The following is a 55,861-nucleotide window of genomic DNA, read 5'->3' as shown; positions in this document are numbered from 1 at the left end:
CCCACCAATACAGCCATCACGGCGGTGAATACCTATTCTGATTGATTGACGCTTGCTGATAGGAGATTGTAATGAACTACGAAGATCGCGATACCTATGGCATATACAAAACGAACCTCCTACGAGATGCTGGCTCTGAGGAGCAGGGGCCTGACCCCGACCTGATGGGGGCAGACACACTCATTGGAAACGAGTTTATAACCATAATGAAGAAAACTTGGGAGATATTAAGGAAATCATGCTGGATGTTCGCAACGGTAGAGTGAGTTATGCCGTTCTATCCTTTGGTGGCTTTCTTGGCATGGGAGAAAAACTATTTGCAGTACCTTGGAATGCATTGACACTGGATACAGTAAACAAGCGCTTCGTACTAAACGTAGAGAAAGAGCGCTTGGAAAATGCACCAGGTTTTGACAAGGACAACTGGCCTAATATGGCCGATAAGTCTTGGGCAACAGAAATCCATTCTTTCTATGGAACTAAACCCTTCGATTACGATACTGTCCGGAGATAAATTATCGACAAGAGCTATTGAAAGAAAAATGATACGCGCCGAGCAAACAGCGATATGTCAAGGCTGGTCGTTGGGGTGCCAAACCCTAAGGCGCGCATTGCGATGAAAAAAGGTCTGTCGTGCCGAATTAAAGGCTAGGCCCCAGCCGCCTCGTATTCGCAGTGCAGTATCTGAATTCGCCCATATCAGAACAGCCAAACCGAGTTTCTACTGCAGCACAAAGGCCAGCTCCCGGTTGGGTGCGGAGATGTGTCAGGCACATCATCGTAGGTAGACCTCCACTCGTTACAGGGAGTCCCAGCCCAACGGAGGATTACTAATATAAAAATCTTGATACAATTGCCCGAATTTTGGCGCTATGCGCCGTGTCGAAAGAAGACAGATGTCCTGTGCAATCGCTTAAAACCGTCAGATCCGCTTTTCCCTTCTGCCATCAAATCGCTAAGGCGACCTTGAATTTCTCGCACCCCCCGAGCGTAGCGGTCCTCGATTCCATCGGTACGTTTATAGAACCGCATTACCGGGACCGCCCCAACCGCATCAGACAAATCGTGGGTGATGGCGAATGCCAGTTCTTCATGAAGGTTCAACGTGTCAAGACGCTGCCAAAGAAATTCCGCATAGCGCTGGGACGCCCAAAGCGCTCAGGCAGGTTCGACTGGCCTATCGAGGAGCTGTTGAACACGATCATAGCCGCAGAACGCGGCGTTGAGACCGCCCGCATCGTGGGCTTCGGGGTGGTCAAGCCGAGGTTCGGTATTATCCAGCAGTTCGTGCTGTTGACAGAATTCCTCGAGAGACACTCGAATGGTTTGCAATGGCTGCAGAAGCACCCTGAGCGGGTGGTTGAGTTCATTAAAGGGTGCATGAACCTCATTGTCGACATGCACAAGCGTGGCCTGATTCACCTCGACCTATGGGTGGCGAACATCATGGTGCCTGAAAAGCAGTGGCGTACTCTGCGGGTCATCGATATGGAGAATGTTTTCACCCGCCCATCGGGTTTCACCTCCGAAACCTTGGGTTTTCAGCTGGGTTTTCTCTATCACAAAGAAATGCACCATTTCATCGACGAAGCGTTGTATGACGGTTTGGTCGTCGAGTTTCTGCGTGAGTGCGTGGACATCGATAGCGCTGCGTTCGCGCGGATTTACACGGCGAGCAAGCACAACAAGTTCAGTCATAAGAAACGCCGCAAGATTTTTCTCGAAGGCGAGCTGGAGATCTCCTGAATACGCTGGGGGACAGCCTTTGACAACAAAGGCCATTGCAGCATTGCGCACCATCACGACTAAGGCTTTGCAACCGAATCCAATCACACCGTCAGCGAGACGGGGTAAACCACACAGGCCGGGCGACCGGCCTGCCCATCCTCACCTATTGCTAAAGGTGTTTCTGCTCAATGATCGCTTGAGCCATTTTGTCCAGTTCTTCATGAGCTACAAGCTCATCAGTCCAGCGCCCAGCCACCTCTTGGTAGTGCTCGACCGCTTTGGGGCTATCACCCTCTGGATGGCGAATAGGTCCGATAAACGCCACCGAAGGTGGACCGTTCTTTTGCGGGCCAAACGTGATCCAGACTTTTGGATCGTTCTCCGGGTAGCCGTATGAATCCCAATGAGTCATATCGATTCTCCTAGATCCGGCCGTATGCCGGGCCATCAACAAATAGCCCACAAACTCACTTCACGCCAGCTGGCGAAGCAAGTGCCGCTACGGGAAAACGAAGTCGCGCAAGGATTTACCACTCGCGATGAAGTCTTGTCTGCCGGTAGTTCTCGTACCACGAGTTTACAAACTGTCTTCTTCTTCGTAGATAGAGGACTGAAGAAACTCCGCTATCAGCGATGTAATCTGCTGTTGAATCACCCCGCGCGGGCGAGCGCTGTCGCCATCCCGGCAAATGATGCCATCGCCTGGTACGTCTTCTTCAAGCATTAGCTCCGCGCCAGGTTTGCACACCGACGAGAAGCTGAAATGGCTGGCGTCGCTGATTTCGACGTAACGGCTTGACGCCGCCGGCAGGCGTTTGGCCAAGTTGGCAGACTCCAGCTCAGCGGGAAGCTCGCGCGACGGTACGCCGGCAGCGATCACCAGCGCTGGTACCGGCAGCGCGGCCAGGCTTTCATCGGTCAGACCCCGTGAAAGGCCCAGGTCCAATGTAATCACTGCAGTGACGCGTTTATCGCGCAAATCGGCGGCCAATGCGGCCTTTGATTCTGAGGTGCTTGCGGGGTTTATCTTTTCATAGACGGTGCAACTTGATAACTGCGGGTGGGCTTTGCAGTCACGGGCGAAGCGGTCTGGATCGAAACGAGCACCGGCGATCTCCAGGGCGGTCCAGCCGCCGAGTGAATGGCCCACTACTGCAATTCGGTCATTGGCGACCAAGCCGAATTTTTCAGGTTGAGTCGTGACCTTATCAATGGCTCGGCGCACATCAACGGGCCGCTGCCACAATTGCGCCGCTGCTTGAGGGCTACGGTCGTGGGTCGTGGTGCCAGGGTGATTGATTGCGGCGACGATGTAACCCCTATGAGCCAGAGCACTGGCAAGCCAGATCTGGTTGCTCCAGTTACCTCTGTACCCGTGGGAGAGCACCAACAATGGATGCTTGCCAGCCGCGGGCGGCGCATTACGAACGGCAGAAGCACCGACAAACACCGCATCATCGCCGATCAGTTGCGTGGCTGCGGTAGTTGCACTGGGGTACCAAACGACCAACTCCAGTGAGCGGTCATTGTGCGAGTCCGGCAGTGTGGAAGATTGGAAGCCGACAGGGTTCTCGTCAGCGAGTGCGAGAGTCGTCAGCCAGGTCAACAATAGGGCGCCGAAAGCTATTTTCAATGTCGTTTCTTCCTTGATTAGATAAGTGCATAGCAACCTGGACCCGCCGTTAGGCGCATCCACCTTCGTACGGAATCGAAGCTAATGTGGCTGCCTATAAGCACGGACATTAAAGCCCACATTCGAATCGCGGTCTTTAGTGAGAGGCCCGAACGTCCGCTTTTTGTTTGGCTATTTAAGCAGCGGCTCCTTAGAACTTTTCCCTATTTATCTGTCTATGTGGATAGGCACATTCGCTCGGTAAGCGCGAACCCGCAGGCTTCCCGCAACCAGATGGTTACCCGTCCAATTGTCAATCAGAGGTTGTCTTCGCTCATGAAATTTCATGACCCACGGATGGTGCTCTTCAGCCTGTTCGCGTTCGCGGCAATGGGCTCGGCATCAGCAACACAGATGAAGACATCAACCCCTGTTTTCGCAACTGAAGTCACTGCCGTTCAGGCTCCTGTCGAGGCGGCTGGCAACCCTTGGCCGACCTTGGCCAGTATGGCCGGCAAGGAGTCAGGGACGTTGCTTGCCCATGACGACCGATACTGGCATGACCACCGTCGGCACGATCGTAGAGATGATTGGCGCCGAGACGACTGGCGTAGAGATAATTGGCGTAGAGATAACTGGGGTAGAGAGCAAGCCCGCCGAGAAGCGGAGCGCCATCGTGACTGGGAGCGCCACCAGGATCGGGTCATGCGGCACCGCTACGAGGACAATCGCGACTACTATCGTCGCTAGCGCGAGCCAAGGAAATGTTCGGCTGGCCGGATTAGATCAGGTCGCGGCAGGAGTGGCAGGGTAACTGCCATCCCTGCCGCGACCCGATTGCAGTCTTCGTGACAGACAGCAATCGACCGATTCTGTTGAAAAAGTAGCTCCCCTGTCTGGCCTGCGGCAAAATCTCTGCATTGGCCAGCAGGGAAGCGCACAGCATGATGGGACAGTTATCGAGTGGGCAGGATTGACTGTTTTACTCGTTCAACCTTGAAGATCACATCCCAGCCAATCACCTTCTGCGCAGCATTGACCAGTGTCTCGATCTGAGCGACCTGCGCCATTACCTCGCCGATTTTTATAGCCCGATCGGGCGTCCGTCGATTGACCCTGAACTGATGATCCGCATGCTGATCGTGGGCTATTGCTACGGCATTCGCTCAGAGCGGCGGTTGTGCGAAGAGGCCCATTTGAACCTGGCGTATCGTTGGTTCTGCCGGTTGAGCCTTGAAGATGAAGTCCCCAACCACTCGACCTTTTCCCAAAGTCGACACGGCCGTTTTCGGGACAGCAATCTGTTTCGCTGGTTGTTCAACAAGGTGCTGCGTCGTTGCACGGACGCCAGCGTCATCAAAGCGGATGCGAGTCGGCAGCGCGGCGCTTTCTGCTCTGCGTGAAGTGCAGCAACAGATCATGCTTAGATGTTGGAGTGGTTAAAAAATGATACCGGTTGCGACGACCGTTGCAGCAGGAACTTCAGGGTATTGGCCAGGTCAATAGCGGCCCTATTTCGGAAATGCCGAGCAGCGCTGTGGTCTGCATTACGGCAGTGCCTGCGAGTTCAGTCGAGTCCGCCCCCTGATGCCAACCAAGAGTTTTCTGCCCGGCCTCATCCTGGTGTTCTGCACCGTCGCGTCGTTTTGTTCTGTCGCTGCCGAGCGAAGAGCGCCCGCGCAAAGCAACAGCGCATCAACCACCCTGATCGAAACAGCCTCGCGGCAGTATGAAAATGGCCAATTGGACCAGGCCGCCGCCACGCTGGAGCGTGCCCTGCATATCCAGCCGAACAATCCCGCGACTCTGCATTACCTCGGTGTGTTGCGTCTTCAGCAGGGGGAGTACCAGCAGGCTGAAACCTTGGCGGTGCGCTCGAACATGCGGGTTGGTCGCAACGTCGAGTTACGCAACCGCAACTTCCAATTGATCCAGGCGGCGCAGCAGGCCCAGTCTTCGGGGACCCCACCCAATGCCAAAGAGGACCTGGTCGCGGTACAGAAGGGGCTGGAAGAGGAGACCCACAGGCGCCGCGAAGTGGAAATGGCGGCTGTTGAGCAATCCACTCCGGACACTGGGCGCGACGCTGGCAACTTCGCTAGCGCAGAGACAGATCGGGTTTCGGATGTACCGACGGCTGGCAGAGCCGGGCCCGAAGGAAAATTGCAAATGGCTAGTGTCGAGCCAGAGCGGGCATACGCTGAGGTTGAGATTCCCCGCGGCCATATGCCGCCTCCGGGCAAATGCCGAATTTGGTTTCCTGATCGCCCGCCGGGGCATCAGCCTGCACCCGGCAAATGCAAGAAGCTGCGATATCGAGTTCCCTCAGGAGCCTACCTGGTGCGCGGTTTCTGAATGTCCAAATCTGGCCGACCATTTGTCCCGAAACTTGCGCTTGCTCGGTGAGGTTCAAGACGGTATCTACGGTAGGGAATTCCCGCGTTGGTTTTAGCAAGCCATTCGCAGTTCACCGAACCACAGTCACTCCGGCAACCCAGCCAGCCGCAACCCATCAGCAAACCGCGCAAAATCCTCAGGACGCTGGATTGGCAACCAGTCCTTCAGGTTAGAAACGCGCAAGGACGGATCCAGCTCATGCAAACGCTGCATCGCCTGCTTCGCTTTGTCCATGCGTCCGCTGAGTGCATGACTGGCCGCGATCAGGGCAACCGATGCCAGGAGGCAGGGCAGGTTCCTCAGCGCCTTTTCCGCCCAGACAGAAGCGGCATCGAAGCGCCCGGCGACGAAGTGTGCGAGCGCCATTCCGACCTGCATCCTGAACATTTCCGGATCCAGCGGACTCAAGCGAACGGCATGGGTCAGATGCTCAATGGCGGCGTCTGTTTCACCGCGCAGTGCGCGCAGGATACCGCCCAGGAACCAGGCGGGGGCGAGGTTGGGGTTGAGCAGGCGTGCCCTGTCGAGCAGGGCGATGCCGCCATCGACATCGCCGGCGAGATGGGCAAGTGCATGTCCGGCTCGCGTCAGCGCCACCGCATCATCCCGGCCGAGCTCCACCGCCAAACGCGCAAGTCGTGCGCCCTCGGCGATTTCTGCTTTCGGCCCAGAGTGTATAAAAACGCATCCGATAGATCACGCGCTTACCCTCAGTCTGTTTTTTGCCAGCCCGATGGCTGTAGTCATATGCTACCGCGTAGTCGATTGGGTTTCTGTGGACAGAATTGGACGGTAGCCTCTGCACGATAGTGCCCCTGTTATTCGATTCGCGGATGCTGCTGTACGAGATGCTCACGTTTAGTTTTCAGCTCAGCGATTTCTGCGTCGATGTCCTCGATCTTCTGCTCGATATTGTCGTGATGTTCCTCCAACAGTTCTTGCGCTTCCTCGATGTCGGAAGCCGCCGGAGCTGCACCACGCAGCGGTTTTTTTGCTGTTTCTTTCATCGTCACGCCGGTAATCAGACCCACCACGGCAATCACCATCAGGTAGTAGGCCGGCATGTACAGATTTTGCGTGCTTTCCACCAGCCAGGCCACGGCGGCAGGGGTCAGGCCCGCGATCAACACCGAGACGTTGAAGGCGCTGGCCAGGGCGCTGTAGCGGATGTGAGTGGGAAACATCGCCGGAAGGGTGGAAGCCATCACGCCGATGAAAAAGTTGAGCAGCACCGCCAGCATCAACAAACCGGAAAAGATCAGACCGATCTTGCCGCTGTTGATCAGCATGAAGGCCGGGATGGCGAGGAAGAACAGACCGACGCTACCGCAGATAATGAAGGGGCGGCGCCCAATCTTGTCGCTGATGAGCCCGATCATCGGCTGGACGAATAACATCCCGACCATGATCGCGATGATGATCAACACGCCGTGATTTTCGCTGTAGTGCAAGTTGTGTGTCAGATAGCTCGGCATGTAGGTAAGCAGCATGTAGTAGGTGACGTTGGTAGCTACCACTACGCCGATGCAGGTCATCAGACTGCGCCAGTGCTGGGTGGCCACTTCCTTGAAAGACACTTTCGGGCCCCTGGCGAGGCCTTCGCGATCACCCTGTTCCAGTTGCTCGACATGCTGCTGGAACGCCGGTGTTTCTTCCAACGCGTGACGCAGATAGAGCCCGATCATGCCCAGGGGCAGGGCAAGGAAGAAGGGCAGGCGCCAGCCCCATGCCTCGAACTGCTCTTCGCCCAGAATGGTGGAAATCAGCACGACCAGACCTGCGCCGAAGACGAAGCCGGCAATCGAGCCGAAGTCCAGCCAGCTACCAAGGAAACCGCGCTTGCGATCCGGGGCATATTCGGCGACGAAGATCGAGGCGCCGGTGTATTCACCGCCCACTGAAAAACCTTGGGCCATTTTAGCGAGCAGCAGGAGGATCGGCGCCCAGATGCCAATCGAGGCATACGATGGAATCAACCCGATGGCGAAGGTGCTGAGCGACATGATCACGATGGTGGCCGCCAGGACTTTCTGCCGACCGTACTTATCGCCCAACGTACCGAAAAACAAACCGCCAAGAGGTCTGATCAGGAAGGGAACCGAGAAGGTGGCCAACGCGGCAATCATCTGCACACCGGGATCAGCGCCGGGGAAAAATACCTTGCCAAGAACATAGGCAACAAACCCATAGACGCCGAAATCGAACCACTCCATCGCGTTGCCGAGTGCAGCGGCCGTGATCGCCTTGCGCATTTTCGCGTCGTCGACAATGGTGATGTCTTCCAATCCGATCGGATTGACGGTTTTCTCACGTGATTTCATGCGAGCCACTCTGTAACTGAATCTGTCCTGATGCAAACTGCTGAGCTCCGGTGTGGTGCAGCCCAGACGGGTTTGCTTTTGCCGATGCCATCTTTTTGATGGCACGGCTTCTTACTGATCAGATACAAGAGAACACGAAAAAATTCACATCTCGCCGTTATTTTTGCTAGTGGCGACAGCTGTCAACGCATCTGATCGAAACGAAAGAAAGGCCCATATGTCCCCTAGCCCATGCCGGCCGACTCTTCTAAGCGCGTGTCTAAACCAGCGACTGTTGAATTTGATGATCAAATGTATCCAGAAAATCGTGCATGCCGATTTCTCCGAGATCTACAGCTTTAGCGCCGCCGGCCGCAATAAAGGTGACGTCAGTGATACCCAGGACGTTCAGGATCAGTTTCAAATATTGGGTCGCAATGTCACGGTCTCTAATCGGCGAGCCGCTGGTGTATACACCTCCCGAGGCGAGCAGCACCGTTGCCTTTTTACCGGTCACCAGCCCTTTACCATCAAAGCCCAAGGTCAGGCCTTTACGCACCACGTGATCTAGCCACGCCTTGAGCGCCGCGGGGACGTTATAGTTGTAGACCGGCGTTGAAATAACCACGTGATCGGTTTCCAGCAACTCGGCTGCAAGCTCATCGGATAGCTGCAACACGGCTTTCATTTCAGGCGAGTGTTGGGTTTCTGGGGTGAAGTAAGCCTGTAACCAGGGAGCCGTCACGAATGTAAGTGGAGTGTCCGTCAGATCCCGTATTTTGATGGCGCCCCCAGGGTGTGCAGCTTCCCATGCGGCCACAAATCGGCGAGTGAGCTGCCGGGAGATTGAAGCATCCCCACGTGAGCTGGTTTCAATGGTGAGAAGCCTGGACATGAAAGTAACTCCTGCGCGGTTACGCGGCGGTATGTTTTGCGTTGTCGCTTTAGGCGATGTGCGACACACTCTACCCAATGCGATCTCTACGCAGGAGTGATGTAAATATGATTGAATCCATCTGTTTAAGTGATGGGTCATGATCGGAAATCTCAGCTTGGATCAGTTGCGGATCCTTGTAACCATTGCTGAAACAGGCAGTTTCTCGGCAACAGGACGTCACCTGCGGCGTGCTCAATCTGCCATTAGCCAGTCGATTGCCACACTTGAGTCCGTTCAAGGTGTGAGGCTGTTTGATCGCAGCGGCCATCGTCCAACTCTCACTGAGGTAGGTAGAGTGCTAGTGGTTCAAGCGCGCGCAGTGCTGGCAAGCGCTGCCCAGTTTGAAGCAATGGCCGCAAGTACAGCATCAGGGGTTGAGCCGGAGTTGGCTCTCGCCATAGACCCTTTAGTCCCTAGCGCACCGCTCATCGAAAGCCTGCGCGCTATCCGAGAGGCTTTTCCGCATCTGGCAGTGAGTTTTTCTACAGAAGGCTTAGGCGGTGCAGAGCGCCGATTGCGCAACGGCGATGCGGCACTGGCGCTTTGCACATTGATTCCGACAGTGCCCGACGATATCACCGCACAGCCGCTGCTCAGCGTCGACTTGAGGCCAGTAGTAGCCAGCGGGCATCCCCTGGCTATGTTAGGCCGTCGGGCAACAAGCGCAGACCTCAAGCCTTATGTGCAACTGGTACTTTCCGATCCGGTTTCTCCCGACAGCCCTAGCTATGGGGTGACGGGCAGTCACCAGTGGCGGTTTGTAGATTTGGCACGGCGGCTGGATTTTTTGCTCGCCGGGTTCGGTTGGTGCCGAATGCCAGAGCATCTGATTGCGGATCATCTGGCTTCAGGACGCCTCCTACCGCTTGAATTAACCGCCGAACTTCAGCGCACACCAGACACACTTACGATCTACGCAGCGCACATGCAAAATCGCTCTTTAGGGAAAGCAGGCCGATGGCTTCTGAATGATCTGACCCGTCGTCTGTGCATGTGACGATACGAAGACGACTAACGTTAGCGGTTTGGTTATCCCGTTGGCCAAAGGGCTGATGCGGTTAATCGAACCGGTTGTGCAGGGACTGCCCGGGCCGTGATCGTCTATGCGTATTTCGCAAGCCAAGGTGTGATGCCTGCCCGCTTACATCGCTCCGAACTTTTTTTCGATCTTTTTTCAGTCGCAAGCTGGACTTAAAATCGCGCTTCTACGAGAAATCCACATCTGCTGACGTGCCGATAAATTTCAGAGTTAAGGTAGACGCATACACTTCGATTTTGGCGAAGCGTTTTTACACACTCTGGGCCGATAGCTGCCTGTCACGACGACCGTCAGAAAGCGACCCAAAGCAGCCCTTGATGTCTGTTTGTTGTCGCCATATGTTATCGGCATTCATGGAGGATTCTGACTGATGGCACGCGTGAGTTTGATACTGACACCCGGTTTTGCGGACTGGGAATATGCTTTCATTGCTGGAACTGCGTCCCCGTTTTACGGGATCGACGTCAGGTTTTTCGCTTCTGCTACGGGGCAGTTCCGCTCGCAGGGTGGATTGGCTGTAACGGTCGATAGCAGTTTGCAACAATGTCTGGATTGGAAACCGGACGTTGTTGTCGTCATTGGAGGAATGGTCTGGGAACGTGCAGAAGCACCGGATATTCGAGGCTTTCTTCATGCTAGTCGCTCAAGTGGAGCGACAATTGCCGGTATCTGTGGGGGAACGCTGGCACTTGCGAGGGCCGGGCTTCTCGACACGGTTCCTCATACCTCGAACAGCGCTGACTTCTTACAACAGAATGCCGTAGGTTATGAAGGGCGCACGCTTTATCGAAACAGTCCAGTCGCTGTGATTGCAGACCGCATCATAACTGCTCCAGGCCCTGCGCCCGTTAGCTTCACCTGCGCAGTGTTCGAAGCTGCCGGGCTATCTTCAGAGATCATTTCTCAGTTCAGGTCAATGTTGGCAGCGGAACACGGGTGAATCGGGTGTTGGATCAGGTACCGAACCGCAGTCACTCAGGCAACCCAGCCAGCCGCAACCCATCAGCGAACCGCGCAAAATCCTCAGGACGCTGGATTGGCAGCCAATCCTTCAGGTTAGAAACGCGCAAGGACGGATCCAGCTCGTGCAAACGCTGCATCGCCTGCTTCGCTTTGTCCATGCGTCCGCTGAGTGCGTGACTGGCCGCGATCAGGGCAACCGATGCCAGGAGGCAGGGCAGGTTCCTCAGCGCCTTTTCCGCCCAGTCAGAAGCGGGATCAAAGCGCCCGGCGACGAAGTGTGCGAGCGCCATCCCGACCTGCATCCTGAACATTTCCGGATCCAGCGGACTCAAGCGAACGGCATGGGTCAGATGCTCGATGGCGGCGTCTGTTTCGCCGCGCAGTGCGCGCAGGATACCGCCCAGGAACCAGGCGGGGGCGAGGTTGGGGTTGAGCAGGCGTGCCCTGTCGAGCAGGGCAATGCCGCCATCGACATCGCCGGCGAGATGGGCAAGTGCATGTCCGGCTCGCGTCAGCGCCACCGCATCATCCCGGCCGAGCTCTACTGCCAGACGCGCAAGTCGTGCGCCCTCGGCGATTTCTTGAGGCCGATCGGTCATCCAGCCATTCAACTTGCGCCAGAAGTGGCACCAGGCCGCCATGCCATAGGCCGATGCGAACTCCGGATCGAGCTCGATGGCCTTGTAGAACAACGGCAGCGCTTCCTCAATGGCTTCGCGGGTGCCGTTGTGCAGTTTCGGCATTCCGCGCAGGTAATAGTCGTATGCGTCCAGGCTTTCTGTCGGTTTGCGCTTGGCGCGCTCGATTTCCGCCCGTTCCAGCTGCGGCGCTATGGCGCCGACGACGCTTTCGGCGATTTGATCCTGCAGCTCGAAGATGTCGTGGAGCATTCCTTCAAAGCGCTCCGCCCAGATATGCGTCCCGGTCGTCGCGTCGATGAGCTGCCCGGTGATGCGTATCTTGTTCCCGGACTTGCGCACGCTACCTTCCAGCACATAACGCACGCCGAGCGTCTGGCCGACGCCCTGGACGTCCACGTCCCGACCCTTGTAGGTGAAGCTCGAATTGCGCGCGATGACGAACAGCCAGCGGATACGCGACAGGGCGGCGATGATGTCCTCCACCATGCCGTCGGCGAAATACTCCTGCTCCGGATCGCCGCTCAGGTTGTGGAAGGGCAGGACGGTAATGGAGGGTTTGTCCGGCAGGACGAGGGTGGGTGGAGGTGTTTGCTTCAGGTCCACGGGCGCCGGTTCTTCGATGTCAGGCTGTCGCGTTTCTCCGACCTCATCCACCTTGATCTCGCCGATGAAGCGATAGCCCTTACGGGCGACAGTGCGCACCAGGCGCTGCTCCTCGCCGGTATCGCCGATGGCCTTGCGCACCGCATTGATGTGGCTGGTGATCGTCGATTCCGAGACGATCCGACCGCTCCACACTGCCTTTAGCAGGTCGTCCTTGCTCATGACGCGATCACTGTTGCTGACGAGCTGCAGCAATAGATCGAAGACCTGCGGCCCGACAGCCACGACTTGCCCGCGCAAGGTCAGTTCCCGGCGCTGCTGATCGAGCACGTAGTCTTCAAACACGAATGGCAAGGTGAGAATCCCCTGGTCGAGCGCCCCCGACTCCGTGTCTGAGCTGGCGATTAGTAAGTGGTATCGAATAATACGACAGCGTGTAATCCACTGCACCGTCCAGCAAGGGACGCCAGTCTTTGGACGAAAAACCAAGCTTGCCTCAAGGCAAACCCAAGGCCGGTACAAGGACTTGCCTGACACGCGCTGGCACTCTCGATCTACATCGACGGCAATGGTTGCCGTCGAGAAGCGGAGAGAAACCATGAAGATCGTCGTCATTGGAGGCACCGGCCTCATCGGATCGAAACTTGTGAATATCCTCCGCGAGCGCGGCCATGACGTGCTCGCAGCCGCCCCCAGCACGGGCGTGAACAGCATCACCCGCGAGGGCCTGGCCCAGGCGATGGATGGCGCCGATATTGTCGTCGACGTGGCGAACGCGCCTTCGTGGGAAGACCAGGCCGTTCTCGATTTCTTCGAAACGTCGGGCCGTAACCTGCTGGCTGCCGAAGCGGCTGCCGGGGTTCGCCATCACGTAGCCCTGTCGATCGTCGGCAGTGAACGGCTGCCCGAGAATGGCTATTTCCGGGCCAAGGTCGCGCAGGAAAACCTTATCAAGGCGTCCGGCATTCCTTACACCATCCTGCGTGCCACACAGTTCTTCGAGTTTGTCGGCGGCATTGCGCAGGCGGCCACCGTCGGCGAGGAGATTTGCCTGTCGCCGGCGCTGATCCAGCCGATGGCGTCCGACGACGTGGTGGCGGCGCTCGCCGAGGTCACGCTGGCAACGCCGGTCAATGGCACGGTCGAAGTCGCCGGTCCCGAGGCCATGCCGCTCGACGAGCTGGTCAGGCGCTTCCTGCGGGCCACTCAGGACTCGCGCAAGGTCGTGCCGGACGTGCATGCGCGCTACTTCGGTTCGGTGCTCGACGATCAATCGTTGACGCCCGGCAAGAACCCGCGCCTGGGTGCAATCCGCTTCGAGGACTGGCTCGGTCAGTCGACGGCCCAAGCGGCGCGCTGAGGCTACCCAAGACACATCAGGAAAGCGTCGGCCTGGTAACGGGCCGCGCGCTCACAACACCTACGCACCAAGGAGCATTGCCATGTTTACCCGATATCTCTTGGCCGCCGCCTTTGCAGTGCTGTCGATCAGCGCAGCGTCGGCCGCCGAGCCGCCCGCAGGCAAGGTGACGGTCGTATTCGACCGCCCAATTCCCAACATCCCTGGCAAGAGCATGAAGGGCGTGGTGGTCGAGTACGGGCCGGGCGCCGCGTCGCCGGCCCACACGCATCCGAAAACGGCCTTCATTTATGCAACGGTCCTGGAGGGCTCGTTTCGCATCAAAGTCAAAGGCGAGCCGGAAAAGATCTACAACGTCGGCGAAAACTTCGTAGAGGAGCCGGGCTCCGTGCACGAAGTCAGCGCCAACGCCAGCGACACGAAATCCGCACGCCTGTTGGCCGTATTCGTCCTCGACACCGATGAAAAGACGCTCGTTACACCTATCAAAAAGTGAGCCGATCACGCGCTCATGAATGCTCGACAGCCCGGCGGCAGGCCACTACCGCCCGTGGCTGCTGTAGTCCCAGGCATTGAACAGGAAATGAGAACATGAACGCGCTTCAGGACAAGGCCGCCATTGCCACCGGCGCAAGCGTCGAGATCCCTGTCGTGGTGGCGCGGCAAAGCAAGAGAAAGATGATCGGCATCCTGCTGTGCATCGGTGCCGTGGTGGTATTGGCTGGCGGATGGGCCATGGCGTTTTCGAGCGGTACGACCTCCACCGATAACGCTTATGTGCGCGGCGACCTCACCTCGCTCGCCGCCAAGGTTGCCGGCTATGTCACGGCGGTAGAGGTCGAGGACAACCAGACCGTCCGGGCGGGTGACGTGCTGTTCCGGATTGACGATCGGGACTATCGCGCACGGCTTGCGCAGGCAGTGGCCAATGTCAGCGCTGCCGAGGCTCGCCTGACCCATGTCGATGCCGAAACCCAGCTTCAGCGTGCCTTGATTCGACAGGCCGAAGCCCAGCGACGCTCGGCCGCCGCGCAGATGAATCTGGCGGCCAAGACCGATGAGCGCAGCCGCAAACTGATCGTCAGCAACGCGGTCAGCCAAGCCCTCGTCGATGAAACCGGCACGGCACGCTCCAGAGCCGAGGCGACGGTCTCGGCCGCTTCGGCAACGGTCGAGGCTCAACAGCAACGCATCGCCGTCCTTGTGGCCCAGCGAGAAGCTGCCGTTGCTGCTGTGGCGCAGGCACAGGCCGCGCGCGATCTGGCCCAGATCGATCTCGACAGCACCGTGGTACACGCGCCTGTTGATGGCGTTATCGGCAACCGTCAGGTCCGCGTCGGCCGGTTCGTTACGCCGGGTGTTTCGTTGCTCGATATCGTGCCGGTCAATGATGTGTGGGTCGTGGCGAATTTCAAGGAAACCCAGCTTGAACATATCCGCCCCGGTCAGCGCGTGCGGATCACGGTCGACGGCTATCCCGACGGAGCACTTGAAGGCGTGGTCGACAGCTTTGCACCGGGTAGTGGATCGGCGTTCAGCTTGCTGCCCACCGACAACGCAACAGGGAACTTTGTGCGTGTCGTGCAGCGGGTTCCGGTAAAGATCCGGCTTGCCCACAACCCGTTGCCGGGCCGCATCGTCCCTGGCCTGTCCGCGCGGGTCGAGGTTGAGCAAGGGGGCGGCTCATGAACACGGTTGCCAGCGCCACGCGCAGCAACGCCAGCGCTACGACCGGTGTCCTGCTCATGGCGGGCATCGTGCTTGCCACGCTGACGGAAGCGATCGCCAGCACCGTTCTGTCGCTCGGACGCAGCGACATCATCGGCGACACCTATGCAACGCCTGATGAGTTTGCCTGGTTGGATATCGGCTACATCGCGCTCAAGTTGATCGGGTTCATGACCGCCCCTTGGCTGATGAACCGTTTCGCTGCGCGTCAGGTGATCATCAGCTCAATCCTGATCATGGGCCTGGCGTGCGGCATTGCCGCCATCACCGCTCGGCTGGATCTGCTGGTTGCACTTCGGGTGATTCAGGGCTTCGCCGGCGGCACCCTGCTGGTCGGGGGCCAGGCGATCATATTTCGCGCTTATCCGCGGTCCCTTCAGCCAATCCTCCAGGCCCTGTTTGCCATGGGCTCCGTTGTCGCGCCCGCGACACTCGCCCCGGCGCTTCAAGGGTGGTTGATCGATAGCCAATCCTGGACATGGATCTTCTTCAGCGTTGTGCCGATTGCCTTGGCGGCTGCCGGACTTGTGCTGATCGCAGGCGGCCCAATGCCCGCCAAGGTCCGGTGCCGTCCGTTTGACTGGATCGGCTTCTCGCTGATCTCTGCCACTCTGTTGTGTTTCACCTACGTTCTCAGCCAGGGCAGCCGATGGGACTGGTTCGAGGAGCCTCGCATCCTGTGGCTAACCGTGATCGGCGCAGCGGCTTTGCTGGCATTTCTCGGCCAACAGGTGTTGGCCAAAGGGCAGGGCTTGTTCGACTTCACCCTGTTCAAATCGAGCGATTTTTCCTTCGCCTTTATCGTCAGTTTTGTCGCCGGCGCCGTCTTGTTCGGCAGCGCGTTCCTGATTCCGGCGTTCGCCCTGTCGGTCCTCGGGTTCACGCCTACCGATGCCGGTCAGCTGCTGTTGCCCAGTGGCGCGTTTTTTGTCGGTGCGCTTCTCATATCTGCTTGGCTCATGCAGGCCCGCCGCGTTGCGCCGTTCGCCACCGTGCCCTTTGGAATCCTGATGATCATGGTGGCGATGTGGATGCTGTCCGGTTCGACCAGCGAAAGCGGCGCGGACGATATGATGGCGGCTATCCTGTTGCGCGGGTTGGGGCTTGGCTTCCTGTTTCTATCGATCACGCTGATCGCTTTCAGCCACCTCAACAGCCGAAACCTCGCCAGTGGAATAGGCCTTTTCAATACGGGTCGCCAGCTAGGTGGCCTTATCGGGGTCGCAGGGCTCCAGACGCTGATCGACCATAACGTCGTCACCAATGCCGTGGTCCTCGGCGCCAACGTCACCCCAGGCGGGGCCGCGGTCATCGAACGGATGACGACCACGGCAGCCATGCTGAGCGCGAAAGGAATGGATGCAGTGGCCGCTGGCCGGGCAGCGATGAGCCTTCTGGGCCGGTCAGTGACCAGTCAGTCCACGGTGATTGCCTTCGACACAGCGTTCATCGCAGTGGCCCTGCTTTTTGTAATCGCTGCCCCCATTCTGGTCGGCATAAAAATCGGATTCGCGCGATACGAGAAAGTGCGCGCTTCGCGACCTGTAGCGTGAGACAGCCCACCCGCCAGCGATGGCGATGGAGGAGAGCACTCGGACCACCCCGGGTGTCAGGCGGCGGCGCCAGGAACATTTGTTCCCATGCCCGACGGCAGGAACGGTCGAATTTCGTCGATTTCCGCGGCGCTAAGGCGCAACGCCGAGGCTGCAATCAGCCCGTCGACTTGTGCTGGGCGGCGGGCTCCGACAATGGCGCCCGTCACTACCGGTTGGCGAAGTACCCAGGCGATAGCGACCGCCGCAGCACTCACCCCGTGCCTTTCTCCAATGCGTGCCATGACATCAACCAACGTCAGGTTTGCACTCAAACGGGGCTCCTGGAAATCAGCACTTCGGGCCTTGCGCCAATCGTCTTCGGGCAGTTGAGAGATGCGTTCGCGCGTCATGCTGCCGGACAGTAGCCCCGATTGAAGTGTGGAATAGGCAAGGACACCCAATCCGGCCTGTTCACAGAATGGCAGGACGTCTTTCTCGATGTCCCGCATCAAGGCGGAGTACGGCGGCTGGAGCGAAACGATCTCGGTCACCGCCTGCGCCCGCTTGAGTTGAGCGACATCGAAATTCGATACACCGATAGCGCGAATTTTTCCTTGATCGCGCGCGGCTGCCAAAGCCGAAAGCGCCATTTCAATACCTTCACTGCTTGCGTCGGCAGGAAAGGCAGGCCAGTGGATCTGATACAGATCGATCGTCTCGACTTGGAGCCTGCGCAAGCTTGCGTCGATCTCGGCGAGCAAGGATTGGGGGGCCAGGGAGTGCGAAATCTGCTTCGTGACCGGGTCCCAGACCAGGCTGCCTTTGGTGAACACCAAAGGACGCCGAGAGACCGGCACCCGACGCAGCAATTGCCCCACTAATTGCTCCGCATGGCCCAAGCCATAAACCGCAGCGGTGTCAATCCAGTTCACGCCGCGTTCGACGGCATATTCAAGTGCACTCAGGCTGTCCTTGTCATCCTGCGCTCCCCAACTGTATTCCCAGCCGGCGCCGGCGATTGCCCATGTCCCCAAGCCAATAGGCGAAATCAGGAACTCCGATGATCCAAGACGATTCTTTTGCATAGCGACCTCTCCACAAATGATGTGAGCAGTATCCGGGAGAGATCTGATGACGATAAGATGGGTAATCGTATTTGAACTACTGAACGACATTCATGAGTAATCACCCCGATCTCTCTGAACTCGATGCCTTTGCCACCGTCGCTCGCCATCGCAGCTTCCGCAAGGCAGCCGACGAGCGTGGCGTTTCGGCTTCCGCGTTGAGTCATGCGATGCGAGCGTTGGAGGCACGCCTGGGCATCAGGCTGCTGAACCGAACCACTCGTAGCGTGACCCCGACCGAGGCCGGCCAGCAGCTATTGGCGACGCTAGTCCCGACCCTGCACCAGGTTGCCGATGTATTGGCGCAATTGACCTCGATGCAGGAAGTTCCGGCAGGCAAACTCCGCCTCAACGTGGCGCGCCCGGCGGCTCGTATCGTGTTTGCGAAAGTGCTCGCGCCCTTCGTGGCCAGGTATCCACGTATTCAGTTGGACCTGATCACCGACGATGGATTGACCGATATCGTGAACGGTGGATTTGACGCTGGAGTCCGCTTTGGTGAAAGCCTGGCCGGCGACATGATCGCAGTCCCTGTCGGCGCCCCTCAATCGTTCGTGACCGTCGCTGCGGATGCCTATCTGGCCGAAAAGGGGATCGCGCACGCCCCCCGCGACTTGCTCGAGCATGCGTGCATTGCCAGGCGTTTTCCCAGTGGCAAACTTTACGCCTGGGAGTATCAGGCAGACGGTCAACCGATACGGTTATCCGTCACAGGCCCGCTCATTCTGGAAGACGATGCGCTGATGATCCAGGCGGCGAAAGATGGCGCTGGTATTGCCTATGTCTACGAGGAGCTGGCGCGCGACGAAATCCGCAACGGGCATCTCAGAGAAATACTCCAGGAATGGAAAGCACCGCCAAGCCGATTCTTTCTTTATTACCCCAGCCGGCGCCATGTGCCACCGGCCTTGAACGCACTCATCGAATTCATCAGAGCGGGTGACTTGCGAACCTGATTCAGAACCATCGCGACCGGCAGTCTCGATGACTGCTCCGGGTTGAATCCACAGTCGAAAGCAGCCCTTCGGGTCGAACAGCAATCGGTCAGAAGCAGCCACCCGCTTCCAGGTTCAACCCGTTTTACACGTCAACCAGGCACTCCAGAACAGGCTACTGAAGAAACGAGTAGCGCCTCCGAATCCGGCGTCATGCAAAAGTTTTTGAACCGCCGCCTCGGAATGTGGTGGGTCAGCGCCTTGAAGGATTTTCCCAAGCTTGGCCTTCACTTCATCCGAGTTGGCTCCATGCTGCCGCCACCGTTGCCCCCAGGCAGCAAGCAGTAACGGCTGGCTGGCATAAGCATATTGATTCCCCGCGACAATCAACGGCGCACCCGGCTTTAGACGAGCTCGAATGGATCGTAAAATTTCCCGCTTGGTATCATCGCCATCGAGATGATGGAGTACCCCGATCAAAGTGGCTGCGTCATATGAGGCATCTGCAGCCAGGTCTTCAACATGCCCAAGTTGCATGGTCGTCCTTTCAAGCAAATTGTTTGCCTCTAACTGCTGCTTCGCTGCCTCCAGCATCGGCTCAGATGGATCAACAGCAGTGAAGTGCCAACCCGGCTCAAGTTTGGCCATAGCAATAATTTCCTGTGCAGTACCGCCAGCGCCAACCACCAGTATTTTTGTCGAGCTTGAATTGCCGAGGCTTGCCGCCAGCATGCATGCAATCAGGTCGTGGCAGGCGTCATATCCGGCTAGTGCGATACGGCTCTGTCGTCCGTACTCATTGGCTCGAGAGGTATCAAATTTTTCAGCAGCGTTGAGAGGGGATGAATTCAAGGCGGTTCTCCATGTCATCACATCACGCTACGCCACACACAGTCATAATAAAAATTCATTAATTTTATATACTGCATTCCCATAAGGAATGTAGGGCCTGCCAATTTTATGTCTTGCTCCAGATTTTTCTGAACTTTCCCCTATATTAACTGTCATTTAAATAAGTTTGGTCGTAGTGGTGAGCAAAACTTAATCGTCATATTTATGCGTTACATGCAAACCTGTTGCCATTAATGAGAAATCGTTTCATCCATGCATCCATGATATTGATCTGGTTAATGCCAAAAATAAAAACAAGCATCCACATGGATAGCGCACTAATTAAAAGTTGTTGACTTTTTACTCCAACTTGCCATTCGTCGTCATGCAGAAAAAAAATTCAACTTTTTCGAAAGCGGGTGACTCCCACTAATACAGCCATCAAGGCGGTGGGTATATTTTTCTGATTGATTGACGATTGCTGATAGGAGATAACAATGAACTACGAAGATCGCGATACCTATGGCATATACAAAACCAACCTCCTACGAGATGCCGGCTCTGAGGAACAGGGGCCTGGCCCCGACCTGATGGGGGCTGACACACTCATTGGAAATGATGTTTATAACCATAATGAAGAAGACTTGGGAGATATTAAGGAAATCATGCTGGATGTTCGCAGCGGTAGAGTGAGTTATGCTGTTCTATCTTTTGGTGGCTTTCTTAGCATGGGAGAAAAACTGTTTGCGGTGCCTTGGAATGCATTGACACTCGATACAGTAAATAAGCGCTTCGTACTAAACGTAGAGAAAGAGCGCTTGGAAAATGCGCCAGGTTTTGACAAGGACAATTGGCCTAATATGGCTGATGAGTCTTGGGCAACAGAAATCCATTCTTTCTATGGAACTAAACCCTACGATTACGATACTGTTCGGAGATAAAGTATCGACAAAGCTAATGTCCATATCCGAAACGAAGAGTGATGCGCGCCGAGCAAACAACGACGTTGGGGTGCCAAACCCTAAGGCGCGCATTGCGGTGAACACCTCGAGATGTGCTGAATGACAGCCAGTACTACAAGTACCTTGGGTGACTTGCTTTGAACAGCATCAAACGGTGGCGCTCGCAGTAATACTGAACGCCTGCTCTTCCAGACTGGTTTGTATCAACGCAGCCAGTTGTCGGGTGGCAGGCGCCAGGTGTTCTGCTCCACGATAAAGCACATAGCCAAGGGTCGGCAGTGTGGGTAGACCGGCAATGACGGCGAGATGTCCGGGCAGTCCAATGCGGGTTCGCAACGTGAGGCCCAAACCGGCCGCAACGGCCGCCCAGATTCCACCAACGCTGGGGCTGGTCAGCGCGATTCGCCAAGGGATTCGCGCCTCATCCAGTGCCTGGGTTGCCGCGCTGCGCAACACGCAAGGGGCGTCGAACATGATCAATGGCAGGGGAGAATCTACAGAGCAGTTGAGCGATGGCGTGTCACGAGGCCCGATCCAGTGCATCTGCGTTTCACCCAGGCGTTTGGCATAAGGGGATTTGTGCCCTGTGTCCCAAGTCAGGGCCAGGTCCAGGCCACCGCTGTCGATCAACGCAAGCAATTCGGTATTACGCGCGATCCTGACTTCGAGGCTCACCCTCGGGTACATCTTGACGTAGCGTCGCAGAATGTCGCTGAGAAAGTGTTCGCCAAAGTCTTCCTGCAGCCCCAGGCGTACCGTTGCGGCGGTCTGGCTTTCGTGCAGGGTCTGGAAAATGCTGTCGTTCAGTTCAAGCAGTTGGCGGGCATGGCTGAGCAGGGACTCACCCACCGGCGTCAACACCAGCCCTCGACCGGATTTGGACAGCACTGGCGCGCCTATCTGTTCCTCAAGCTTCTTGAGTTGTGCGCTCACCGCTGACGTGGAGCGATTGAGCCGGTCCGCCGCTTTGGCAAAGCTGTTGAATTCCACACCGGTCACGAACGTACGCAGCACATCAAGATCGAAGGTTGGACGGCGCATCGAATCATCCACTAATTCAGGACTATGGTCGCCATTAAATCGGATATTCGGAATTATCGCGACTTGGTAGTTTTCTCCTGTCAGTGGGTTTTTCAGGAGTAGACCGTTATGCCATTTGCACGTATTTCATTGCACCGGGGAAAGTCTGCCGAGTATTTACAGGCCCTCTCACAGGGGTTGCACGACGCGTTGGTAGAAAGCTTCGAAGTGCCGATGGCCGACCGGTTCCAGGTCATTCACCAACATGAAGTGGGCGAACTGGTATTTGATCCCGGCTACCTGGGCGGTCCGCGCAGCCATGACTTTGTGCTGATCGCGATTACTGCCGGTCGCCCTCGAGACATCGAGACGAAACAGCGTTTCTATCGCAACCTGGTCGAGAGACTGAGTCGGGCGCCAGGCATCGACCCTGAGGACGTCATGGTGGTGATTACCACTACCGCGCCAGATGAATGGTCGTTTGGTGGCGGGCGGGGCAACTAGTTTTCTATCAGCGATTTCGAAAATGCCAAGATCGAAGATCGCAGCCTGCGGCAGCTCCTACGGAGATGGCGTATCTCAGGGATGCATGCGGCTGGCGTAGGAGCTGGCGAAGCCTGCGATCTTTTGATTTTCAGCGGCAGATGCCGATTATTTAGCGTCACGCCATCGACTTCGGGCATGGAGATAGGCCGTCAAATCGCTGTAGCCCAATTGAGTCGCAATCTCCGTCAGCGACTCGCCTTGCAACTCAAGATGCAGTTCCAGTTCTGCACGAATCTGATCGAGTAATTGCCTGAAGGTCGTGCCTTGCTCTTCCAGGCGTCTACGTAATGTCCTGGGCGTCTGGTGCAGCGCCTTTGCCAGATTGTCCAGATTTGGAGTTTCACCTCTCGCCAAAGACCGTCGCGCACCTTCGGCAACCTTGGCTGACCAACCGCTGAAGTTGCGATGCGCGGCAATCCGCCGATCCAGCTCCTGAGTCAATAACTCCAACATCCCGTGATGACGGGTCTGCATCGGCAGGCTCAAGCTTTGAGCATGGAAATAGAAGCAGTTAACCGGGCAGTCAAACTCGATACGGTCTCCAAACCACTGGGTGTATTGCTTGTAATACGACGGACGCGAATGCATGAATTTTGCCAGAATCGGCTGCACATCCTGCCCGGTTCCACGTCGCAATTGCGCGATGGACATCACGCCGTAGTGTTCGATGACATACCGCGCCAACTCTCCTGGCGCATCGACGCACAGCTCGATTCCGACGCCGTTTTCATCATTCACCAACCTTACATTGTCGGTGTCCGATGCAAGCGGTGCGTAGCGGGCCCAAAGGTGCATGGACGACAAAACGTCGGGGCTATACAGACAAAGATAAGCCAGGACGTGCCAGTCCTGAGGGGTGAACAGCGCGAACAGTTTTAACCCGATAGCCGGATCAATACGCGCCGCCTCGCGCCACAGCTGATCCAGCTCGATCAGGCTGTAATCCGTGCTTTTTCGGGCAACCTGGTTGTCAAGAAAGCGCTCCAGCACTTGGCCCAGCCTGCCTCGATGAAAGCGCTGGGGGGGGCGATTGGCCGGTTCTAGCTCAATTCTGTCCATTTCGCGCATTGGGAGGGCTGACTCCTGGGTTTCTAATGACATGGCATTGCCCGCAAGGGCCTAAATCGAGAGTGCCATGAATATAACAATGCTCGCCAATAACCCTGCTGTAATCGTGGCCGGGATTTTCCTTGCCTTCATTTTGCTGGAGCTTGCCTGTTCGTCGTTTCGTCAGTCATCAGGCGGTAAACGTGACGTACTCATTGAAGTCGTCGGCTCCGGCATACTGGTGGCGGTCACATTTCCTTTAGTCATGTGGCTAAGTGGCAAGATGCTAAGTCAGGCTGTGCCGGACATGAAGGACGCGTTGGCCGGAATTCCGTGGATGGCAGGATTTGTATTGTTTTTACTGCTCGATGACATGACCCAATACTGGTGGCATCGGCTGACTCACCGGGTTCCCGCACTTTATGCCTTGCACCGTGCGCATCATTCCGCGCCTTATATGAGCGTACGCATCGTCTATCGCAACAACAGTTTCTACTATCTTCTGATGCCCGGCATCTGGTTATCCGGCGTGCTGATTTATCTTGGGCTTGCACCCATTTATTACGTTTATTTGATTCTGAAAATGAGCGTCATCTTCGCTGCACACAGCAGCATTGCATGGGACGACAAACTTTATCGTATCCCCGCGTTACGCCCACTTGTTTGGGTTTTGGAGCGAACCTTCTCCACACCCTCCACTCACTCTGCGCATCACGGTTTGACTGCCGAAGATGGCGTTACCCATTACAAAGGCAATTTCGGCAACCTGTTATTTCTTTGGGACGTACTGTTCGGAACCGCAAAAATTACCCGCCGGCGTCCGCCAGCCTACGGAATCGAACACTTGTCACCGATAAGCTGGAAAGAAGAATTGTTCTGGCCCGTCGTGCGTTCCCGCCGTTCCGCACCCAAGGTCAACGCTAACCAGAAGGTGGCGCGATGAGTCGTCATATCGTTCTGCTGTCCGGATCGAATAGATCAAACAGTCAGTCAATCAAGGTCGCCAGGTATCTGCGTGACCGATTAGAGAAACTTGAGCTGTGTGACTCAAGCGAACGGATAGACCTGGCTTCCAGTCGGCTACCGCTGTGGCCAGAAGAAGAGACCGACAGAGTCTGGAATGGAATGTAAAGCCAGGATCAAAAGATCGCAGCCTTCGGCAGCTCCTACGGGGCAGGAAATTCGGGGGGTTGTTCGGGGGGCGGCGTCGTGCTGATCCGTGTTTTTCTGGGCTATCTGCATCTGTAATGGAGTCAGCCTGCGGCTCACAATGACAACACGGTCAGCAGTGCGGTAGCCGCTGCACCGCAAACTCATTACGTAGGAGGCCCCATGGGCAAGATGGCATTTTTCCTGGGTGGATTTCTGGTGTTGACCATTTTGATTGGCGCGCTTGCCACGATTTCTCCGGTGTAAGGAGAAGGTGGGTTGCCCATATTCCAGCGAGTTGCGCAGCAAAAAGCCCCGTCCCATTTTTAGGGGGGTGGGGCTTTTTCTTTTTGCAGATCAAGCGCGGCCCGAGCCTGAAATGATTGCTCCTGGCGTAAAAATACAACTACGCCGAAAAGCCCTGTATCGAATTATTGTTTCGTTGTACGTTGAGTCTGCGGGAGGCCTTGATCTGAAAGACCGTCCCTAGCCACAACACTCGCAAGGAATGCAGATGATCGATGGTCCCGCCGTTTTGACAGTCTTTTTGGTTTACCTGGCCGGTGTCGTTATTCCAGGGCCAAATTTCGTTGCAGTAGTCCACAAAGCGGTGGCAGCTACGCGGGCAGAAGCTTTGGCCTTGGTAGCAGGCATCGTATTGGTCAATTTATTCTGGGCCACCTGTGCAATCGCAGGTATCGGCGTTGTATTTGCTGCTTTCCCTTGGGCGGCGTTGATCGTAAAAGTTATGGGGGCAGCCTATCTGATCTGGTTTGGATTCGGACTGCTGCTCAAGGCCGGGAAGAGCGCACTCGCCCCCTGTGATAATGCTGTCGTCGGAAACTTTCGGCAGTCATTCATTCAGGGGGTCGTTACGAACATTGGCAACCCTAAATCCATGGCCTTCTATGCCGCTATTTTCTCAGCGGCAGCCCCCACCCGCGTTGCACCAGGCACGTTTTTGTCGATGCTGGCAGTCGTAGTGGTGGTTTCGATGACTTGGTATGGAGTGGTCGCAATCGCTCTGTCGCAACCTGAGATCGCTTCAGCGTATCGAAGGAGGAAAAAAGCTATCGATCGACTGTGCGGCGGTTTGATTTTGTCTCTGGGGATTCGGCAGCTAGTTCAATAAGTCCACGATTGGGTATCTATCCTGGCCGATAGATCAGCAAAAAGCACAACGCCTCCACACAGGGAGGCGTTGCGGGTTTTCAGCAATACCGCTGGCGTTACTTAAGATCAAACCGATCCAGATTCATCACCTTGACCCAAGCCGCAACGAAGTCTTTCACAAACTTCTCCTTCGCATCGTCGCAGGCATAGACCTCAGCCAATGCCCTCAACTGCGCATTCGAACCAAACACCAGATCAACACGCGTACCCGTCCATTTAAGGTCGCCGGTTTTCCGATCGCGGCCTTCAAACTCTTCATTGGCCTCCGACACCGGTTTCCATTCCACGCTCATATCGAGCAGGTTTTTGAAGAAGTCGTTGGTCAACGCTTCTGGTTGTTTGGTGAAGACGCCATGCTGGGTTTGTCCGACGTTGGTATTGAGCACGCGTAGCCCACCAATGAGCGCGGTCATTTCTGGCGCGGTGAGAGTCAGCAGTTGCGCCTTGTCGATCAGTAAGGCCTCGGCCGGTACGCTGTAGCGGGATTTGAGGTAGTTACGGAAGCCATCGGCGGCGGGTTCGAGGAACCCGAAGGATTCGACGTCCGTTTGTTCTTGCGAGGCGTCCATCCGGCCCGGAGTGAAAGGCACCGTCACGGTCTGGCCAGCATTTTTCGCTGCTTGTTCGACGCCGGCACAACCAGCCAGCACGATCAGGTCTGCCAGCGAGATTTTCTTGCCGCCGCTGTTGAACTCGTTCTGGATGCTATCGAGTTTCGTCAGTACGCTCGCCAGTTGCTCAGGTTGGTTGGCTTGCCAGAATTTCTGCGGAGCCAGACGCAGGCGCCCGCCGTTGGCGCCGCCGCGTTTATCGGAGCCGCGGAAGGTGGAAGCTGCTGCCCAGGCGGTCGAGACCAGTTGCGAAACGGTCAGGCCGCAAGACTGGAGTTTGCCTTTGAGTGCGGCGACGTCGCTGTCGTTGACCAGGGCATGATCGACCTCCGGAATCGGGTCTTGCCACAGCAGTTCTTCGTTGGGCATTTCCGGGCCGAGGTAGCGGGAGAGGGGGCCCATGTCGCGGTGGAGCAGCTTGAACCAGGCGCGGGCGAATGCGTCGGCCAACTGGTCCGGGTTTGCCAGGAAGCGCCGTGAAATCGGCTCATAGATCGGGTCGAATCGCAGGGACAGGTCCGTGGTCAGCATGGTCGGATTACGCCGCTTCGACGGGTCGTGAGCATCCGGAATGATGCCCGCGCCAGCACCGCCTTTCGCCGTCCACTGGCTGGCACCCGCCGGGCTCTTGGTCAGTTCCCACTCGAAGCCGAACAGGTTTTCCAGGTAGTTGTTGCTCCACTTCGTGGGCGTGGTGGTCCAGGTCACTTCCAGGCCGCTGGTGATGGTGTCACCGCCCTTGCCGCTGCCGAAGGTGCTCTTCCAGCCCAGGCCCTGAGCTTCGAGGCCAGCGGCTTCGGGCTCGGCACCGACGTTGTCGGCAGGGCCGGCGCCGTGGGTCTTGCCGAAGGCGTGGCCACCGGCGATCAGCGCTACGGTTTCTTCGTCATTCATCGCCATGCGCCCGAAGGTCTCGCGGATGTCCACCGCCGCAGCGACCGGATCCGGGTTGCCTTCCGGGCCTTCCGGGTTGACGTAGATCAGGCCCATTTGCACCGCGGCGAGCGGGTTTTCCAGGTTGCGTCCTCCGTCGGTACGGCTGTCCTCGTTTTCCCCCGGCTCAGCAACGAGTGGGCCTTCGCCGGGTTCTTGCATGGGTTCCTTTTTGTCTTTTTCGTAGCGGGTGTCGCCGCCCAGCCACTTGTTTTCCGAGCCCCAGTAGACGGCCTCATCCGGTTCCCAAACGTCTGGCCGACCGCCGGAAAAGCCGAAAGTCTTGAAGCCCATGGATTCCAGCGCGACGTTACCGGTGAGCACGATCAGGTCGGCCCAGGAGATGTTGCGACCATACTTTTGCTTGATCGGCCAAAGCAGCCGGCGTGCCTTGTCGAGGCTGACGTTGTCCGGCCAACTGTTGAGTGGCGCGAAGCGCTGCTGACCGGAACCGGCACCGCCACGACCGTCACCGGTGCGGTACGTGCCGGCGCTGTGCCAGGCCATGCGAATAAACAGCGGCCCATAGTGACCGAAGTCTGCCGGCCACCAGTCTTGCGAATCGGTCATCAGCGCGTGCAGGTCTTGCTTGAGCGCCTGAAAGTCCAGGTTTTTGAACGCTTCGGCGTAGTTGTAGCCCTCATCCGTGGGGTCGGACAGCCGCGAATTCTGGTGCAGGATCTTCAGATTCAGTTGGTTCGGCCACCAATCGCGGTTCGTCGTACCACCGCCCGCGGCGGCGTGATTGAACGGGCATTTCGATTCATTTGCCATGTGTGCGCTACCTTTGGTCGTATTCATCCGGCTATCCGGCCCGGGGTGGGCGCGCAATAGCGACGAGCGAAATCAATGACATAGGCTGCAGGGCCAGCAGTTCGATCAATTGATCGTCGTGGTCACGCGGGAAGTCTGGAGAGCAGCAATCGAGTTGCCAGCACGGTGGCCCACGGCAAGCCTAGTACGCTTCTGACTCATTCGTATCTTTTATCAGGTATCAACCGGCCGACTTGCGCCAGCGCTGCATTAAGGTTAGACGCCTATAAAGCAGTCAGCTAATAGGTGGAGTATTAGGGGGTGATAGGCATTTTCTTTTATCTGAGCCGTCGAGATGGGGCCGAGCAAAAGATCGCAGCCTTCGCAGCTCCTACAGGGCATGCGTCGTTTACATGATCATGTTCCAACACAAAACCTGTGGGAGCGTGGCTTGCCCGCGATGACGGCAGCACAGACGCAGCCGCTCTTGAATCAGCCCGAATCCATGTCCGCTCCACCGTTTTTCACTGAACGGTATCGTATGATGAGCCCTTTGCATCGACGCCCACCCGAGGACCCTTACCCGATGTCTTTAAGCAAACGCGATCAGGCCCACATCGAACGTCGCCTGGTCGCCACCCTGACCGAGGCGTGTGAAACCGCCAAAGCGGAAATAGTCGGGTTCTGCTGGCTGACCCACGAAATCGATTACGACGTCTTTCCTTCCAGCCTGCGGGTGATCTGGGTCTTCGATACGCAGGCCAACAAGGATCAGGCGCTGGCGAGCGGGCAGGGTGAGCGCATGGTCGAACTGACGGCCGTGGCGTTAAGCGAAGCGGACGTTCTCGTCAGCCCGGTAGAGGCCCATGTGCAGTTTGATTCTGAAGAACAATGTCAGCGCGCCAATGCCGGCAACTGGCAGCAACGCCTGGCGCCCAAGCGCTCGACGCGGGGTTGAAGCGTGGCCAAGGATATCGAAAATCCGTGTGTTTCCATTTGCCAGCTGAGCGGTGAACTGTGTGTCAGTTGCGGCCGCACCAAGGACGACATCAGAAAATGGAAGCGCATGAAGCGTCCGGAAAAAATGGCGGCGGCGCAACGGGCGAGTTTACGGTTGAAGGGGCTGCAGAAAAAATGAAGTCAGGTCTGAAATTCTAGGGCTGCGCACAAACCTCCCGAACACATTCACGCAGCCACCGATGTGCTGAGTCGGCATCCATCCGCGGATGCCAGAGCATCGAAATGGTGATCGGTGGCAGGTCGAACGGAAGGTCAAAACTGTGCAGGCCGGCGCGCAGGTTTCGGGTGTGTTGCGCAGGCACGGTGGCGATCAGGTCCGAGGCGCGAGTCAGCGCCAACGCGGCCGAAAAACCGCCGACGATGGAGACGATTTCCCGCTCCAGTCCCAGCACTTTCAAGGCTTCATCCATCGGCCCTTTATCGAGCCCGCGACGTGAGACCAATATGTGCTTGCCAGTGGCATAACGGGAGGCGGTGACCTCGCCCTGGCTCAGCGGATGCCCCGTGCTCACGACGCCGATGAAGCGATCTTCGAACAACGCCCGGGTGCGCACTTCCGGGCTCGTCGTGCCGCCGACCACGCCGGTTTCCAGGTCGACGGAACCGTCGCGGAGCGCTGCGCTGTCTTTGTTCAGCTTCTGCATAAAGTGCAGACGCACGCCGGGTGCTTGTTCGCTGACGCGTGCTATCAGCGCCGGGCCGAAGTTTTCGACGAAACCGTCGCTGGTGCGCAGCGCGAACGTTCGAACCAGTTGCTTGAGATCGAGCTGTTCGACGGGGCGTAACACAGCTCCGGCGTCTTGCACCAATCGACTGACGTGTTCGCGCAGTTCCAGCGCTCGGGGCGTCGGCACCAGCCCGCGTCCGGCCCGGACCAGCAGCGGGTCGCCCGTCGTTTCGCGCAATCGCGCCAGCGCCCGGCTCATGGCCGACGGGCTCAGGCGCAGTCGTTGGGCGGCGCGTGCGACGCTGCCTTCGGCGAGCAGCACATCCAGGGTAATCAGCAAATTCAGATCGGGAGTCGTCATGCCACAACGTTAGCACGGCGAGCGAGTGACATGGCGTCAAACGCATCTATCAAGTGCAAGTCGTGCGCCTTCCGCCATGTCACGTGCGGGCATACGCTGCTGATCTACCTTTCAGATGTGGCCAAACCATGAAACTCATTACCCAATCAGGCTCGGCTCGCTGGGCGCTCGCCAGTCTTTCGCTGTCGATGTTGATGCCCTCACTCGACACCAGCATCGCCAACGCGGGTTTGCCGACACTGGCCGAGGCGTTCGATGCTTCCTTTCAGCAAGTGCAGTGGATCGTTCTGGCGTATCTGCTGGCGCTCACCACGCTGATTGTCAGCGTCGGACGATTCGGTGACCTCGTCGGCCGTCGACGTTTGCTGCTGGCGGGCATCGGCATTTTCACCCTGTCATCGCTGGCGTGTGGTGCCGCGCCGTCGCTTGGGTGGCTGGTTGGCGCCCGGGCAGTGCAGGGGCTCGGGGCGGCGATCATGTTGGCGCTGACCGTGGCGTTTATCGGTGAGACGGTGCCGAAAGCGCAGGCAGGCAGCGCCATGGGGCTGCTTGGCACGATGTCGGCGGTCGGTACCACGTTGGGGCCGTCGCTCGGTGGGATGTTGATCGCGGGTGTTGGTTGGCAGGCGATTTTTCTGCTCAACGTGCCGCTGGGTATTCTAAATATCTGGCTCGCGCATCGCCATTTGCCGGCGGATCCTCAGCGAGCGAAAGCGCGGCGGGTGGGTTTCGACAAGGCAGGCACGTTACTGCTGGCGTTGACGCTCGGGGCGTATGCGCTGGCCATGACGATCGGGCACGGTGATTTTGGTCCGCTCAATATCGCGCTGCTGCTGACGGCTGTTTTCGGCGTTGGGCTTTTCATATTCGTGGAGGCCAGAGTTGCATCGCCATTGATTAAATTGGCGCTGTTCCGGGAGCCGGGATTGAGCGCAAGCCTGGCCATGAGCACGCTCGTTTCGACGGTGATGATGGCGACGCTGGTGGTCGGGCCGTTTTATCTTTCGGGAGCGCTTGGGCTCTGTACGGCATTTGTCGGCCTTGCCTTGTCGGTCGGCCCGTTGGTGGCGACGCTGACCGGGGTGCCGGCCGGTCGCCTGGTGGACCGTTTTGGCTCTCGGCGCATGACCGTCGTCGGGCTTGCTGCAATGGCGCTCGGCACAGGTGCGTTATCCATGACGCCAGCGGGTTTTGGCATCCTCGGTTATCTCGCGCCCATCGCGGTGGTCACTGCCAGCTACGCGTTGTTCCAAGCGGCCAACAACACCGCGATCATGACCGACATCCGTCCGGATCAGCGCGGTGTGATTGCCGGCCTGCTCAGCCTGTCGCGCAATCTCGGCCTGATCACCGGAGCCTCGGTCATGGGCGCGGTGTTTGCCTTTGCCTCGGCGACGGCAGACATCGCTACGGCATCTCCCGCCGCCATCGCCAACGGTATGCGGATAACGTTTGCCGTCGCCGCGCTGTTGATCGTTCTGGCACTGGTGATTGCGCTGGCGCTGCGAGATTCACACTGCTGCACTGCATGCAGTAATGAACTGCAGTGAAGCTGTATTGTTCATCTGAAATCGAATGTCGATACTTCCCGCACATGGCGCAGATGGGCTGCGCTGAAGTGAAGGAGTCAGGCAATGGTTTCTGTCGTTCGTATCGCACACACCGGCGCACCTGAGGTGATGACCATCGAGCAAGTGCCGGCGCGTGAGCCGGGGCCGGGTGAAGTCTGGCTGGAGCAGGAGGCGATTGGCGTCAACTTCCTCGATGTGAGTCAGCGCAAGGGTGCCGTGCCGCTGCCATTGCCGTCGGGTCTGGGCCTTGAAGGGGCTGGCCGGGTTGCCGCCATCGGCGCGGGAGTGAGCAACGTCAAGGTAGGTGATCGGGTGGCCTACGCAACAGGGCCTGTTGGCGCTTACGCCAGTGCGCGCCTGTTTCCGGCCGAGCGGCTGGTGCCGATTCCTGACGCGTTGACGGCTGAAGAGGCCGCCGCCGTGTTATTCAAAGGCATTACCGCGCAGTACCTGCTGAAGACGACGTATCCGGTCGGCCCCGGCACCACCCTGGTGTTGTATGGCGTAGCGGGCGGCCTCGGGCAGATCATGGCAACGTGGGCCAAACACTTGGGAGCCTTTGTCATCGGCATTGTGTCCCGGGCCGAGAGTGTCGAGACAGCCAAGGCGCTGGGCTGCGATGCGGTGCTGGTGTTCAATGCCCAGACACTCGCCGCGGACGTCGCGGAGATCACCCACGGCAAGAAAGCCGATGTGGTCTACGATCCCATCGGGCGGGTGTCGTTCGAAGCGTCGCTCGACTGCTTGCGACCACGTGGGTTGATGGTGTCTTTCGGGGCATCCTCCGGAGCGCCGACAGCGGTCGAAGTGGGCACCCTCAATGCCAAGGGCTCGTTGTTCCTGACCCGTCCTTCACTCGCCGCGCACTCCACTGACATCGCCGAATACCGGCAACGGGCCGAGGATGTACTGGCCGCGGTCGAGGCGGGCATAATCAAACCCGGCATCTGGGGCCGCTATGCATTGGCCGATGTGGCCAAGGCTCATGCCGATCTGGAAGGTGGCCAATCTCGCGGAGCGATCGTCCTCAAACCCTGATCGTCTGTTACCTGAAAAAAGAGTGTTTTGTGAACCCACTGGACAGCCGCCACATCGATGAAATTGCAGCACTCCTTGCGGTCGCCTCGGCGCATTCGTTCGTGGCCGCCGGACGGTTGCTGCAACGCCATCCGACGGTGATTTCAAAGCGCCTGGCGGCCATGGAAAAGCGCTTGGGCGTGCGGCTGATGGAGCGTACGACGCGACAAGTGCGGTTGACCGATGCCGGCAGCCGCCTCGTCGAACGCCTGCGCTCCGCCACGGGGTTGATCATCGAGGCGGAGCAGGAAGCGTCACTGGGCGCGGCGCAGGTTCGCGGCGTCTTGCGCCTGGCTTTTCCCGCCGCGATGGGGCGCTTGTGGCTGGCGTCGATGTTGCCGGAATTTCTGGCGGCTCATCCATTGGTTTCCGTCGAGGTGGATTACAGCGATCGCGTGGTCGACATCATTGGTGAAGGATTTGATGCGGCGATTCGTATCGGCGAATTGAACGACAACCGCCTCGTCGCGAAGAAGCTCAGCGATCATCGCCGCATTCTCTGCGCTTCACCGAGTTACATTGAACAGCACGGCTTACCGGCCAGTCCGAAAGAACTGACCGAGCACAACTGCCTGGGCTTTACCGGCCTTGCGGCGTTTCCTGAATGGCGTTTGTCGAAGGGTGATCGACAGGAGAGGGTCATCACCAGGGGAACCTTGACCTCGAACGACGGCGAAGCGTTGCTCGCCGCGGCCAAGGCCGGCGTCGGTATTTTGGGCGCTGGCGAGTGGCTGATGAGCCGGGAAATCGCCAACGGCCAGATGGTTCGCGTTCTGCCGGAGTGGGACCTGGATGCCCAGGGCGGGATCTATCTGGTGCGAGCATCCGCCGCGTTCACACCGGCAACGCTCATGGCCTTCAAGGAATGGCTGGAGGCCAGATTTGCGCAAGGGCCGCCTTGGCAAATGCCCGTCAGCTAAGATGCGATACCTGTGGGAGCGGGCTTGCTCGCGAAGACGGCGGCACAGTCAACATTGATGTCGCTGACACACCGCTTTCGCGAGCAAGTCGAATCGTCGCACCGCCGCTCCCACATGGATTGCGCCATTACTCCCTTACATCAAGGTATTTTGCGGCATCCCCAGCAGGCCGGTCAGGGTGTTGATTATCGCTTGTTGCCGCGCACGGTCTGTCTGGTACACGGCTTCAGCGGCGACGACATCGGCGTTGCAGTGAGGGCAGGTCACTTCGTGCGCATGGATGTACTGCAAGCAGCCCCGACACAGCGCCAGTTGCGGTGGAATACGTCCTTCGTCCGGCGATTTCTGGCCCTGGTTCGCCCAGGCCAGTTTGATCACCTGGCCGCTGTCGCTGACGCTATTGACCTTCTCGCCGGTGTCGATGCGTTCGGTGATCAGGTCAAAACGTCCGACGGCGAAGGAGGTCTTTGCCGCGTCTTCGAGTTTGACGATGCGCTCGCGCAGCCCGCTTTTTTGCAGGTCCAGCGCGCGGTAATGGCAGTAGGGATTGTTGCCGGGTTTGCCGAGCAGGGAGTGTGACGTCCAGGTGCAGCCGCCACGGCAGACATCGTTGTAGTAACAGCTTCGGCAGTAACCCCACAGATCCTCGACGCCGCGCAGGCGGCCAAAGTGCATGCCTTCGCTGTAATGCCAGATATCGTGCAGGCTCATGTTGCGTACGTTGCCGCCCGAAAACCCCACCGTCGCCAATGACGGGCAACCCTTGACGGTGCCGTCGGCTTCCAGCGCCAGCACGGTCTGGCCGGCGGCGCAGCCACTCCAGTGCACGCGCTCGTCGCCGAAACCACGCCACATGTGTTCATAAGGACCGTAGTAACCAATGTTGTTGCCCACGTTCATCAGCAGGCCGCGGTCAACGCCTTCGCGATACAAACGCGCCAGCAACGGCATCACTTCCAGCAGTTGATACGGCTGCAATAACAGCTCCGGATGATCGACGGCATTGCCCATCGCGACCGTCAGCTGGATCTGCCAGTGAGTGGCGCCGAGGCCGATGATCAGGTCCATCAACTCGGGCAGATCGGGCAACGTGGCCGCGCCGATTTGGGTGTTGACGCTCACCGCAAGGCCGGACTGTTTGGCCCGTCGCAAGGTGTCTACCGCCTTGTCGAACGAGCCCGGAACATTGCGCACGGCGTCATGCAGCGGGGCCAATCCATCCAGTGAAACACCGACGCCATTGAGCCCGGCATCCACCGCTGCCTGCATTTTCGCCGGTGTCAGGTTGCGCCCACCGGTTTGTATGGCGCAGTACATGCCGTGATCGTGGATGGCCTGGATCAGTTGGGTCCAGTCCTTGCGCAAATAGGCTTCACCGCCGATCAGGGTGATTTCGCGAGTGCCAAGGGCCGCCAGCGAATCGATGACGTCCAGGCATTCCCGGGTGTTCAATTCGTCGGGGCGTCGATGGCCGGCGCGTGAGCCGCAATGCAGGCATTTGAGATCGCAGGCCAGGGTGATTTCCCAGACCACATGCACCGGCACGTAGCGTTTGAGGTCGGTTTCACTGAGGTAGCGGGCAGGGCGACTGTCTGACATGGAAAATCCTTGCGCACAACGCGTGCGCGGCACGAATCCATCGAAGTGTTCGCGCCTTCCCTGTGTCAGTGGCGCGACCGGATTTACCTGGTGAAGTTGAAAAGAACCCGGGCTCGGCTGATGCCAGTCAGTTAAGAACTGAACACCGCAGCCCTGTGGGAGCGAGCCTGCTCGCGATAGCGTCGGGTCAGCCAACATTGGCGCTGAATGTACCGCCGTCATCGCGAGCAGGCTCGCTCCCACAGGTTGGGGCCGGGCCCGGGTAGTTCGGTTAGCGAGCCTCCAGCCGAGCGATTTCAACGTTCAACTGGTCCAGCGCGTTGCGCAGTGCACCGCTATGGGCCAGTTGCTGTTCACCCTGGCTGACCACGGCTTTCAGTTGCGCCAGGTCACCGCTGGCTTGCGCTTGCTGTACCGCTACGGCGTAGAGCGGTACCGCATGGTGCGGGTGCTCTGGGCGCACAATAACGGGAGCCTGGCTGACCGCTGCGTGTTTCACGTAATGCCATTGGCCCTGATTCTCGTACTTGTAGTCGGCGTAACCGCTCGCCCAATCGCCACCTAAAATGCCCTTCAAACCGAAGGTCTGGGCGATCTGGCTGAGAGGGCCGCTCGGGCTGCCGGCCAAGGTGAGGATGATGTGGTTCTCCGCCGTCGGCACCAGTTTGGCCTCGGAGTACTCACCCCATACACGGGCACGAAAGTTGAGGGGCGGGTAGGTGCTTTGGAAAATACTGGCAATCCCGCTGACTTTTTTCTTTGTGGTATCCACCAGCAGATCGAGGGTTAAAACCGGTGCGCCGAGCAGGTGATTACTGACATTGAGGCGGGTATGAAAAAGTCCGATTGACATGGTGCTACTCCCTTATTTGTATTCAAGACAAGTCGGGCATTTCGTGGTCGGCTCAGCGACGTTCCTGTCTGCTGATTTCTTCCTTGGCCGTTTCAAGCGCACTCTGCAGTTTGGGTTGCTGATCCAGTTGCTGCTGGGCCAGGCGTGCCAGGTTTTTCATTTGGGCCAGGTCACCGCTGGCCATGGCACTTTGAATCGGTGCGGCGTACAGCGGCATGATTGGCGGATACGATGATTCCGGCGGAATGACCGGGCCGGGTTCCAACGGCAGCGAGGAGACGTGGGACGGCACCGCCTCAATGAGATGGGCGGGCGCATTGTTGACCTCGACCCACTGCTGCTGAGCATTCAAGTAGGAATAGGTGGCGACACCTTCTTTCCAGTCGGTGCCCACCACCAGTTGCAACTTGAAATTCACGATGGAATTCGAGCCTGAGCTGCCGTGATTGCCTTGTGCGGTGATCAGGATTTTGCTGACGCCGGGTGACATGACCGTCAGGTAGGTGTACTCGCCCCAGACATCGGAATGCACATCCAGCGGCGGGTTGGTCGCCTGAGTGATTGCAGCGGTGCCGTTGACAGTCTCATCAGGGGTAAAGACCAGAAGATTGAGTGCCAGACTTTGTGCACCCGGCATCGAAGTACCAATTCGGTAGCCAAGCGGGAACAAACCGACAAGTTGCTGATTAGAACCAGACATGGTTATTGCCTCCATTGCAATAAGGGGAGCGGAAATAGCGGTTAGTGCTTTTCCAGGCGTGCGACTTCCTTGGCCAATTGCTCGTAAGCGTTACTTAGCTCTTTGTTTTCGGGTGTGGATGCATCGCGTTGTTTCAATAGCGTCTTCATTTGCGGCAGGTCGCCGGTCTTGATCGCGCTTTGAATGGCCACCCCATAGGGGGGCATGCTATGGCGAGTTGAACTGCTCATAACGATTCCTTCCGTGGTGTTTACGGGCACTGCTGTCATCAGCAGTTTTTGCAGTTAAGCAGGCGCGGATAAATATGCAATGGACAATGGGGGAGTAATTTTTAATATTATTTTATTAATCGCCATGGGTTAGGAGGCGGCGTGTTCAATATTAAGATTGGCGATGAAGGAAGATATGTTCAGTTACTTATTCATAAGCGTTAAGTTACTTATCGCCATTATTCGTACTTGATAATCAGATGCTTAAAGCGTGCGAAATCTGTGGGAGCGGGTTTGCTCGCGAAGACGGAGGCACAGTCAATATTGATGTCGCCTGACACACCGCTTTCGCGAGCAAGTCGAATCGTCGCACCGCCGCTCCCACATGGATTGCTGAACTGACTGGTATTAGCGCTCAACCCCTCCGCTGTTCATGGCTACGGCAATCAGCTCCCAACCTGTTTATTCAACGCCTCTTCAGCCGCTGCGATTTCTGCCTGACGCTTGATGATCATTTCGCCCACGGGCGGGCCCTGGAAGCGCCGGGCTTCAAAGGCGAACCAGATGATTGCCGTCAGAATCAGGAAACCGAGCGTGATGTACAGCGCCCACTCATTCGGCGGCTGAATGCCGATCACAAAGATCAGCACCATCGAAAGGATCGAGAGGATGGCGAACAATGAGTACAACCCGCGTCCCATGTTCCACGGCCCCATGTGTGGCCACTTCGAGGTCCCGTAAGTAAACAGGCCCAGCACGATGGGAATGATGAAAGAGAAGAACAGGAAGATCACCGTGCAGGAGACCACGATCGTGTAAACCGGTGTTTCGCCGATCGATACCAGGGACGATCCCCACACGAACAATACCGCGAGAATGGCACCGGTCCAGATCGCCGCCACCGGGCTGCGATGGGTCGGTGAGACCGAGGCCAATGCTTTCGAGAAGGGCAGGCCGCCGTCACGGGAAAACGCGAAGATCATGCGTGAAACCGAGGTCACGGTCGCCAGCCCGCAGAGAACCTGCGAGATGAAAATCGCCAGGTAAAGCGCCATCTTGATCACCGGGTTCACCTGAGTGTCCATCGCCCAGAAGAACACATTCCAACCGTGCTTCGCCGCTTCGTCCATGCTTGGCAGCATCAGTACAAACGAGCAGAGCATGACCCAGCCGAACAGCAACGACCAGGCCACCGAGCTGACCATCCCGACCGGTACCGACACGGATGCCTGATGGGTTTCTTCGGAGGTATGCGCCGAGGCGTCATAGCCGGTGATGGTGTAGATCGGCAAGAGCAGGCCGAGCATGAAAATCCAGCCGTTCGACACCTGTGGCCAGACGTTGCCGCCAGCCTCGCCGGAATAGTTGCCGAAGGTCACCAGCCGGACGAACTCATAGCTGGGTGCGGCGATCAGGCAGACGATGGTCAGCGCGAGCGCCGTGGCGAAGATCAGGTAGCCCGAGAAGTCGGTGAGCTTTGCCGTCAGGCCGATGCCGAAGTGGTTACACAAGGCCTGGATGCCGGTCAGGATCGCCAGGAAAATGATCCGTGTGGTGATGGTGTCTTCCATTCCCAGGGCCGGTCCGAAGGCACCGAAAAAGAAGTAATAGGTACCGACGTTGATCGCGCCGAGCACCGTGATCAGCCCCAGCAGATTGAACCAGGCCGTCAGCCAGCCGGTGAAGCGGTTACCGAGAATCGAGCCCCAGTGATAGAGCCCGCCGGCGGTTGGGTAGGCCGAGGAAATCTGCGCCATGGCCATGGCGAAAACCCCGGAGATCAGGCAGCCGAGTGGCCAGCCGATGCCGATGGCCGCACCGCCCGCACCCGAAGTGCCCTGGGCCAGCGAGTTGATGCCACCCGAGAGGATGCAAATGATCGAAAAGGAAATGGCAAAGTTGGAGAAAACGCCCATGCGTCGCGAGAGTTGCTGGGCATAGCCCATGCTGTGCAACACCTTGAGGTCGTCGTCTTGTGGCGCGGTGGCGCCGGGTTGGCTTACTGGACTCATAACGTGTGCTCTTGTTCAGGTTTTGATCCACATCCATCCGCGTGATGCGTTGCCGAATGGGTTTGTCTTCAACCCCCTGTCGTACTGCTCCTGCCTCTAACGGTTGAAATCCATCCAGGCTGCGTGCTCACACGTTGGCCATGGACAGACGATTGCTCTAGAGACGTCCGTGAAACGCCGCGTCGAAAATTTCTGCCGCGCCAGTTCGTGTCAACGGCAACGGGTTGCCACCAGCGCAGGGGTCGACAATCGCCATGTCCGCGATTAGATCGGCCTGCTTGTCATCCACCCCCAACTCAAACAGTGTATGAGGCACGCCGATGTCTTTGCGCAGCTTGAGGACGAAGGCCAGAAAGCTGTCGAAGCCCGGGGAGGGCAGACGCAAATAAGCCGCCAGACGGGTGATGCGTTCCTCGATGGCCGGGCGATTGAACTTCAACACGTAGGGCATGAAAGTGGCATTGGTCATGCCGTGGTGGGTGTCGTACAGGGCGCCCACCGGATGCGCGAGTGCGTGCATCCCGCCCAACCCTTTCTGGAAAGCGGTGGCGCCCATCGCCGCAGCCGCCAGCATTTGCGCGCGCGCGTCGAGGTCGGAGGGGGTGTGTACGGCGCGTACCAGGGCATTGGCCACCAGGCGCATGCCTTCCACCGCAATACCTTCGGCCATCGGATGAAAACCGGGAGCACAGTAGGATTCCAGGCAATGGGCAAACGCGTCCATGCCGGTGCCGGCGGTGACTTTTGCCGGCATGCCGATGGTGAGGGCCGGGTCGCTGATGACCACCCGCGGCATCATTTTCGGGTGGAAGATGATGCGTTTGGTGTGCGTACGTTCGTCGATGATCACCGCCGCACGTCCCACCTCGGAACCGGTCCCCGCGGTGGTCGGCACCGCAATGACCGGGGCGATGCTGCTTTCGTCGGCGCGTGTCCAGTAGTCGCCGATGTCTTCGAAATCCCAGACCGGTAGGGTCTGGCCGCTCATGAACGCGATGAGCTTGCCCATATCCAGGCCACTGCCACCGCCGAAGGCGACCACGCCATCGTGTTTGCCGGCGCGCCAGGCGTCGAGCCCACCCGCGAGGTTGGCTTCAACGGGGTTGGGTTTGAGGTCAGAAAACAGCGCTACTCCGAGGCCGGCAGAGCGCAAGGACTCCAGGGCCGCCGTGGTGATCGGGGCACGCGCCAGGCCACTGTCGGTGACCAGCAACGGTCGCTGGATCCCTTGGCTGCGGCAGACCTCGGCCAGTTCGGCGATGCGGCCGACGCCAAAGCGGATGCTCGTGGGGTAGTTCCAGTTCGCGGTCAGGCTCATGGCTCAGATCTCGTGGCGCAGATGGAAGGATTTCGCGCGGGTCAGGTGTTCGTAGCCAAGGCGCGACAGCGTTACGCCGCGCCCGCTGTTTTTCACCCCGGTCCAGGCCAGGGCCGGGTCCAGATAATCGCAGCGGTTCATGAATACGGTGCCGGTGGCGATCTCGTCGCCGATGCGTTCGGCGGCGGCGAGGTCTTGCGTCCAGATAGACGCGCTGAGCCCGAACTCACTGTCGTTCATCAAGGCGATGGCTTCGTCGTCGCTGGCCACCGGCATGATGCCGACCACCGGGCCAAAGCTTTCCTCGCGCATCACCGACATTTTATGGGTGACGTCCACCAATACCTGCGGCGCTAGGTAGGCGCTGCCCGGTGCGTCGGCAGGAAAGTCCTTTGGATCGATCAACGCCCTGGCTCCTTGTGCCAGCGTCTCGGCGATCTGCCCGCGAACGAACTCAGCGGCGCTCGGAGTGATCAGCGGGCCGAGGGTGGTGGCTTCGTCCAGCGGGTTGCCCAGTACGTATTGGCGGGTCAAGGCGACGAAGCGCTCGACAAAGACCGGGTAAATTTTTTCATCGACATAGATACGCTCGACGGCGCAGCAACTCTGTCCGGAGTTGAAGAAACTGCCATCCACCAGGTTTTCCACCGCATGCTCAAGGTTGGCGTCTGACCGGACGTAGGCGGGGTCTTTGCCGCCAAGCTCCAGGCCCACGCCGAGGAAGCATCCGGTGGCGGCGCTTTCCATGACCTTGCCGGCATCGACTGAACCGGTGAAGTTCACCTGCTGCACGCGCCCTGAAGCGATGATCGCGGCGGTCTGTTGATGATCGAGCAGCAAGTTCTGGAACAGTCCTTCGGGCAGATGGGCGCGGCGAAACACCTCGGCGAACCGTTCGCCGACCAGCAGCGTTTGCGAAGCGTGTTTGAGGATGACGCTGTTGCCCGCCATCAGCGCCGGAATGATCGTATTCACCGCCGTCAGATAGGGGTAATTCCACGGCGCGACGACCAGCACCGTACCCAGCGGTTCACGTTTGATACAGCGCCGAAAACCGGCGATGGGCGCAGGTTCAATGGCTGCCAACGCTTCAGGCGCAATGGCGATCATGTGCCGCGCGCGTTCTTCAAAACCGCGCAGCTCGCCGGCGCCGAAGCGTACCGGGCGGCCCATCTGCCAGGCCAGTTCCGGCACGATCTCGCCTTTCATCGCCAGCATCGCGTCCACGGCGGCGCTGCATAAGGCTGCGCGTTCGCTCAGTGGCCGGCGCTTCCATTGCGCCTGGGCAGTTACGGCAGCCGCCAGAGCCTGCTCGATTTGCGCCGCATCGGCACGGCGGCGTTCGGCGTAGACCCGGCCATCGACCGGGGAGATAAGTTGAACGATCTCAGTCATGGCGTGCTCAATAGCGCTCGAAGCCGCGCTGCAGTTCCCAGTCGGTGATTCGCCGGTCGTACTCTTTCTGTTCCCACTCAGCGGTATGCACGTAGTGGTCGATCACTTCATCGCCGAACGCCTCGCGCAACATGCTCGACGCCTTGAGCGCGGTGCAGGCATCGCGCAGGGTTTTCGACACTTCGGGCAAGTGCTCGTCGACGTAGGCATCGCCTTCGAAGGGCGGCGCCAGGCTGAGTTTTTCGTCGATACCGGCAAGGCCCGCGGCGATCAAGGCGGCGAAGGCCAGATAGGGGTTGAGGTCGGCACCGCCGATTCGGCATTCGATGCGGATGGCCTTGCTGCCTTCCGCGCACAAGCGAAAGCCTGCGGTGCGATTGTCCCGGCTCCATACGGCCCGCGTCGGGGCGAAGGTGCCAGCCTGAAAGCGCTTGTACGAATTGATGTAGGGCGCGAGAAAACAGGTGATGTCGTTGGCGTATTTGAGCTGCCCGGCCACCCAGGAGCGCATCAGTTTCGACATGCCGAACTCAGCCTTGGGGTCGAAGAACAGCGATTTTTTGCCATTCTTGTCCCACAGCGAGTTGTGAACATGGCTACTGGAACCGGCGGCGTCATAGCGCCACTTGGCCATGAACGTGATCGCCTTGCCCTGCAGTTGCGCGATCTCCTTGCAGGCGTGTTTGATGATCACGTGATGGTCGGCCATGGTCAGGGCGTCGGCATAACGGATGTTGATCTCTTCCTGCCCCGGCCCCCATTCACCCTTGGAGTTTTCCACCGGAATGCCAGAGGCCTGCAGGTGTTTGCGAATCGCCCGCAGGACCGGCTCCTCGCGGGTGGTCTGCAGGATGTTGTAATCCTCGATGTAATGGCCTGCGGTCTTCGGCTTGTGGTAGTTGCGCTCGTGGATCGCCTGGTAACTCTCGTCGAACAGATAGAACTCCAGCTCCGAGGCGAACATGCCGGTATAGCCGCGTTCGCGCAGTCGCTCGATCTGCTTTTTCAGGATCGCCCGCGGGCTGTGCGGCAGGTCTTTTCTGTGGTGATGATCAAGCACGTCGCAGAGCACCAGTGCCGTGCATTCCAGCCAAGGCACACGACGCAGCGTGGCCATGTCGGGTTTCAGTACAAAATCGCCATAGCCTTTGCTCCAGCTGGCTGCGGCGTAACCCGGCACTGGTTCCATGTCGATGTCGTCGGCTAGCAGGTAATTGCAGCAGTGGGTTTCTTCGTGGCCGCTGTCGATGAAAAACTCGACCTGGAATCGCTTGCCGACCAGTCGCCCTTGCATGTCGACCATGCAGACCAACACGGTATCGATCTCGCCTGCGGCAGCGGCGCGCTTGAGTGCATCAAAGCTGAGGAGGGGCTCGGTCATCACGTCAATCCTGCGTGAAAGGTTTGGGCCTGTCTGAAATAGCTGTTGCAGACGCTCTCCAGAACAAACCAAAACCTGCAGAATCGAGCATCGTGAGCAATGAGCTGCTGAAAGCTTAGCCTACTGTTGCTATGCGCAAGTTTCGGCCTGATGTGAACGGCGGTTATCTGGCCTGAGCCATGACCCGGGTTGCGCACCCAGGCCATAGCCAACAGCCGTCGCCTCGGTCAATGCCCGCCGACCACCATATGACTGAACGGCGCCACATACGCCTGCAACGTCACCAGCCCGCCGACCAGAATCGCCAGCACCACGGAGTGGAAAAACACATAACGCAGGATTTCACCTTCATGGCCGTACCAGCGGGTGGCGGTGGACGCGACCACGATCGACTGGGCGTCGACCATCTTGCCCATGACCCCGCCGGAACTGTTGGCTGCGGCCATCAATACCGGGCTCAGGCCCAGTTGCTCGGCAGTGACCCGTTGCAAGCCGCCGAACAGCACGTTGGAGGCCGTGTCCGAACCGGTCAGGGCAACGCCCAGCCAGCCGAGCAACGTGCCGAACATGGGATAGAAAATGCCCGTAGCAGCGAAGGCCAGACCCATCGTGGCGTCCAGGCCCGAGTAGCGAGTGATAAAACCCAAAGCGAGCATGGCCACAATCGTGATGAGCGAGTAGCGCACCACCCATATCGTTCGCACGTATTGGTTCAGCAGCTGCGGGATCGAATAACCCATCAGCAGCCCGCCAAGGATCGCCGCCAGCAAGATGCCGCTGCCGGTGCTGGTGAGCCAGGTGAACTTGTAGACCGCGTCCTCTTTTTTAGGCACGGGTACCACCGGCGGGACCTTCTCGATCTGTTGGTGAATCGTGGCGAAGGTCAAGGTCGGGGCAAAGATCGGGTTGGCCTCGCGCATCGGTTTGCCTTGGGGATCGAGCTTGGCCGAGTGGGTTTGCGGATCCATGACCGGGCGGGTGTCGAACAGGTTTTTGAAGCTTTGAGTGCCCCAGGCAAAGACGAAGACCGTGAGGATGATCCACGGCATCCATGCGCGCATTACGGCGGGTTTGGCGTCGCGGGCAAAGGTCGCGCTGGGTTTCTCGTTCGGGTCCGCCTCCACCGTGGAGTTGTCGGTCCGGCCTGACAACGCGGCTGAGGTATGCACAGTGGCCGGCTTCCAGACCTTGAGGAAACCGGTCAGGCAGGCCATGGAAATCAGCGCGGCAATCACGTCGACCAGCATCGGGCCGTGGTAGTTCGACACGAGGAACTGAGGTATGGCGAAACTCACCCCGGCAACCAGAATCGGCGGCCAGATTTCCAGCATCTTGCGCCAGCCGGCGAAGGCCCAGATCAGCCAGAACGGTACGATCACCGAGAAGAACGGCAGTTGCCGGCCGACCATCATCGACAGTTCCATTTCATCCAGGCCGGTCACTTTGGCCAGGGTGATGATAGGTGTGCCCAAGGCACCGAAGGCCACGGGCGCGGTATTGGCGATCAACGCCAGACCAGACGCGGCCAAGGGCGAAAAGCCCAGCCCGATCAGAATGGCCCCGGTCACCGCCACGGGGGTGCCGAAACCGGCGGCCCCTTCGAAGAAGGCACCGAAGCAGAAGGCAATCAGCAGCAGTTGCAGACGTCGATCGTCAGTGATGCGCGCCAGGGAATCCTGCAACACTTTGAACGAGCCGTTCTCGGTGGTCAGCCGATGCAGGAAAATGATGTTGAGCACGATCCAGCCAATCGGCAGCATGCCGTTGGCGGCGCCGTAGAGTGCAGCCGAGCCCGCCATGTCCGCCGGCATGCCGAAGGCGAAAATCGCAATCAGCAAGGCCGAGCCCAGGGCCAGCAACGCCGCCAGATGCGCCTTGATGTGGAAAAACGCCAGGGAGACCAGCATCACCACCACCGGCACCGCCGCCATGATGGTTGATAGCAACGGGTTGCCGAAGGGGTCGTAGATTTGCTGCCAGACCATGTTCCACCTCTGCTTTTTATTGTTGGTAGCGCAGACCCCCGTGGGGGAAGGTGGTTTGTAGTATAGGTGGCATTACGCTGCTGTCTTGACGGGGCTTGTCTCACTCGGGATGAGCTGTTTTGCAGCCGGCAATGAAATGAGAAAGCCCGGTCGGATGCCGGGCTTTAATGGTTCGTGGAATTCATATAGGCAAAAAAAGAGCCTCAAAGCTCTTTGATGGGGAGGAAGTAGAGCCAGAGGCTCAAGATGCGCATGAAACAAGTGGTGAGCTTATTGGGGTTCAGTTCACTCACCACCTACGCAACGGCTTAAACCTCCAACCGCTACGTATTACCATCGTAAGAAACCGGTGGCTGGCACTCAAGTACCATTAGTCTAATCCCCCCGGCCAGCCTGCCTAGCGCAGTGCTTTGAGCAAGGTTTTGGCATCCAGGCCCGGCACCGTATTCGGGTAGAACATCGGCGTCTGTTTTGCGACTGCTTCGCAGCCGAGCGGGAGCAAGCTCCCTCGCCACAGGGTGATAATCAAGATCAAAAGATCGCAGCTTGCGGCAACTCCTGACCCTGTCTGAACACCAACGCCTTCAACCCGCATTCAACATCGGCATCGGGAAACTCCGGCGGATTCTCCAGCCGCTGTTCAAACCGCAAGCTCGGCGCTTCGCGGGTGACGCCATCGATGAGAAAGTCGGCACCGAAAGCCGGATCGTTCATGCAGGCCAGTACCGTGCCCTGAGGGCTGAGCAGTTCCGGCAGACGGCGCAGCACGCGCTGATAGTCCTTGGTCAGCAGAAAACTGCCTTTCTGAAAGGACGGCGGGTCGATGATGACCAGGTCGTATGGACCCTTGCCGATCACCTTGCCCCAGGACTTGAACAGGTCATGGCCGAGAAAAGTCACCTTGCTCAGGTCGTGCCCGTTCAGCCGGTGGTTGTCGCGGCCACGGCTCAGGGCCGGGCTGGACATGTCCAGATTGACCACATGCAAGGCGCCCCCCTCGATGGCCGCTACCGAGAAGCCGCAGGTGTAGGCGAACAGATTCAACACGCGTTTGCCCTGAGCATTGGCCCGCACCCAGTCGCGGCCGTAGCGCATGTCGAGGAACAGTCCGGTGTTCTGTTTGCGGCCCAGGTCCACGCGATAATCCAGGCCGCCCTCAGTGATTGTCATCTCGTCGATCGGCTCCCCGAGCAGCCATTCGGTGGTGCTTTGCAGCAGATAGCGATGTTGCAGCAGCAAGGTGTGCGCGCCGGATTGTTTCCACGCTGGCGCCTGAGTGATCTCCATCAGCAACCGCTTCAAATCTTCCAGCTGCGCAGGGTCTGGCTCCTTGAACAGCGAGACCAGCACCACGCCCTGCAGCCAATCGACAGTCAATTGCTCCAGCCCCGGCCAGCAGCGGCCACGGCCGTGGAACAGCCGACGGGTTTCTGCGGGCGCAGCCGCAAGCGCAGTCAGCAAATGGTCGTGGAGGACGGAGAGGGCATCTGGGTTCATCGGGCAAAGTCGGCCATGCATGGGGGGGCGGCATTTTAACCACAATTATGCGCTGACAAACGGTCGTATGTGTCAGCCTGGACGGCGAATGTCCACGTCAGGTGTATCAAAAATGAATTTTCCACGAAGTCCGATGTTCCTACCTGTAGGTGGCGGATTTGAGCCCGCGCAAATCATTTATGCAATCAGGGAGTGGCACAGTCATGGGTCCAGTATCAGCGGCGGGGGGGCACTTGTCTGACGGATTGATTCTTGTGGTTGAGGATGACCCGTTGATCCTGGAGTTTCTGTGCGAAATTCTTCAGGAGGAAGGCTTTGTGGTTGAACCCCAGGTCAGCGCGGATGCCGCGTCGCAGTTTCTGGAGCAGCACGCGCCGGAGGTAGGACTGTTGCTGACGGACATCACCATGCCGGGCAAGCTCAATGGCGCAGACCTGGCCAATCAGTTTGGCGACCGTTGGCCGGACAAACCGATCATGATCATGTCCGGCTTCGAAACCCCGAAAAGCTCCGGGGTCAAGCATCGGGTTGCGTTCATCAAGAAGCCTTGGGCGGTGGGACAGTTGCTCGATTGTGTGCAAAGCGCCTTGCATTCGAACCGGACCGTGTAGGAGCTGCCGCAGGCTGCGATCTTTTGATTTGCTTTAAAAACGAAGATCAAAAGATCGCAGCCTGCGGCAGCTCCTGCGTGGGTGATGTACATTGCTTGAAAATACTCGCCTGGTATCGCCCTTTGACAGTTCAAGTATCCGTGTTCAACACCTCGTACCGCGCCTTTCTGTTCGATATGGACGGAACTGTCCTCAATTCCATCGCTGCCGCCGAGCGGATCTGGACCATTTGGGCCCTGCGCCACGGTGTCGATGTTGAAACCTTCCTGCCGACCATCCACGGCGTTCGCGCCATTGACACCATCAGCCGTCTGGCCTTGCCCGGGGTGGATGCTGAAGCTGAAGCCGCGTGGATCACCGAGGCGGAAATCGAGGATGTGGAAGGGATTGTCGAAGTATCCGGCGCGGCGAGTTTCCTGAATTCGTTGCCCGCCAATCAATGGGCCATCGTCACCTCGGCGCCACGGCCGCTGGCCCTGCGCCGAATGGCGGCGGCAGGCATTCCCGAACCTGGGGTGATGGTCACCGCCGAAGACGTCAGTGCCGGCAAACCCGACCCTGCGGGCTATCGGCTGGCCGCTCGTCGGTTAGGGGTCGAGCCCGTCGATTGCCTGATCTTCGAAGACGCCGCCGTGGGGATTCGTGCCGGCGAAGCGGCGGGCGCCCACGTCATGGTCATCACCGCGACCCATGTTCATCCGCTCCAGACCCCGCACGCCACTTTGGCTGGATATGACTCGGTCGAGGCGCGAGTGGATCTTCACAGCCAGATCAGCCTGTACACAATCTGATGTTCCAGCGAGCTAATGTGGGAGCGAGCCTGCTCGCGATAGCGTCAGCACATTCAGCATCTATGTGACTGAAAGATCGCTATCGCGAGCAGGCTCGCTCCCACATTAGAGTTGTGGTGGGTTCAGTAAATACCCGGAATCAATCGCCAGGTACGGGCGCAGTAAGCCTCGTATTCACTGCCGAATTGCGTGCGTAATAGCGCTTCTTCGGAGCGAATGCGAGCGATCAGCGGGATCAACATCAGCGCCACCAGCAGCAACCCGACCCCGGAACGAAAGGCCAGCGCCCAACCCACGCCATTGATCAGCAGTCCCAGATAGCTGGGGTTGCGCAAGGTCCGATAAATCCCGTCGGTGACCAGACGGTGGCCCGGCTGAATCGCCACCAGTCCGCTGAAGCGTTTGCCCAGTACAAACACCGGCCACATCCGCAGTGTGCCGCCGCCGATGAACAGCAACGCGCCCAGCCAACGCACGCCCTCACCACCGAAGGTCCAGAAGTCGATCCGGTCGGTGTAAGCCGGCAGATACCCACTCAACAATCCGAGCACCCCGAAGACCGGCAACACCCAACGATTGGCCCTGTCTTCACGTTCGCCGGAGCTCAGGTTGCCCTCGCTGAACAAGGAGATGATCGCCATCACCACGGTTGCCAGCGCAATAACCACCAGCGGCGGGTGCGAGAAAAAAGCTGCCAACCCGCCCAGCCCGAACACCGCGAGAGCGAGGTAGGCAAGGGTGCTGACGAGGGCGAAAAACGCGAGCTTGGCCGAGATGTTCATGACTGACTTCGCAAGGGGCATAAAACCAGTGTAGGAGCTGGCGCAGGCTGCGATCTTTTGATCTTCGCGATTTCGAATTTGCTGAAGATCAAAATCAAAAGATCGCAGCCTGCAGCAGCTCCTGCGCGGTTGTTCGATCATTCGACGCGGTGTCGTGGTATGGCCAGAACGGTAGCCGCGGGGCAGGGTGAACTAAGCTTGGATAAGGATGATTCTATCTATTCACTCCCGGCTCGTTGAACCTCTCGATGAGCCGGGAGCGCCACAAGGAGCACGCGATGCTTCACATCAGAACGCCCCTGATTCTGCACCCGGGCCTGTCGACACCCGCCCGGCGGATCTGGCTCAAGCTGGAAAACCTGCAACCCAGCGGCTCGTTCAAACTGCGCGGCATGGGCCTGCTGTGCAGTCAGGCAGCGGAGCAGGGCAAGCGCAAAGTGGTTTGTCCTTCCGGGGGGAATGCCGGGTTGGCCACCGCTGTGGCCGCCGCCAGCCTTGGGCTGAAAGCCTGCATCGTGGTGCCGAACACCACCCCGGAAACCACCCGCGCCAGGATCAGGAAAACCGGTGCCGAGGTGATCGTTTACGGCAAGGTGTGGGACGAAGCGAATCAACGGGCCAAAGCACTCGCACAGGGTGCGGATACGGAATACGTGCCGGCCTTCGATCATCCGGTGTTGTGGGAAGGGCACAGCACGATGGTCGATGAAATTCTCGAGGACTGTCCTCAGGTTGATGTGTTGGTGACGTCGGTGGGCGGCGGAGGGTTGCTGGCGGGCCTGCTCACTGGATTGATCCGTCATCAGCGCATGGATTGTCGAATCGTTGCTTGCGAAACCCGGGGCGCAGCATCTTTCGCGGCCGCCGTCAGTGCCGGGCACCCGGTCAGATTGCCGCGCATCGATACCGTCGCCACGTCACTTGGCGCTGCGCAAGTGGCGGCCTGGCCGGTGCAGCACATTCTCGACTTTGCGCACGAGTGCGTGGTGCTCAGCGATGATGAGGCGATCATGGGCGTGGTTCGTTACGCCAACGACTTGCGTCAGTTGGTCGAGCCGGCGTGCGGCGTTTCATTGGCGGTGGCGTATCTGGACCATCCAGCGATTGCCGAGGCCCATGATGTGGTGATTGTGGTGTGCGGCGGCGTCAGCATCAGCGCGCAGTTGGTCGCCGGCTGGGCGTGCCTGTCCGCTGGGGCGCAAGCAACCTAGGGCCCGAACACTATCCGGTGTTGCGGGCCCCACGGCTTGTTTTTACAGGTTTTAGGGAGCGATTGGACCTTATTGAGCGAGGATCGCTTTGGCCAGGTCCTCGTCGCTGGCCTTGAGGTCGGGATGATTTTGTCGAATTTCCTTCAACACCGACTCCAGATAAACGCCGCGAATCGTACCGCCACTCGCCACGAAGCTAGAGGCATCATCCCGTGCGGGAATTACGATTTTGTCATCTTTGAACGTCGAGTACAGCGATGCGGAGACCCCAGCCGAAGTGGCGACATCTTTTGCATCTACATCGGCCATGGCCGAACCAACGGGCAAACAAAGCACTAGTGAAGATATGAGCAACAGACGGCGCATGACGGCGTCCTCCGAAAGCGTAAAGGAAGTAACACATAATTTAGGATGCCTGGTAGCGCTCAGGAGTTCCCTACCGATTCGATATATGCATAGGCGAGCGCTCAGAACCGCACGGTTGCCCCTACGGTCAGCCACTGAGCATGCAGCCGACCGCAGTATCTGACGAACACCCGACCCTGCAGGAGCTGGCGCAGCCTGCGATCTTTCGACTTTGCTTTTAAAAATCAAGATCAAAAGATCGCAGGCTTCGCCAGCTCCTACATAGACCGTAGGCAACCCGTGATGGGATCTTCGTGGTCATGCTGGCGATAATCTTCAGCGTGGTCGATTATCGGGAGCCAGGGATGGCTTGAATGAGTGGAGGGCAGGTGAGCATCGATATCGAATGCGTGGTGGTCGGGGCCGGAGTGGTCGGGCTGGCAGTGGCCAGGGCGCAGGCTCGGGCCGGGCGAGAAGTGATTCTGGTCGAGGCGGGCGAGGGGATTGGCGTGGGCATCAGTTCGCGCAACTCGGAAGTGATCCACGCCGGCATCTATTACCCGAGTGGCAGTCTCAAGGCGCAATTGTGCGTGGAGGGCAGGCAACGGCTGTACGCCTTCTGCGATGAGCGCGGCGTCGATTACCAGCGTATCGGCAAGCTGATCGTGGCCACCGATGACCACCAGCGCCATGCCTTGCAGGCGTTGCTGGAGCAGGGCCGGCGCAACGGTGTCGATGACCTGCAATGGCTGGATGCCGGGCAGGCGCGGGGGCTAGAGCCGGCGTTGTCCTGCGTTGCCGCGCTCTGGTCGCCGTCCACCGGTATTGTCGATTCCCATGCCCTGATGCTGGCGCTTCAGGCAGATGCCGAAGCGTGCGGTACTTCGATAGCCTTTCACACACCATTGGAATCGGCCCGTTGCACCGGGCACGGTTTCGAGCTGCACATGGGCGGCGCTCAGCCGATGACGTTGAGCTGTCGTCAGTTGATCAACTGCGCGGGATTGTCCGCGCCTGACGTGGCGAGCCGGATCGAAGGCTTGCCAACGCAGCACGTGCCCAAGGCCTGGCTGTGCAAGGGCAGCTATTTCAGTTTCAGCGGTCCGGCGCCGTTCCGGCATCTGGTCTATCCGGCACCGGAAAGCGCCGGGCTCGGTGTGCACATGACCCTGGACCTGGGCGGTCAGGCGCGTTTCGGGCCGGATGTCGAATGGGTCGAGCACGTCGATTACCGCGTCGATCCCCGCCGCAGCGAAAGTTTCTATCAGGCGATCCGGCGTTACTGGCCGGCGTTGCCCGAGGACAGCCTGCAACCGGCCTACAGCGGCATTCGCCCGAAAATCAGCGGGCCGAGCGAGCCGGCTGCCGACTTCGTCATCAGCGGCCCGGATGTGCATGGCGTGCCGGGGTTGGTCAACTTGTTCGGCATCGAATCTCCGGGGCTGACCAGTTGCCTGGCGCTGGCCGACCGGGTGGTACAGCGTTTGTCTTGATTGAATTCGCGACGAAATCCTGTAGCCGCCAGTGCAATAGTGGGAGCGGGCTTGCTCGCGAAAGCGGTGTGTCAGGCAACATCATTGTCGACTGGCAATCCGTATTCGCGAGCAAGCCCGCTCCCACAATGCGCTAGCGGCTACAAGGGCGCGTACGGCGTGACCGATGATCAGCGTTTACGATGTTGCCAGCCGCGAGGGCTATTCTTGGCAATGCGCCCATCCTCATGGGAGACCTCTGATGATCAACGTACGCACTGCCCGCATGCTCGCCGATTACAGGCGCTGGGCCGATCAGCGACTCTTTGACAGCCTCATGGCGCTGCCACCGGAAGAGCTCAACCGCAAACGGGTGTCGGTGTTCAACAACATCATCGGCACCTTGAACCACATCTACGTGGTGGACTGCATCTGGCAAGCGCATCTGGAGGGCCGAGGGCACGACTTCAAAACCTCCCATGATCTGCTCCATACCGAACTCCCCGAGCTGCGCATGGCGCAACAGGAGATCGATCAATGGTTCTGTGGATGGACCTCGGCCCAGACCGACGACTCGCTGGATCAACCCATCGAATTCACCTCTGTCTCGGGGGAAAGCGGGGTCATGAGTGCCGGCGCGATGCTGTTGCATGTGGTCAACCACGCCAGTTATCACCGAGGCTGGGTGGTCCAGATGTACGTCGAGATTCCGGCCCTGCCGCCGATCACCGACCTGCCGGTGTTTCTGCGCGAGGTTCCGGGGTATTGAATCGAGTTTCCCGACCCAGGAAAATCCAATGTGGGAGCGGGCTTGCTCGCGAATGCGGACTGCCAGTCGACAATGATGTTGTCTGACACACCGCTTTCGCGCGGCCTAAGCAAATCCCTGTGGGAGCGAGCCTGCTCGCGACGGCTGCCTTCCAGTCAACATTGATGTTGTCTGACACTGCGCCATCGCGAGCAGGCTCGCTCCCACAGGGGGGCTTCTTTGTCAGTGAGTGAGTGTCAGGCCTGAGAAATCAAACTCTGCCGGCAATCCAGCACCAACAGCGCGCCACCCAGTTCGCTGCTGCCCACTTCCAGCGTAAACCCATGCAGGCTGACAATCGCCGCGACGATCGACAGCCCCAGCCCGAAACCGCTTTGCGGGTTACCGCCCTCGGCGCGATAGAAGCGCTGAAACACCGCCTCACGCTCGGCCAGCGCAATGCCGGGGCCGGAGTCAAGTACTTCGATTCGTGGATGCCCGGCGTCATTCACCCCACGTAAAATCACCTTGCCACCCGGCGGCGTGAATTTGATCGAGTTGCTCAGCAAATTCGCCACGGCTTCGAACAGCAACGCCCGGTCGCCATTGAGCCAGGGCAGGGATTCGGGCAGTTGCAGTTCAAAGGTCAGTTCGCCTTCTTCCGCCAGCGGCAGATAAAAGTCGTGCAGCTCTTGCAGCAACGGCATCGGGTCCAGTTGCACGAAACCCGAACGGCGTTGGCGATCCTCCAGCTCGGAAATTCGCAGCAAGCCACGGAAACGCGCCATCAAGGTATCGGCCTCGCCGAGTACCGAATCCAGTTGCACGGCCAGTGTCGAACCGTCATCGGCCTGTTGCTGAATCCGGTACAACTGCGCCCGCAGGCGCGTCAGCGGTGTGCGCAGGTCATGGGCGATGTTGTCGCACACGCCCTTGACCTCGTTCATCAAGCGCTCGATGCGTTCGAGCATGGCGTTGACGATTGCGGCGAGCATGTCCAGCTCGTCACGGCGGTTGGACAGCGGCAGGCGCCGGGTCAGGTCGCCGGCGACGATGGCTTCGGCGCTGGCCTGGATCGCCCGGATCCGCCGCAGCGGGCGCCGCCTTAATAAATGCCAACCGGCGATGCCGGGCAGAATGGTCAGCGACACGCCCCACAGCAGCGCGTGCAGGATGATCCGGGTCACGGCAAACAACGAACCGTTGTCCCGCACCAGCACCAGCCAACGCCCGTCGAGGGTCCGGGTCGCCACGGCGTCGCAACTGTCGGCGGGCAGGGTCGGGTCGTCGGCATCGACGCAGTCGCCGAGGATGTGAATCTTGCCGTCCAGCAGCAGGCCTTGGGGGATCTGGCGCAAGGGGCCGCTGAGGTAGCGCTGCTGGTCATCGAACAGGCCATAGGCGTCGATGCCGCGAATGTCGAAGGTCACGCTGGCGGCGAGGGCGTCCTCCAATTGCTCGCCCTGGAAGCGAGAAAACAGATGCTGACGCTGCATCAACGAATGCTTGGCCAGGGTGTCCAGGTAGCTGGATACCTCGTAGTACATGACGCCCATGAGAATCCCGCTCCAGGCCACGAACAGCGAACTGTAGAGCGCCAGCAAGCGGCTGCTGGAGGAGCGCCAGCCTTTAGAGGGGTTCAGCAATGACATAACCCGAGCCTCGCACCGTCCGAATCAGTGGGACTTTGCCTGGCGGGTCGATCTTTTTGCGCAGACGGCCGATATGCACGTCGATCAGGTTGGTGCCGGGGTCGAAGTGATAACCCCAGACCTCTTCGAAAATCATCATCCGCGACAGAATCTGCCCGGTGTTGCGCATCAGAAATTCCAGCAACTTGTACTCGGTGGGCAACAGCGTCAGCAACTGGCTGTCGCGGCTGGCCTCGTGGCTGATCAGGTTCAGCTCCAGATCGGCCACGCGCAATGTGGTGGCCTGGGCGGTCACTGTGTTCTGCCGGCGCAGCAAGACTTCGACCCGGGCCGCCATTTCATCGGTGGCGAACGGTTTGGTCAGGTAATCGTCGCCGCCGGCGCGCAGGCCGCGAACCCGTTCATCGACATCGGAGAGGGCGCTGATCATCAGGATCGGCGTGGCCACGCCCATGGTGCGCAAGGTGGTAACAATCGCCAGACCATCGAGCTCCGGCAGCATGCGGTCGAGGGTGATCAGGTCGTAGTCGCCGCTGACCGCGCGTTCCAGGCCTTCACGGCCATTGTCGACCCAATCCACGTCGAGGCCGTGGCTACTCAGTTCGGCGACGATTTCCCGGGCGGTCACAGCGTCGTCTTCGATGGTCAAGATGCGGGTCATAGGGCTTGCCTGATAATCGGTTCAATACGAAGTGGGGCTCATTTTGCCAAGAATTACGCGCGGCTTTTTAAATTAACTTTCATGTTGCCTCGTGAGCCTGACTGGAACGTTGATATCATCCGGCCATAACTCTAAAGGGAAGCTGCACTGTGCGCACTTTAATGGTTCGTGGCTGGATGCCGATGTTTCTGCTGTTGTTGTGCATGTTCGGCTCCTCCGCCTGGGCTGCCAACACGCCATGTTCGGGGAAGAAGGGCGGCATCGATCGTTGCGACGGCGATCTGTTCCTGTGCAATGACGGCTCCATCAGTGGTTCGAAGAAAAGTTGCTCGGCGATGTTTGGCAGTAAAGACCAGGCGCGACCGCAGACGCTGCTGCAGGATTCCGATGGCTGCGCCTGCGGCACCGGCACGTTCTGCACCGGGCCAAGAGGCGGGGTGTATTGCCTGACGCCCAGCGGCAACAAGAGCTACAAGCGCAAGTAATTCGTTTAGCGCAATGCATAAAACCCGCCGATATGGCCGGCTCCTTGCAAACTGCATGACCCTGAGAAATTCATTGTTTTCAACTATTTGAAATAGAACGATTTATTTAAGTAGTGCGACTGGCACGTTGACTGCAATTGCTCGTTTGACGAGTTGTAACACCTGCCTGGAGCACTACAATAATGAACAGATCCTCTGATGGTTTTTATCCTGTCGCAGATGAGTTCAGCACGCTCTCGGGCGTGTCCTGGGCCGCTATCTTCGCCGGAGCCGCGGCGGCTGCGGCGTTGTCGCTGATCTTCGTGCTGCTTGGTTTTGGCCTGGGTTTTTCGGCGGTTTCGCCGTGGGCCCATGAAGGCGTCAGCGCCAAGAGCCTGGGTATCTCGACGATTGTCTGGCTGGCCTTTACCCAGATCGTGGCGTCCGGGCTTGGCGGCTACATCGCCGGTCGCCTGCGGGTGAGGTGGGCCTACATGCACGGCGATGAGGTCTACTTTCGTGACACGGCCCATGGCTTCCTGGCCTGGTGCATCGCGACGCTGGTGACCGCGACCCTGGTGGTCGGTTCGGTCAGCAACATCGTCAGCGGCGGCGTGCGGGCCGGGGCCACG

At 58.6% G+C, this 55,861-nt stretch carries 53 protein-coding genes and 2 pseudogenes (1 of these 55 running past the window's edge); 29 read left to right on the top strand and 26 right to left on the bottom strand.

Annotation, left to right across the window (positions count from 1 at the left end; translation table 11 throughout):
* Positions 1–71: 71 nt before the first annotated feature.
* The 3 genes from BK662_RS35655 to BK662_RS31840 all read left to right on the top strand — a co-directional run bounded on the left by BK662_RS35655 (position 72) and on the right by BK662_RS31840 (position 1,746).
* Positions 72–266, top strand: a complete 195-nt coding sequence (locus BK662_RS35655) for a hypothetical protein (protein ID WP_259695974.1) — start codon at positions 72–74, stop codon at positions 264–266.
* The gene (locus BK662_RS35650) at positions 239–514 is read left to right on the top strand and encodes a PRC-barrel domain-containing protein (protein ID WP_259695973.1); all 276 of its coding nucleotides are present in this window, start codon (positions 239–241) and stop codon (positions 512–514) included. The genes BK662_RS35655 and BK662_RS35650 overlap by 28 nt, the downstream gene beginning before the upstream one ends.
* Positions 515–879: 365 nt before the next feature.
* Positions 880–1,746, top strand: coding sequence for a lipopolysaccharide kinase InaA family protein (locus BK662_RS31840; protein ID WP_148057949.1), 867 nt, complete (start codon positions 880–882; stop codon positions 1,744–1,746).
* Between the two features lie 151 nt (positions 1,747–1,897).
* On the opposite strand, the gene BK662_RS31835 is transcribed toward BK662_RS31840, so the two are convergent.
* Both BK662_RS31835 and BK662_RS31830 read right to left on the bottom strand, forming a co-directional pair.
* Positions 1,898–2,140, bottom strand: a complete 243-nt coding sequence (locus BK662_RS31835; RefSeq protein ID WP_123360879.1) for a hypothetical protein — start codon at positions 2,138–2,140, stop codon at positions 1,898–1,900.
* A gap of 165 nt (positions 2,141–2,305) precedes the next feature.
* Positions 2,306–3,361 (bottom strand): alpha/beta hydrolase family protein, encoded by a 1,056-nt coding sequence (locus BK662_RS31830; protein WP_123360878.1) that lies wholly within the window; start codon positions 3,359–3,361, stop codon positions 2,306–2,308.
* A 315-nt stretch (positions 3,362–3,676) separates the two neighbouring features.
* Here BK662_RS31830 and BK662_RS35645 point away from each other — a divergent pair, with 315 nt between their 5' ends.
* The 3 genes and pseudogenes from BK662_RS35645 to BK662_RS31815 all read left to right on the top strand — a co-directional run bounded on the left by BK662_RS35645 (position 3,677) and on the right by BK662_RS31815 (position 5,695).
* Positions 3,677–4,090, top strand: a complete 414-nt coding sequence (locus BK662_RS35645) for a hypothetical protein (protein WP_123360903.1) — start codon at positions 3,677–3,679, stop codon at positions 4,088–4,090.
* A 227-nt stretch (positions 4,091–4,317) separates the two neighbouring features.
* Positions 4,318–4,725: pseudogene (locus BK662_RS31820) on the top strand (transposase); the annotation flags it as partial.
* Between the two features lie 202 nt (positions 4,726–4,927).
* Positions 4,928–5,695: a tetratricopeptide repeat protein gene (locus tag BK662_RS31815; protein WP_123360877.1), complete on the top strand. Its 768-nt coding sequence runs from the start codon at positions 4,928–4,930 to the stop codon at positions 5,693–5,695.
* Between the two features lie 126 nt (positions 5,696–5,821).
* On the opposite strand, the pseudogene BK662_RS31810 reads toward BK662_RS31815, so the two are convergent.
* The 3 genes and pseudogenes from BK662_RS31810 to BK662_RS31800 all read right to left on the bottom strand — a co-directional run.
* Positions 5,822–6,394, bottom strand: a pseudogene (locus BK662_RS31810) (tetratricopeptide repeat protein); the annotation flags it as partial.
* Between the two features lie 161 nt (positions 6,395–6,555).
* Positions 6,556–8,058 carry a glycine betaine/L-proline transporter ProP gene (proP, locus tag BK662_RS31805; protein WP_123360876.1) on the bottom strand — a complete coding sequence of 501 codons (1,503 nt, stop codon included), beginning with the start codon at positions 8,056–8,058 and terminating at the stop codon, positions 6,556–6,558.
* Between the two features lie 259 nt (positions 8,059–8,317).
* Entirely contained in the window at positions 8,318–8,932 is a 615-nt protein-coding gene (locus BK662_RS31800) for an FMN-dependent NADH-azoreductase (RefSeq protein WP_123360875.1), read from the bottom strand.
* A gap of 139 nt (positions 8,933–9,071) precedes the next feature.
* On the opposite strand from BK662_RS31800, the gene BK662_RS31795 reads away from it, so the two are divergent.
* Together BK662_RS31795 and BK662_RS31790 are read left to right on the top strand one after the other, a co-directional pair.
* The gene (locus tag BK662_RS31795; RefSeq protein ID WP_123360874.1) at positions 9,072–9,971 is read left to right on the top strand and encodes a LysR family transcriptional regulator; all 900 of its coding nucleotides are present in this window, start codon (positions 9,072–9,074) and stop codon (positions 9,969–9,971) included.
* 412 nt (positions 9,972–10,383) lie between these two features.
* Complete coding sequence (locus BK662_RS31790) at positions 10,384–10,953, top strand: DJ-1/PfpI family protein (protein ID WP_123360873.1); 570 nt, start codon at positions 10,384–10,386, stop codon at positions 10,951–10,953.
* A 31-nt stretch (positions 10,954–10,984) separates the two neighbouring features.
* On the opposite strand, the gene BK662_RS31785 is transcribed toward BK662_RS31790, so the two are convergent.
* Entirely contained in the window at positions 10,985–12,574 is a 1,590-nt protein-coding gene (locus tag BK662_RS31785; protein WP_185047218.1) for a winged helix-turn-helix domain-containing protein, read from the bottom strand.
* A gap of 244 nt (positions 12,575–12,818) precedes the next feature.
* On the opposite strand from BK662_RS31785, the gene BK662_RS31780 reads away from it, so the two are divergent.
* The 4 genes from BK662_RS31780 (at position 12,819) to BK662_RS31765 (ending at position 16,861) form a co-directional block, all read left to right on the top strand.
* Positions 12,819–13,580, top strand: coding sequence for an SDR family oxidoreductase (locus BK662_RS31780; protein WP_123360872.1), 762 nt, complete (start codon positions 12,819–12,821; stop codon positions 13,578–13,580).
* An 82-nt stretch (positions 13,581–13,662) separates the two neighbouring features.
* Positions 13,663–14,076, top strand: coding sequence for a cupin domain-containing protein (locus BK662_RS31775; RefSeq protein WP_123360871.1), 414 nt, complete (start codon positions 13,663–13,665; stop codon positions 14,074–14,076).
* 95 nt (positions 14,077–14,171) lie between these two features.
* Positions 14,172–15,269 (top strand): HlyD family secretion protein, encoded by a 1,098-nt coding sequence (locus BK662_RS31770; protein WP_123360870.1) that lies wholly within the window; start codon positions 14,172–14,174, stop codon positions 15,267–15,269.
* Entirely contained in the window at positions 15,266–16,861 is a 1,596-nt protein-coding gene (locus BK662_RS31765; RefSeq protein WP_123360869.1) for a DHA2 family efflux MFS transporter permease subunit, read from the top strand. Before BK662_RS31770 ends, BK662_RS31765 begins: the two co-directional genes overlap by 4 nt.
* 56 nt (positions 16,862–16,917) lie before the next feature.
* On the opposite strand, the gene BK662_RS31760 is transcribed toward BK662_RS31765, so the two are convergent.
* The gene (locus BK662_RS31760; protein ID WP_123360868.1) at positions 16,918–17,928 is read right to left on the bottom strand and encodes an aldo/keto reductase; all 1,011 of its coding nucleotides are present in this window, start codon (positions 17,926–17,928) and stop codon (positions 16,918–16,920) included.
* 92 nt (positions 17,929–18,020) lie between these two features.
* On the opposite strand from BK662_RS31760, the gene BK662_RS31755 reads away from it, so the two are divergent.
* Positions 18,021–18,923, top strand: a complete 903-nt coding sequence (locus BK662_RS31755; protein WP_123360867.1) for a LysR family transcriptional regulator — start codon at positions 18,021–18,023, stop codon at positions 18,921–18,923.
* 114 nt (positions 18,924–19,037) lie between these two features.
* Here BK662_RS31755 and BK662_RS31750 read toward each other — a convergent pair whose 3' ends face one another.
* Complete coding sequence (locus BK662_RS31750; protein WP_123360866.1) at positions 19,038–19,754, bottom strand: class I SAM-dependent methyltransferase; 717 nt, start codon at positions 19,752–19,754, stop codon at positions 19,038–19,040.
* Between the two features lie 476 nt (positions 19,755–20,230).
* On the opposite strand from BK662_RS31750, the gene BK662_RS31745 reads away from it, so the two are divergent.
* Positions 20,231–20,674, top strand: coding sequence for a PRC-barrel domain-containing protein (locus BK662_RS31745; protein ID WP_123360865.1), 444 nt, complete (start codon positions 20,231–20,233; stop codon positions 20,672–20,674).
* Between the two features lie 168 nt (positions 20,675–20,842).
* On the opposite strand, the gene BK662_RS31740 is transcribed toward BK662_RS31745, so the two are convergent.
* Positions 20,843–21,736 carry a LysR substrate-binding domain-containing protein gene (locus BK662_RS31740; RefSeq protein WP_123360864.1) on the bottom strand — a complete coding sequence of 298 codons (894 nt, stop codon included), beginning with the start codon at positions 21,734–21,736 and terminating at the stop codon, positions 20,843–20,845.
* 108 nt (positions 21,737–21,844) lie between these two features.
* Between BK662_RS31740 and BK662_RS31735 the strand changes: the two genes are divergently transcribed.
* Positions 21,845–22,219 (top strand): tautomerase family protein, encoded by a 375-nt coding sequence (locus BK662_RS31735; protein WP_123360863.1) that lies wholly within the window; start codon positions 21,845–21,847, stop codon positions 22,217–22,219.
* A gap of 147 nt (positions 22,220–22,366) precedes the next feature.
* On the opposite strand, the gene BK662_RS31730 is transcribed toward BK662_RS31735, so the two are convergent.
* Complete coding sequence (locus BK662_RS31730) at positions 22,367–23,329, bottom strand: AraC family transcriptional regulator ligand-binding domain-containing protein (protein WP_123360862.1); 963 nt, start codon at positions 23,327–23,329, stop codon at positions 22,367–22,369.
* A 67-nt stretch (positions 23,330–23,396) separates the two neighbouring features.
* On the opposite strand from BK662_RS31730, the gene BK662_RS31725 reads away from it, so the two are divergent.
* Positions 23,397–24,251, top strand: a complete 855-nt coding sequence (locus BK662_RS31725) for a sterol desaturase family protein (protein ID WP_123360861.1) — start codon at positions 23,397–23,399, stop codon at positions 24,249–24,251.
* 720 nt (positions 24,252–24,971) lie between these two features.
* A complete protein-coding gene (locus BK662_RS31715) occupies positions 24,972–25,589 on the top strand; it encodes a LysE family translocator (RefSeq protein WP_123360860.1) in 618 nt (205 codons plus the stop codon).
* Positions 25,590–25,686: 97 nt separating this feature from the next.
* Here BK662_RS31715 and katG read toward each other — a convergent pair whose 3' ends face one another.
* Positions 25,687–27,975: a catalase/peroxidase HPI gene (katG, locus tag BK662_RS31710; protein WP_123360859.1), complete on the bottom strand. Its 2,289-nt coding sequence runs from the start codon at positions 27,973–27,975 to the stop codon at positions 25,687–25,689.
* A gap of 538 nt (positions 27,976–28,513) precedes the next feature.
* Here katG and BK662_RS31705 point away from each other — a divergent pair.
* Both BK662_RS31705 and BK662_RS31700 read left to right on the top strand, forming a co-directional pair.
* Positions 28,514–28,885 carry a hypothetical protein gene (locus tag BK662_RS31705; protein ID WP_123360858.1) on the top strand — a complete coding sequence of 124 codons (372 nt, stop codon included), beginning with the start codon at positions 28,514–28,516 and terminating at the stop codon, positions 28,883–28,885.
* Positions 28,886–28,888: 3 nt separating this feature from the next.
* A complete protein-coding gene (locus tag BK662_RS31700) occupies positions 28,889–29,065 on the top strand; it encodes a DUF1289 domain-containing protein (protein WP_123360857.1) in 177 nt (58 codons plus the stop codon).
* A 16-nt stretch (positions 29,066–29,081) separates the two neighbouring features.
* Here BK662_RS31700 and BK662_RS31695 read toward each other — a convergent pair whose 3' ends face one another.
* Positions 29,082–29,975 (bottom strand): LysR family transcriptional regulator, encoded by an 894-nt coding sequence (locus BK662_RS31695; protein WP_123360856.1) that lies wholly within the window; start codon positions 29,973–29,975, stop codon positions 29,082–29,084.
* 128 nt (positions 29,976–30,103) lie between these two features.
* On the opposite strand from BK662_RS31695, the gene BK662_RS31690 reads away from it, so the two are divergent.
* From BK662_RS31690 to BK662_RS31680, 3 genes are all read left to right on the top strand, one after another.
* On the top strand, positions 30,104–31,525 hold the full coding sequence (locus tag BK662_RS31690; RefSeq protein ID WP_123360855.1) for an MFS transporter: 1,422 nt from the start codon (positions 30,104–30,106) through the stop codon (positions 31,523–31,525).
* A gap of 84 nt (positions 31,526–31,609) precedes the next feature.
* Positions 31,610–32,584, top strand: a complete 975-nt coding sequence (locus tag BK662_RS31685) for a quinone oxidoreductase family protein (protein ID WP_123360854.1) — start codon at positions 31,610–31,612, stop codon at positions 32,582–32,584.
* Between the two features lie 29 nt (positions 32,585–32,613).
* A complete protein-coding gene (locus BK662_RS31680; protein WP_123360853.1) occupies positions 32,614–33,543 on the top strand; it encodes a LysR family transcriptional regulator in 930 nt (309 codons plus the stop codon).
* A gap of 135 nt (positions 33,544–33,678) precedes the next feature.
* On the opposite strand, the gene BK662_RS31675 is transcribed toward BK662_RS31680, so the two are convergent.
* The 10 genes from BK662_RS31675 to BK662_RS31625 form a co-directional block, all read right to left on the bottom strand.
* Positions 33,679–35,142 (bottom strand): GDL motif peptide-associated radical SAM/SPASM maturase, encoded by a 1,464-nt coding sequence (locus BK662_RS31675; RefSeq protein WP_123360852.1) that lies wholly within the window; start codon positions 35,140–35,142, stop codon positions 33,679–33,681.
* A gap of 271 nt (positions 35,143–35,413) precedes the next feature.
* Positions 35,414–35,995, bottom strand: a complete 582-nt coding sequence (locus BK662_RS31670) for a DUF1842 domain-containing protein (RefSeq protein ID WP_123360851.1) — start codon at positions 35,993–35,995, stop codon at positions 35,414–35,416.
* Positions 35,996–36,047: 52 nt separating this feature from the next.
* Positions 36,048–36,695, bottom strand: a complete 648-nt coding sequence (locus tag BK662_RS31665; protein WP_123360850.1) for a DUF1842 domain-containing protein — start codon at positions 36,693–36,695, stop codon at positions 36,048–36,050.
* A gap of 41 nt (positions 36,696–36,736) precedes the next feature.
* On the bottom strand, positions 36,737–36,925 hold the full coding sequence (locus BK662_RS31660; RefSeq protein WP_123360849.1) for a DUF1843 domain-containing protein: 189 nt from the start codon (positions 36,923–36,925) through the stop codon (positions 36,737–36,739).
* A gap of 425 nt (positions 36,926–37,350) precedes the next feature.
* Entirely contained in the window at positions 37,351–38,916 is a 1,566-nt protein-coding gene (locus tag BK662_RS31650; protein ID WP_123360848.1) for an amino acid permease, read from the bottom strand.
* 157 nt (positions 38,917–39,073) lie between these two features.
* The gene (locus BK662_RS31645; protein ID WP_123360847.1) at positions 39,074–40,234 is read right to left on the bottom strand and encodes an iron-containing alcohol dehydrogenase; all 1,161 of its coding nucleotides are present in this window, start codon (positions 40,232–40,234) and stop codon (positions 39,074–39,076) included.
* Positions 40,235–40,237: 3 nt separating this feature from the next.
* Positions 40,238–41,629, bottom strand: coding sequence for an aldehyde dehydrogenase family protein (locus tag BK662_RS31640; RefSeq protein ID WP_123360846.1), 1,392 nt, complete (start codon positions 41,627–41,629; stop codon positions 40,238–40,240).
* 7 nt (positions 41,630–41,636) lie between these two features.
* Positions 41,637–43,010, bottom strand: a complete 1,374-nt coding sequence (locus BK662_RS31635; protein WP_123360845.1) for a glutamine synthetase family protein — start codon at positions 43,008–43,010, stop codon at positions 41,637–41,639.
* Positions 43,011–43,237: 227 nt separating this feature from the next.
* Positions 43,238–44,995: an L-lactate permease gene (locus BK662_RS31630; RefSeq protein ID WP_123360844.1), complete on the bottom strand. Its 1,758-nt coding sequence runs from the start codon at positions 44,993–44,995 to the stop codon at positions 43,238–43,240.
* Between the two features lie 531 nt (positions 44,996–45,526).
* On the bottom strand, positions 45,527–46,492 hold the full coding sequence (locus tag BK662_RS31625) for a class I SAM-dependent methyltransferase (protein ID WP_123360843.1): 966 nt from the start codon (positions 46,490–46,492) through the stop codon (positions 45,527–45,529).
* Positions 46,493–46,695: 203 nt separating this feature from the next.
* Between BK662_RS31625 and BK662_RS31620 the strand changes: the two genes are divergently transcribed.
* Positions 46,696–47,103, top strand: a complete 408-nt coding sequence (locus tag BK662_RS31620; RefSeq protein ID WP_123360842.1) for a response regulator — start codon at positions 46,696–46,698, stop codon at positions 47,101–47,103.
* A 122-nt stretch (positions 47,104–47,225) separates the two neighbouring features.
* Positions 47,226–47,894, top strand: coding sequence for an HAD family hydrolase (locus BK662_RS31615; RefSeq protein WP_123360901.1), 669 nt, complete (start codon positions 47,226–47,228; stop codon positions 47,892–47,894).
* A gap of 122 nt (positions 47,895–48,016) precedes the next feature.
* Here BK662_RS31615 and BK662_RS31610 read toward each other — a convergent pair whose 3' ends face one another.
* Entirely contained in the window at positions 48,017–48,676 is a 660-nt protein-coding gene (locus tag BK662_RS31610) for a methyltransferase family protein (protein WP_123360841.1), read from the bottom strand.
* A gap of 278 nt (positions 48,677–48,954) precedes the next feature.
* Here BK662_RS31610 and BK662_RS31605 point away from each other — a divergent pair, with 278 nt between their 5' ends.
* On the top strand, positions 48,955–49,887 hold the full coding sequence (locus tag BK662_RS31605) for a pyridoxal-phosphate dependent enzyme (RefSeq protein ID WP_123360840.1): 933 nt from the start codon (positions 48,955–48,957) through the stop codon (positions 49,885–49,887).
* Between the two features lie 69 nt (positions 49,888–49,956).
* Here BK662_RS31605 and BK662_RS31600 read toward each other — a convergent pair whose 3' ends face one another.
* Positions 49,957–50,253 (bottom strand): DUF2388 domain-containing protein, encoded by a 297-nt coding sequence (locus tag BK662_RS31600; RefSeq protein WP_008012177.1) that lies wholly within the window; start codon positions 50,251–50,253, stop codon positions 49,957–49,959.
* 368 nt (positions 50,254–50,621) lie between these two features.
* On the opposite strand from BK662_RS31600, the gene BK662_RS31595 reads away from it, so the two are divergent.
* Together BK662_RS31595 and BK662_RS31585 are read left to right on the top strand one after the other, a co-directional pair.
* Complete coding sequence (locus BK662_RS31595; protein ID WP_123360839.1) at positions 50,622–51,725, top strand: NAD(P)/FAD-dependent oxidoreductase; 1,104 nt, start codon at positions 50,622–50,624, stop codon at positions 51,723–51,725.
* A gap of 241 nt (positions 51,726–51,966) precedes the next feature.
* Positions 51,967–52,473 (top strand): DinB family protein, encoded by a 507-nt coding sequence (locus BK662_RS31585; RefSeq protein ID WP_123360838.1) that lies wholly within the window; start codon positions 51,967–51,969, stop codon positions 52,471–52,473.
* 236 nt (positions 52,474–52,709) lie between these two features.
* Here BK662_RS31585 and BK662_RS31580 read toward each other — a convergent pair whose 3' ends face one another.
* Positions 52,710–54,104, bottom strand: a complete 1,395-nt coding sequence (locus tag BK662_RS31580) for a sensor histidine kinase (RefSeq protein WP_123360837.1) — start codon at positions 54,102–54,104, stop codon at positions 52,710–52,712.
* The gene (locus BK662_RS31575; RefSeq protein WP_052966859.1) at positions 54,082–54,765 is read right to left on the bottom strand and encodes a response regulator transcription factor; all 684 of its coding nucleotides are present in this window, start codon (positions 54,763–54,765) and stop codon (positions 54,082–54,084) included. Before BK662_RS31575 ends, BK662_RS31580 begins: the two co-directional genes overlap by 23 nt.
* Before the next feature lie 161 nt (positions 54,766–54,926).
* Here BK662_RS31575 and BK662_RS31570 point away from each other — a divergent pair, with 161 nt between their 5' ends.
* Positions 54,927–55,250, top strand: coding sequence for a YdcA family protein (locus BK662_RS31570; RefSeq protein ID WP_123360836.1), 324 nt, complete (start codon positions 54,927–54,929; stop codon positions 55,248–55,250).
* Positions 55,251–55,432: 182 nt separating this feature from the next.
* On the top strand, positions 55,433–55,861 hold the beginning of the coding sequence (locus BK662_RS31565) for a hypothetical protein (protein WP_123360835.1). 522 nt of this gene lie beyond the right edge of the window; only the first 429 of its 951 coding nucleotides appear in the window; it begins with the start codon at positions 55,433–55,435; its stop codon lies beyond the right edge, outside the window.

This window comes from Pseudomonas frederiksbergensis (assembly GCF_003732275.1).
Taxonomy (GTDB): Bacteria; Pseudomonadota; Gammaproteobacteria; order Pseudomonadales; family Pseudomonadaceae; genus Aquipseudomonas; species Aquipseudomonas frederiksbergensis_H.
This window is presented reverse-complemented; position numbering and strand designations above follow the sequence as displayed.

Bases quoted from the DNA above. Each gene is read 5' to 3' on its own strand.
- BK662_RS31695 (WP_123360856.1), bottom strand. From the start codon at position 29,975: ATGACGACTCCCGATCTGAATTTGCTGATTACCCTGGATGTGCTGCTC.
- BK662_RS31730 (WP_123360862.1), bottom strand. From the start codon at position 23,329: ATGCGCGAAATGGACAGAATTGAGCTAGAACCGGCCAATCGCCCCCCC.
- BK662_RS31610 (WP_123360841.1), bottom strand. From the start codon at position 48,676: ATGAACATCTCGGCCAAGCTCGCGTTTTTCGCCCTCGTCAGCACCCTT.
- BK662_RS31580 (WP_123360837.1), bottom strand. From the start codon at position 54,104: ATGTCATTGCTGAACCCCTCTAAAGGCTGGCGCTCCTCCAGCAGCCGC.
- BK662_RS31780 (WP_123360872.1), top strand. From the start codon at position 12,819: ATGAAGATCGTCGTCATTGGAGGCACCGGCCTCATCGGATCGAAACTT.
- BK662_RS31630 (WP_123360844.1), bottom strand. From the start codon at position 44,995: ATGGTCTGGCAGCAAATCTACGACCCCTTCGGCAACCCGTTGCTATCA.
- BK662_RS31665 (WP_123360850.1), bottom strand. From the start codon at position 36,695: ATGTCTGGTTCTAATCAGCAACTTGTCGGTTTGTTCCCGCTTGGCTAC.
- BK662_RS31765 (WP_123360869.1), top strand. From the start codon at position 15,266: ATGAACACGGTTGCCAGCGCCACGCGCAGCAACGCCAGCGCTACGACC.
- BK662_RS31745 (WP_123360865.1), top strand. From the start codon at position 20,231: ATGAACTACGAAGATCGCGATACCTATGGCATATACAAAACCAACCTC.
- BK662_RS31775 (WP_123360871.1), top strand. From the start codon at position 13,663: ATGTTTACCCGATATCTCTTGGCCGCCGCCTTTGCAGTGCTGTCGATC.
- BK662_RS31570 (WP_123360836.1), top strand. From the start codon at position 54,927: ATGGTTCGTGGCTGGATGCCGATGTTTCTGCTGTTGTTGTGCATGTTC.
- BK662_RS31760 (WP_123360868.1), bottom strand. From the start codon at position 17,928: ATGCAAAAGAATCGTCTTGGATCATCGGAGTTCCTGATTTCGCCTATT.
- BK662_RS31725 (WP_123360861.1), top strand. From the start codon at position 23,397: ATGAATATAACAATGCTCGCCAATAACCCTGCTGTAATCGTGGCCGGG.
- BK662_RS31600 (WP_008012177.1), bottom strand. From the start codon at position 50,253: ATGCGCCGTCTGTTGCTCATATCTTCACTAGTGCTTTGTTTGCCCGTT.
- BK662_RS31800 (WP_123360875.1), bottom strand. From the start codon at position 8,932: ATGTCCAGGCTTCTCACCATTGAAACCAGCTCACGTGGGGATGCTTCA.
- BK662_RS35650 (WP_259695973.1), top strand. From the start codon at position 239: ATGCTGGATGTTCGCAACGGTAGAGTGAGTTATGCCGTTCTATCCTTT.
- BK662_RS31605 (WP_123360840.1), top strand. From the start codon at position 48,955: ATGCTTCACATCAGAACGCCCCTGATTCTGCACCCGGGCCTGTCGACA.
- BK662_RS31645 (WP_123360847.1), bottom strand. From the start codon at position 40,234: ATGAGCCTGACCGCGAACTGGAACTACCCCACGAGCATCCGCTTTGGC.
- BK662_RS31650 (WP_123360848.1), bottom strand. From the start codon at position 38,916: ATGAGTCCAGTAAGCCAACCCGGCGCCACCGCGCCACAAGACGACGAC.
- BK662_RS35655 (WP_259695974.1), top strand. From the start codon at position 72: ATGAACTACGAAGATCGCGATACCTATGGCATATACAAAACGAACCTC.
- BK662_RS31685 (WP_123360854.1), top strand. From the start codon at position 31,610: ATGGTTTCTGTCGTTCGTATCGCACACACCGGCGCACCTGAGGTGATG.
- BK662_RS31625 (WP_123360843.1), bottom strand. From the start codon at position 46,492: ATGAACCCAGATGCCCTCTCCGTCCTCCACGACCATTTGCTGACTGCG.
- BK662_RS35645 (WP_123360903.1), top strand. From the start codon at position 3,677: ATGAAATTTCATGACCCACGGATGGTGCTCTTCAGCCTGTTCGCGTTC.
- BK662_RS31620 (WP_123360842.1), top strand. From the start codon at position 46,696: ATGGGTCCAGTATCAGCGGCGGGGGGGCACTTGTCTGACGGATTGATT.
- BK662_RS31770 (WP_123360870.1), top strand. From the start codon at position 14,172: ATGAACGCGCTTCAGGACAAGGCCGCCATTGCCACCGGCGCAAGCGTC.
- BK662_RS31660 (WP_123360849.1), bottom strand. From the start codon at position 36,925: ATGAGCAGTTCAACTCGCCATAGCATGCCCCCCTATGGGGTGGCCATT.
- BK662_RS31675 (WP_123360852.1), bottom strand. From the start codon at position 35,142: ATGTCAGACAGTCGCCCTGCCCGCTACCTCAGTGAAACCGACCTCAAA.
- katG (WP_123360859.1), bottom strand. From the start codon at position 27,975: ATGAATACGACCAAAGGTAGCGCACACATGGCAAATGAATCGAAATGC.
- BK662_RS31795 (WP_123360874.1), top strand. From the start codon at position 9,072: ATGATCGGAAATCTCAGCTTGGATCAGTTGCGGATCCTTGTAACCATT.
- BK662_RS31575 (WP_052966859.1), bottom strand. From the start codon at position 54,765: ATGACCCGCATCTTGACCATCGAAGACGACGCTGTGACCGCCCGGGAA.
- BK662_RS31670 (WP_123360851.1), bottom strand. From the start codon at position 35,995: ATGTCAATCGGACTTTTTCATACCCGCCTCAATGTCAGTAATCACCTG.
- BK662_RS31690 (WP_123360855.1), top strand. From the start codon at position 30,104: ATGAAACTCATTACCCAATCAGGCTCGGCTCGCTGGGCGCTCGCCAGT.
- BK662_RS31755 (WP_123360867.1), top strand. From the start codon at position 18,021: ATGAGTAATCACCCCGATCTCTCTGAACTCGATGCCTTTGCCACCGTC.
- BK662_RS31640 (WP_123360846.1), bottom strand. From the start codon at position 41,629: ATGACTGAGATCGTTCAACTTATCTCCCCGGTCGATGGCCGGGTCTAC.
- BK662_RS31585 (WP_123360838.1), top strand. From the start codon at position 51,967: ATGATCAACGTACGCACTGCCCGCATGCTCGCCGATTACAGGCGCTGG.
- BK662_RS31715 (WP_123360860.1), top strand. From the start codon at position 24,972: ATGATCGATGGTCCCGCCGTTTTGACAGTCTTTTTGGTTTACCTGGCC.
- BK662_RS31705 (WP_123360858.1), top strand. From the start codon at position 28,514: ATGTCTTTAAGCAAACGCGATCAGGCCCACATCGAACGTCGCCTGGTC.
- BK662_RS31835 (WP_123360879.1), bottom strand. From the start codon at position 2,140: ATGACTCATTGGGATTCATACGGCTACCCGGAGAACGATCCAAAAGTC.
- BK662_RS31740 (WP_123360864.1), bottom strand. From the start codon at position 21,736: ATGCGCCGTCCAACCTTCGATCTTGATGTGCTGCGTACGTTCGTGACC.
- proP (WP_123360876.1), bottom strand. From the start codon at position 8,058: ATGAAATCACGTGAGAAAACCGTCAATCCGATCGGATTGGAAGACATC.
- BK662_RS31735 (WP_123360863.1), top strand. From the start codon at position 21,845: ATGCCATTTGCACGTATTTCATTGCACCGGGGAAAGTCTGCCGAGTAT.
- BK662_RS31790 (WP_123360873.1), top strand. From the start codon at position 10,384: ATGGCACGCGTGAGTTTGATACTGACACCCGGTTTTGCGGACTGGGAA.
- BK662_RS31635 (WP_123360845.1), bottom strand. From the start codon at position 43,010: ATGACCGAGCCCCTCCTCAGCTTTGATGCACTCAAGCGCGCCGCTGCC.
- BK662_RS31815 (WP_123360877.1), top strand. From the start codon at position 4,928: ATGCCAACCAAGAGTTTTCTGCCCGGCCTCATCCTGGTGTTCTGCACC.